The sequence below is a fragment of the Dictyoglomus thermophilum H-6-12 genome, from assembly GCF_000020965.1.
In the GTDB taxonomy this organism is placed as follows: Bacteria; Dictyoglomota; Dictyoglomia; order Dictyoglomales; family Dictyoglomaceae; genus Dictyoglomus; species Dictyoglomus thermophilum.
This window is the reverse complement of the sequence record NC_011297.1, coordinates 576,717-634,387: the sequence shown is the minus strand read 5'-3', so window position 1 is coordinate 634,387 and position 57,671 is coordinate 576,717. Positions and strand designations below refer to the sequence as shown.

52 protein-coding genes, 1 tRNA gene and 3 rRNA genes (2 of these 56 cut by a window edge) are annotated in these 57,671 nt (G+C 35.5%); 30 read left to right on the top strand and 26 right to left on the bottom strand.

The genetic code is table 11. The annotated features are described in order from the left end of the window. The 5 genes from DICTH_RS02985 to DICTH_RS02965 form a co-directional block, all read right to left on the bottom strand. Nucleotides 1-653, bottom strand: partial view of a DegV family protein gene (locus DICTH_RS02985; RefSeq protein ID WP_012548795.1) — the 5' portion only. The gene continues 199 nt to the left of window position 1, outside the view; the window shows 653 of its 852 coding nt (coding positions 1-653); the start codon lies at nt 651-653; its stop codon lies off the left edge, out of view. 25 nt (nt 654-678) lie between these two features. Further along, complete coding sequence (locus tag DICTH_RS02980) at nt 679-1,302, bottom strand: 50S ribosomal protein L25/general stress protein Ctc (protein WP_012547952.1); 624 nt, start codon at nt 1,300-1,302, stop codon at nt 679-681. Between the two features lie 32 nt (nt 1,303-1,334). Further along, nucleotides 1,335-2,276, bottom strand: coding sequence for a ribose-phosphate diphosphokinase (locus tag DICTH_RS02975; RefSeq protein WP_012547177.1), 942 nt, complete (start codon nt 2,274-2,276; stop codon nt 1,335-1,337). Nucleotides 2,277-2,291: 15 nt separating this feature from the next. Then, nucleotides 2,292-3,200, bottom strand: a complete 909-nt coding sequence (locus DICTH_RS02970) for a sugar phosphate nucleotidyltransferase (RefSeq protein ID WP_012548249.1) — start codon at nt 3,198-3,200, stop codon at nt 2,292-2,294. A gap of 40 nt (nt 3,201-3,240) precedes the next feature. Continuing rightward, nucleotides 3,241-3,316: transfer RNA gene (locus DICTH_RS02965), tRNA-Gln, on the bottom strand. Between the two features lie 64 nt (nt 3,317-3,380). On the opposite strand from DICTH_RS02965, the gene DICTH_RS02960 reads away from it, so the two are divergent. Beyond that, complete coding sequence (locus DICTH_RS02960) at nt 3,381-5,384, top strand: HD family phosphohydrolase (RefSeq protein WP_012548024.1); 2,004 nt, start codon at nt 3,381-3,383, stop codon at nt 5,382-5,384. A 23-nt stretch (nt 5,385-5,407) separates the two neighbouring features. Here DICTH_RS02960 and rrf read toward each other — a convergent pair. From rrf to DICTH_RS02935, 4 genes are all read right to left on the bottom strand, one after another. Further along, nucleotides 5,408-5,524, bottom strand: a 5S ribosomal RNA gene (gene rrf, locus DICTH_RS02955). A 61-nt stretch (nt 5,525-5,585) separates the two neighbouring features. Beyond that, nucleotides 5,586-8,601: ribosomal RNA gene (locus DICTH_RS02950) — 23S ribosomal RNA — on the bottom strand. Between the two features lie 126 nt (nt 8,602-8,727). Beyond that, nucleotides 8,728-10,274 (bottom strand): 16S ribosomal RNA (locus DICTH_RS02945). The 16S, 23S and 5S rRNA genes sit together here, the layout of an rRNA operon. A gap of 195 nt (nt 10,275-10,469) precedes the next feature. Further along, nucleotides 10,470-12,218: an ATP-dependent DNA ligase gene (locus DICTH_RS02935; protein WP_012548277.1), complete on the bottom strand. Its 1,749-nt coding sequence runs from the start codon at nt 12,216-12,218 to the stop codon at nt 10,470-10,472. A 134-nt stretch (nt 12,219-12,352) separates the two neighbouring features. On the opposite strand from DICTH_RS02935, the gene dapF reads away from it, so the two are divergent. Further along, entirely contained in the window at nt 12,353-13,213 is an 861-nt protein-coding gene (dapF, locus tag DICTH_RS02930) for a diaminopimelate epimerase (protein ID WP_012548476.1), read from the top strand. Here dapF and DICTH_RS02925 read toward each other — a convergent pair. From DICTH_RS02925 to DICTH_RS02905, 5 genes are all read right to left on the bottom strand, one after another. Further along, entirely contained in the window at nt 13,210-13,689 is a 480-nt protein-coding gene (locus tag DICTH_RS02925; RefSeq protein ID WP_012547172.1) for a ferritin-like domain-containing protein, read from the bottom strand. The genes dapF and DICTH_RS02925 overlap by 4 nt on opposite strands. A gap of 22 nt (nt 13,690-13,711) precedes the next feature. Then, the gene (locus DICTH_RS02920; RefSeq protein WP_012547419.1) at nt 13,712-15,022 is read right to left on the bottom strand and encodes a TldD/PmbA family protein; all 1,311 of its coding nucleotides are present in this window, start codon (nt 15,020-15,022) and stop codon (nt 13,712-13,714) included. 5 nt (nt 15,023-15,027) lie between these two features. Further along, nucleotides 15,028-16,416: a TldD/PmbA family protein gene (locus tag DICTH_RS02915; protein ID WP_012547634.1), complete on the bottom strand. Its 1,389-nt coding sequence runs from the start codon at nt 16,414-16,416 to the stop codon at nt 15,028-15,030. Between the two features lie 75 nt (nt 16,417-16,491). After that, the gene (locus DICTH_RS02910; RefSeq protein WP_012548477.1) at nt 16,492-16,677 is read right to left on the bottom strand and encodes a ferredoxin; all 186 of its coding nucleotides are present in this window, start codon (nt 16,675-16,677) and stop codon (nt 16,492-16,494) included. 70 nt (nt 16,678-16,747) lie between these two features. Then, nucleotides 16,748-17,230, bottom strand: coding sequence for a DUF192 domain-containing protein (locus DICTH_RS02905; protein WP_012547840.1), 483 nt, complete (start codon nt 17,228-17,230; stop codon nt 16,748-16,750). Between the two features lie 56 nt (nt 17,231-17,286). Here DICTH_RS02905 and DICTH_RS02900 point away from each other — a divergent pair, with 56 nt between their 5' ends. Next, nucleotides 17,287-18,363 carry a DUF763 domain-containing protein gene (locus DICTH_RS02900; RefSeq protein WP_012548503.1) on the top strand — a complete coding sequence of 359 codons (1,077 nt, stop codon included), beginning with the start codon at nt 17,287-17,289 and terminating at the stop codon, nt 18,361-18,363. On the opposite strand, the gene nfi is transcribed toward DICTH_RS02900, so the two are convergent. Further along, on the bottom strand, nt 18,331-19,017 hold the full coding sequence (nfi, locus tag DICTH_RS02895; protein ID WP_012548739.1) for a deoxyribonuclease V: 687 nt from the start codon (nt 19,015-19,017) through the stop codon (nt 18,331-18,333). The genes DICTH_RS02900 and nfi overlap by 33 nt on opposite strands. Beyond that, nucleotides 19,007-21,484: a glycoside hydrolase family 57 protein gene (locus DICTH_RS02890; RefSeq protein WP_012547096.1), complete on the bottom strand. Its 2,478-nt coding sequence runs from the start codon at nt 21,482-21,484 to the stop codon at nt 19,007-19,009. Before DICTH_RS02890 ends, nfi begins: the two co-directional genes overlap by 11 nt. Nucleotides 21,485-21,767: 283 nt before the next feature. Between DICTH_RS02890 and DICTH_RS02885 the strand changes: the two genes are divergently transcribed. From DICTH_RS02885 to DICTH_RS02860, 6 genes are read left to right on the top strand one after another with little or no spacing between them, the layout of a single operon-like run. Continuing rightward, the gene (locus DICTH_RS02885) at nt 21,768-23,480 is read left to right on the top strand and encodes an ABC transporter permease (protein ID WP_012547420.1); all 1,713 of its coding nucleotides are present in this window, start codon (nt 21,768-21,770) and stop codon (nt 23,478-23,480) included. A gap of 21 nt (nt 23,481-23,501) precedes the next feature. Next, the gene (locus DICTH_RS02880; RefSeq protein WP_012548597.1) at nt 23,502-24,800 is read left to right on the top strand and encodes an ABC transporter ATP-binding protein; all 1,299 of its coding nucleotides are present in this window, start codon (nt 23,502-23,504) and stop codon (nt 24,798-24,800) included. A gap of 39 nt (nt 24,801-24,839) precedes the next feature. Then, on the top strand, nt 24,840-25,304 hold the full coding sequence (locus tag DICTH_RS02875) for a hypothetical protein (RefSeq protein WP_012548564.1): 465 nt from the start codon (nt 24,840-24,842) through the stop codon (nt 25,302-25,304). Between the two features lies 1 nt (nt 25,305). Next, nucleotides 25,306-26,577 (top strand): NfeD family protein, encoded by a 1,272-nt coding sequence (locus tag DICTH_RS02870; protein WP_012547450.1) that lies wholly within the window; start codon nt 25,306-25,308, stop codon nt 26,575-26,577. Beyond that, on the top strand, nt 26,574-27,563 hold the full coding sequence (gene floA, locus DICTH_RS02865; protein WP_012548221.1) for a flotillin-like protein FloA: 990 nt from the start codon (nt 26,574-26,576) through the stop codon (nt 27,561-27,563). The genes DICTH_RS02870 and floA overlap by 4 nt, the downstream gene beginning before the upstream one ends. Next, complete coding sequence (locus DICTH_RS02860) at nt 27,564-27,920, top strand: hypothetical protein (protein WP_041723188.1); 357 nt, start codon at nt 27,564-27,566, stop codon at nt 27,918-27,920. Here DICTH_RS02860 and lipB read toward each other — a convergent pair. The 3 genes from lipB to DICTH_RS10100 form a co-directional block, all read right to left on the bottom strand. After that, nucleotides 27,862-28,560: a lipoyl(octanoyl) transferase LipB gene (gene lipB, locus DICTH_RS02855; protein WP_012547180.1), complete on the bottom strand. Its 699-nt coding sequence runs from the start codon at nt 28,558-28,560 to the stop codon at nt 27,862-27,864. The genes DICTH_RS02860 and lipB overlap by 59 nt on opposite strands. Next, the gene (locus DICTH_RS10105) at nt 28,538-29,191 is read right to left on the bottom strand and encodes an MATE family efflux transporter (protein ID WP_269087846.1); all 654 of its coding nucleotides are present in this window, start codon (nt 29,189-29,191) and stop codon (nt 28,538-28,540) included. The genes lipB and DICTH_RS10105 overlap by 23 nt, the downstream gene beginning before the upstream one ends. A gap of 76 nt (nt 29,192-29,267) precedes the next feature. After that, nucleotides 29,268-29,915 (bottom strand): MATE family efflux transporter, encoded by a 648-nt coding sequence (locus DICTH_RS10100; RefSeq protein WP_041723185.1) that lies wholly within the window; start codon nt 29,913-29,915, stop codon nt 29,268-29,270. 185 nt (nt 29,916-30,100) lie between these two features. On the opposite strand from DICTH_RS10100, the gene DICTH_RS02840 reads away from it, so the two are divergent. The 3 genes from DICTH_RS02840 (at nt 30,101) to pdo (ending at nt 32,684) form a co-directional block, all read left to right on the top strand. Next, the gene (locus tag DICTH_RS02840; RefSeq protein ID WP_012548527.1) at nt 30,101-30,952 is read left to right on the top strand and encodes an aldo/keto reductase; all 852 of its coding nucleotides are present in this window, start codon (nt 30,101-30,103) and stop codon (nt 30,950-30,952) included. Between the two features lie 74 nt (nt 30,953-31,026). Continuing rightward, nucleotides 31,027-31,998: a thioredoxin-disulfide reductase gene (gene trxB / locus DICTH_RS02835; protein ID WP_012548176.1), complete on the top strand. Its 972-nt coding sequence runs from the start codon at nt 31,027-31,029 to the stop codon at nt 31,996-31,998. Between the two features lie 2 nt (nt 31,999-32,000). Continuing rightward, nucleotides 32,001-32,684: a protein disulfide oxidoreductase gene (pdo, locus tag DICTH_RS02830; protein WP_012548344.1), complete on the top strand. Its 684-nt coding sequence runs from the start codon at nt 32,001-32,003 to the stop codon at nt 32,682-32,684. On the opposite strand, the gene DICTH_RS02825 is transcribed toward pdo, so the two are convergent. Continuing rightward, on the bottom strand, nt 32,681-34,018 hold the full coding sequence (locus DICTH_RS02825) for a bifunctional folylpolyglutamate synthase/dihydrofolate synthase (protein WP_143707865.1): 1,338 nt from the start codon (nt 34,016-34,018) through the stop codon (nt 32,681-32,683). The genes pdo and DICTH_RS02825 overlap by 4 nt on opposite strands. A gap of 167 nt (nt 34,019-34,185) precedes the next feature. On the opposite strand from DICTH_RS02825, the gene DICTH_RS02820 reads away from it, so the two are divergent. From DICTH_RS02820 to DICTH_RS02790, 7 genes are all read left to right on the top strand, one after another. Continuing rightward, nucleotides 34,186-36,066: a DUF4914 family protein gene (locus DICTH_RS02820; RefSeq protein WP_012547699.1), complete on the top strand. Its 1,881-nt coding sequence runs from the start codon at nt 34,186-34,188 to the stop codon at nt 36,064-36,066. Nucleotides 36,067-36,163: 97 nt separating this feature from the next. Further along, on the top strand, nt 36,164-36,769 hold the full coding sequence (locus tag DICTH_RS02815) for a phosphate propanoyltransferase (protein ID WP_012547064.1): 606 nt from the start codon (nt 36,164-36,166) through the stop codon (nt 36,767-36,769). An 84-nt stretch (nt 36,770-36,853) separates the two neighbouring features. Beyond that, nucleotides 36,854-37,156: a LapA family protein gene (locus DICTH_RS02810; RefSeq protein WP_012547945.1), complete on the top strand. Its 303-nt coding sequence runs from the start codon at nt 36,854-36,856 to the stop codon at nt 37,154-37,156. 71 nt (nt 37,157-37,227) lie between these two features. Further along, nucleotides 37,228-38,124 carry a quinolinate synthase NadA gene (nadA, locus tag DICTH_RS02805; RefSeq protein WP_012547324.1) on the top strand — a complete coding sequence of 299 codons (897 nt, stop codon included), beginning with the start codon at nt 37,228-37,230 and terminating at the stop codon, nt 38,122-38,124. Beyond that, complete coding sequence (gene nadB, locus DICTH_RS02800) at nt 38,121-39,755, top strand: L-aspartate oxidase (protein ID WP_012548130.1); 1,635 nt, start codon at nt 38,121-38,123, stop codon at nt 39,753-39,755. The genes nadA and nadB overlap by 4 nt, the downstream gene beginning before the upstream one ends. Next, the gene (nadC, locus tag DICTH_RS02795) at nt 39,715-40,554 is read left to right on the top strand and encodes a carboxylating nicotinate-nucleotide diphosphorylase (protein ID WP_012548765.1); all 840 of its coding nucleotides are present in this window, start codon (nt 39,715-39,717) and stop codon (nt 40,552-40,554) included. The genes nadB and nadC overlap by 41 nt, the downstream gene beginning before the upstream one ends. A 4-nt stretch (nt 40,555-40,558) precedes the next feature. Then, nucleotides 40,559-41,419, top strand: a complete 861-nt coding sequence (locus DICTH_RS02790; protein ID WP_012548080.1) for a DMT family transporter — start codon at nt 40,559-40,561, stop codon at nt 41,417-41,419. Here the strand turns inward: DICTH_RS02790 and DICTH_RS02785 are convergent. Beyond that, a complete protein-coding gene (locus tag DICTH_RS02785; protein ID WP_012548668.1) occupies nt 41,389-42,591 on the bottom strand; it encodes a TIGR04013 family B12-binding domain/radical SAM domain-containing protein in 1,203 nt (400 codons plus the stop codon). The two genes, DICTH_RS02790 and DICTH_RS02785, sit on opposite strands and share 31 nt — an antisense overlap. Before the next feature lie 108 nt (nt 42,592-42,699). Here DICTH_RS02785 and guaB point away from each other — a divergent pair, with 108 nt between their 5' ends. Continuing rightward, on the top strand, nt 42,700-44,181 hold the full coding sequence (gene guaB, locus DICTH_RS02780) for an IMP dehydrogenase (protein ID WP_012548198.1): 1,482 nt from the start codon (nt 42,700-42,702) through the stop codon (nt 44,179-44,181). Here the strand turns inward: guaB and DICTH_RS02775 are convergent. Beyond that, nucleotides 44,178-46,625: an ATP-binding protein gene (locus tag DICTH_RS02775; RefSeq protein ID WP_012547257.1), complete on the bottom strand. Its 2,448-nt coding sequence runs from the start codon at nt 46,623-46,625 to the stop codon at nt 44,178-44,180. The genes guaB and DICTH_RS02775 overlap by 4 nt on opposite strands. 27 nt (nt 46,626-46,652) lie before the next feature. After that, nucleotides 46,653-47,018 (bottom strand): response regulator transcription factor, encoded by a 366-nt coding sequence (locus DICTH_RS02770; protein WP_012547146.1) that lies wholly within the window; start codon nt 47,016-47,018, stop codon nt 46,653-46,655. Nucleotides 47,019-47,111: 93 nt separating this feature from the next. Between DICTH_RS02770 and DICTH_RS02765 the strand changes: the two genes are divergently transcribed. Then, nucleotides 47,112-47,396: a metal-sulfur cluster assembly factor gene (locus tag DICTH_RS02765; protein WP_012548644.1), complete on the top strand. Its 285-nt coding sequence runs from the start codon at nt 47,112-47,114 to the stop codon at nt 47,394-47,396. A 3-nt stretch (nt 47,397-47,399) separates the two neighbouring features. Here the strand turns inward: DICTH_RS02765 and DICTH_RS02760 are convergent, their stop codons facing one another. Next, the gene (locus DICTH_RS02760; RefSeq protein WP_012547590.1) at nt 47,400-49,370 is read right to left on the bottom strand and encodes an ATP-dependent helicase; all 1,971 of its coding nucleotides are present in this window, start codon (nt 49,368-49,370) and stop codon (nt 47,400-47,402) included. A 57-nt stretch (nt 49,371-49,427) separates the two neighbouring features. Between DICTH_RS02760 and DICTH_RS02755 the strand changes: the two genes are divergently transcribed. The 9 genes from DICTH_RS02755 (at nt 49,428) to DICTH_RS02715 (ending at nt 56,588) form a co-directional block, all read left to right on the top strand. Next, the gene (locus DICTH_RS02755) at nt 49,428-50,003 is read left to right on the top strand and encodes a hypothetical protein (protein WP_012546991.1); all 576 of its coding nucleotides are present in this window, start codon (nt 49,428-49,430) and stop codon (nt 50,001-50,003) included. Between the two features lie 12 nt (nt 50,004-50,015). Further along, a complete protein-coding gene (locus tag DICTH_RS02750) occupies nt 50,016-50,573 on the top strand; it encodes a flavin reductase family protein (RefSeq protein WP_012547815.1) in 558 nt (185 codons plus the stop codon). Next, the gene (locus DICTH_RS02745; protein WP_012547161.1) at nt 50,570-51,244 is read left to right on the top strand and encodes a LolA family protein; all 675 of its coding nucleotides are present in this window, start codon (nt 50,570-50,572) and stop codon (nt 51,242-51,244) included. Before DICTH_RS02750 ends, DICTH_RS02745 begins: the two co-directional genes overlap by 4 nt. 3 nt (nt 51,245-51,247) lie before the next feature. Next, a complete protein-coding gene (locus DICTH_RS02740) occupies nt 51,248-52,321 on the top strand; it encodes an ABC transporter ATP-binding protein (RefSeq protein ID WP_012548562.1) in 1,074 nt (357 codons plus the stop codon). Nucleotides 52,322-52,337: 16 nt separating this feature from the next. Continuing rightward, a complete protein-coding gene (locus tag DICTH_RS02735) occupies nt 52,338-53,291 on the top strand; it encodes a phospholipase C/P1 nuclease family protein (protein ID WP_012547649.1) in 954 nt (317 codons plus the stop codon). 4 nt (nt 53,292-53,295) lie between these two features. Continuing rightward, nucleotides 53,296-54,387, top strand: a complete 1,092-nt coding sequence (locus DICTH_RS02730; RefSeq protein ID WP_012547912.1) for an efflux RND transporter periplasmic adaptor subunit — start codon at nt 53,296-53,298, stop codon at nt 54,385-54,387. Next, nucleotides 54,384-55,610 carry an ABC transporter permease gene (locus DICTH_RS02725; protein WP_012548786.1) on the top strand — a complete coding sequence of 409 codons (1,227 nt, stop codon included), beginning with the start codon at nt 54,384-54,386 and terminating at the stop codon, nt 55,608-55,610. Before DICTH_RS02730 ends, DICTH_RS02725 begins: the two co-directional genes overlap by 4 nt. A 92-nt stretch (nt 55,611-55,702) precedes the next feature. After that, nucleotides 55,703-56,077 (top strand): DUF2089 domain-containing protein, encoded by a 375-nt coding sequence (locus tag DICTH_RS02720; RefSeq protein ID WP_012548157.1) that lies wholly within the window; start codon nt 55,703-55,705, stop codon nt 56,075-56,077. Next, nucleotides 56,070-56,588, top strand: coding sequence for a LiaI-LiaF-like domain-containing protein (locus DICTH_RS02715; protein WP_012547014.1), 519 nt, complete (start codon nt 56,070-56,072; stop codon nt 56,586-56,588). The genes DICTH_RS02720 and DICTH_RS02715 overlap by 8 nt, the downstream gene beginning before the upstream one ends. Here the strand turns inward: DICTH_RS02715 and DICTH_RS02710 are convergent, their stop codons facing one another. Together DICTH_RS02710 and DICTH_RS02705 are read right to left on the bottom strand one after the other, a co-directional pair. Next, entirely contained in the window at nt 56,589-57,320 is a 732-nt protein-coding gene (locus tag DICTH_RS02710; RefSeq protein ID WP_012547442.1) for a UPF0280 family protein, read from the bottom strand. It abuts the gene before it with no gap. Between the two features lie 58 nt (nt 57,321-57,378). Then, on the bottom strand, nt 57,379-57,671 hold the 3' portion of the coding sequence (locus DICTH_RS02705; RefSeq protein ID WP_012548112.1) for an NIL domain-containing protein. It continues 121 nt past the right edge of the window; 293 of the gene's 414 nt are visible here — the last part of the coding sequence; the start codon falls outside the window, past its right edge — the gene reads right to left on this strand; the stop codon is at nt 57,379-57,381.

Sequence of the window (57,671 nt, the reverse complement as noted above, 5' to 3'; positions counted from 1 at the left end):
AGTTCAATAATTCTTGATTTAACTTTTTGTTTAGTCCTTACCCTTTCTACTGGCTCTATAGCTCCATCTCTAAGCTCTAAAATAGGTTTGATTTGTAAAATACTTCCCATCCAAGCCTGCGCTGCTCCAATTCTACCACCTCTATATAAATACTCTAAAGTATCCACAGTAAATTTTATACTGCTATGTAGATGCATCTTCTCAGCAAGAGCTATGAGATCATCCACTTTTGCTCCTTTTTCGACTGCCTTTGCAAGTTCAATGACAACTACTCCAAGAGCAAGCTCAGTTAACTTCGAATCAATGACAAATATCTTATCCTTTTGTGGTAAAAGCTCTCTTGCAGCATTTGCAGAACCCACAGTTCCACTTAATTTCGCCGAAATATGAATAGAAATTATAGCCTCCGTGTCCGGATATTTATCAAAGATATTTTTATAAGCTTGATAAAATTCTTCTACCGACGGCTGTGATGTCTTTGGAAAAATTGAACTCTCCTTTACTTTTTTAAAGAAAATCTCAGGAGTAATATCCACACCGTCTCTGTAAACTTCATCCCCAAAAGCAACCTTTAAAGGAACCACTGTTATATCATATCTCTTTACATACTCTTCAGGAAGAGCAGCAGTACTATCAGTCACAATTTTAATCATCAATTTTCACTCCTTTAAAAAATTTTTAAGACTGAGACTCTGTTTGAGACTCCTCAGTAGAAGCCTCCTCAGTATAACCTTTAGGAGGAATTATATTTACAATAACCTCATCTGCAGGAGTCAAAACTTTTATGTTCTCAGGTAAGTTGAGATCTCCCACAGTTATAGAATCTCCTATCTCTAAATCTGTTATATCTACCTCGATATGAGGTGGCACATCTAAAGGTAAAGCTCTTATCAAAATCTCCTCAACACCATGTTGCAATATACCACCCTGTTTTACTCCTTTGGATTCTCCTACAAGTACTACAGGCACATAAACATCTACAACTTCTTCTAAGCTTACAGCATGAAAATCAACATGAAGTAAGTCATCTTTTATAGGATCTATCTGAATATCTTGCAAAATAGCATTTTCAGTTATGGTATTTTCACCATCCTCTATTATCAACCTTAAAATATGTTGTTCTTTTGAATGTCCTTTCTTTATTAAATTCCAAAGATCTTTTTTTTCAACTAATACATGAATATTTTCTTTTAAATGAGCTCCATATACAACTCCGGGTATAAGATTACTCCTCCTATACTTTTTAGCATATTGCTTGCCTATCTTGTCTCTTTTCTTAAGTTTTATTTCGGTTATTTCCATTTTCCTAATTACCTCCTTTTTTTAATATATTATTAATCAAATAGAGAGCTTAAAGAATCCTTATTAGAAATTCTTTTTATTGCTTCTCCAAGTAAGTTCCCTATAGAAATGATAGTTAGCTTAGGCACTCTCTTTTCTACAGGTATTGGCAATGTATTAGTTACCACAAGCTCTTTTATCTCCGATTCCTCTAACTTTTTATGAGCATCATTAGTTAGTATACCATGAGTTACAGCCGCATAAATATCTCTTGCACCTTTCAATTTAAGTAATTTCGCTGCTGAAAATAGAGTATTACCAGTAGTAATAATATCATCACATATTATAACATCTCTACCTTCTACGTCTCCTATAATCTCTTCGACTTCCGCCACTTCAGGAGCAGGTCTTCTTTTATATATTATAGCAAGAGGCGTGTGTAATCTATCGGCAAGAGCTCTCGCTCTCGTAACTCCACCTATATCTGGAGATACCACTACTGGATCTTTAAGGTTCTTATCTTGAAAGTATCTCGTAAAAAGAGGTAAGGCAGATAAATTATCCACCGGAATATCAAAAAATCCTTGGATTTGTCCAGCATGAAGATCCATAGTAACTACTCGAGAAGCACCTGCGACCGTTAAAAGATTGGCTACAAGCTTTGCTGTTATAGGCTCTCTTGACTTGGTTTTTCTATCCTGTCTTGCATAGGCATAATAAGGAATAACCGCAGTAACCTCACCTGCGGAAGCTCTTTTTAAAGCATCAATAATTATGAGAAGCTCCATAAAATATTCATTAACTCTGCTTCCTAAAGACTGAATCACATATACCTCGGCCCCTCTTACACTTCTTGCAATTCTTGCATAAATTTCCCCATCAGAAAATCTTCTAATTTCAATTTCTCCCAATTCCACACCTAAATATTTCGCTACTTCCTCTGCAAGCTCCCTATTAGAAGTACCACTATAAAGAGCTAAACATTTTTGTCCCATCTCCCATTCTCCTTTTTAATCAGACTTAGAATTTATATAAGAAAAAGGACCGATATAAGAATTTTTCCTTATTATATAATCCCCAAATATAAAAACTTCAGGTTGAACTATCACATCATTCTCGACTACAACCTTATGTCCAATTACTACTTTATCAGGATCTACAATTATAACCCCATTCTCCATATTATTTTTATTTACCCTTTTTTTCAGTATACCACGTATAATACTTAATTCTTCTTGGGTATTTGCCCCTAAAACCTCCTCTGAACCAACTCTTATTACACCAATTTTCAATTTCTGTTTATTAAAAATTTCTATAACATCAGTCAAATAAAATTCACCTTGAGCATTATCATTCTTCAAATGCATTAAGGCCTCTTTCAATGGCTTCCACTTAAAAGCATAAATAGAAGTATTTATCTCTTTTACTTCTTTTTCTTTCTCTGTAGCATCCTTTTCTTCTACTATTTTTAAAATATTCCCTTTTTCGTCTCTTATTATCCTTCCATACCCCAAAGGATTATCTAAAATCGTTGTAACCACAGTACAAGCATTAGAATTCTCTCTATGAAAATCACAAACTTTTTTTAAAGTCTCACCTCTTATAAGAGGCATGTCTCCAGGGAGAATTAGCACATCTCCATCATAATCTTTTAACAAAACCTCTGTCCTTTTAACTGCATCTCCCGTACCTAAAGGCTTATCCTGAATCACAATATTTTTATCCGAAACAAAAGATAAATAAGATTTCACTTTTGGGCTCACAACTAATATATACTCTTTTTCAAAAACGGTCTCTACAGTGTCAAGCAAAAACTCCAATATGGTGTTTTCATAGAGGGGATGAAGAACCTTTGGAAGCTCAGTCCTCATCCTTTTACCCTGACCAGCAGCCAAAATGATAACTTTAAAATTATCCATAAAGAGCTTATAAAATAAAATTTGGGAATAATAAAAAATTTGGCTGGGGAGGCTGGATTCGAACCAGCGAATGGCGGATCCAAAGTCCGCTGCCTTACCAGCTTGGCTACTCCCCAAAGCCAAGTTTAATTATATATTATAGTGAAAAAGAGGTCAATAAATGATAAAATATTTATTATCATGAGAAAAGAAATTTTAAATTATAAAGGGGTATACAAATTCTTTAAAAGGCTAAAAACAGAAGTAAGTAAGAATCTAAAACAAAACTTAACATTAATTTTAACCATTTTTCTTTTAGGGGATTTCCTAATACTTTCTCTTGACTTTGTTTTTATTCCACCATTAAAAATCAATGATATCGCCCCTAAAGATATCATAGCTACAAGGACTGTAATATATCGAGATGAGAGCGAGACAGAGCGAATAAAAAACTTAATGCTTTCACAGTTTAAACCCATTTATACTGTAGATCAAAATATTACAATAAAAGTCCTATCTAAACTATCAGAAGTCCTCTCTCCAACCTCGGAACACTCTGAGGTTTACAATTACATATCTAAGTTTCAATTGTCTACAGTAAATACTATAAGAAAAAAGATCGAAACCTGGATCATAGAAAACTATTCAAAAGGAATTAAAGAAGAAGAAGTAAAAGCAAAAAAACAAGAATTTATAAAATTTTTAACTTACGAGCTAAGATTTCCACAAGACATAGCTCAAAAACTGAGTGACATTCTTATTGTTCCTAACATGTTTATAGACGTTAAAGAAACAGAAAACAAAAAGACGGAACTTATAAAATCAATAAAGCCTATAGAAAGAATAATCTCAAAAGGAGACGTAATTCTCAGAAAAGGCGAAAAAGTAACTCCTGAAAAATTCCAAATATTAGAGACTCTAGGTTATACATTCTCACCTAAAAGTATTTTACGATTTTTATGTCTATTCTTATTTGTAGCTTTACTTCATATTTCCCTAATACTTATCTTGTCTTATTTTGGCCAGATGAACATAAAGGATCTAAACATATTTCTCTTTATAAACAGCATCTTTCTTTCTGCACTAGCTATTTCAAAAATCTTCTCTTTCTATTCTACATATCTCGCACCTATTACTACCTTCCTTTTTATAATATTAAGCCTGATGGACTTTCCTGACTATGCTATTTTAAGCTTCTTGACAATTTTACTTTCAGCAATTTTCTTAAGATCATTCATAATACCAATCATTTTAATGTTTGATTTAATTTTTATTTATAGGGGCCTAAGAAACTTAGAAGATAGAGCAACTTATCTTAAAACCTCCTTTATGTTGACCCTTATTAGAATTCCTATTCTTGTTTTAATAAAATATGCCTATCCAGAAGTATATATAAATTTTTCTGATTTGTTTTACAGTATCATAAATCCCATCATCTCAGGCATTCTTGCCATAGGTCTGATCCCTATAATTGAGGATCTATTTAGACTTGCTAGCCCATTAAAGCTGTTTGAACTCACAAATCCTAACCACCCATTGTTAAGAGAATTAATCATGGAAGCCCCAGGCACATATTATCACAGTCTAATCGTAGGGAATCTTGCAGAAAGAGCTGCTGAAGAATCTGGTGCAAACCCCAAAATTGTTAGAACTGCTTCTTTATATCATGATATTGGAAAAGTAAAAAGGCCACAATATTTCATTGAAAACCTTTTACCCAATCAAAAAAATCCCCATGATGATCTTTCTCCGTATCTCAGTGCAATTATAATAAAGTCGCACCCTAAAGATGGCGCAGAAATTTTAAATAAAAATAAATTTCCTAAAAATATAATAGACATTGTGGAACAACATCATGGAACAAGTTTGTTATCCTACTTTTATATGAAACAAAAACAGTTGAATCCAAACCAAATTATACCAGAAGTAGACTTTCGTTATCCTGGACCTAAACCAAAATCAAAAGAAGCAGCAATAGTAATGTTAGCAGACAGCGTCGAAGCAGCTACAAGAAGTCTTAAAAATGTTACTCCCGAAAATATAGAAAAAGTAGTTAGAGATGTAATTAGAAAGAAATTAAATGATGGACAGTTAGAAAATAGCAGACTTACTCTAGAGGAATTGGAAAAAATATCTCAGAGTTTTATCAAAACCCTAATTGAAGTAAGACATCCGAGAGTACCCTACCCTCACGAAATTAGATAAAAAACAAAAAAGGGAGGAAGGCTCTCTGGCAATGACCTACTCTCCCACCCCGTTGCCAGGGCAGTACCATCGGCGCTGGAGGGCTTAGCTTCCGTGTTCGGAATGGGAACGGGCGTTTCCCCTCCGCTCTAATCACCAGTAGCCTTCCTCCCTCTATACTCTCCATAACTCCTCCAAGAAGGATCATACAGTAACCAGCCAGGCGTCAAAGCCTCGGCATATTAGTACCGGTCGGCTCCACGCATTGCTGCGCTTCCACCTCCGGCCTATCTACCTCCTCTTCTCGGAGGTGCCTTACCGGGCTTTCCCCGTGGGAAACCTTATCTTGGGGTGGGCTTCGCGCTTAGATGCTTTCAGCGCTTATCCCGTGCGGACTTGGCTACCCAGCTCCTGCACCTGACGGCACAACTGGTACACCAGAGGTCCGCCTGCTCCGGTCCTCTCGTACTAGGAGCAGTTCCCCTCAAGTTTCCTCCGCCCGTGGCGGATAGGGACCGAACTGTCTCACGACGTTCTGAACCCAGCTCACGTACCGCTTTAATGGGCGAACAGCCCAACCCTTGGGACCTTCTCCAGCCCCAGGATGCGGTGAGCCGACATCGAGGTGCCAAACCTCGCCGTCGATGTGGACTCTCGGGCGAGATCAGCCTGTTATCCCCGGAGTAACTTTTATCCGTTGAGCGATGGCCCTTCCACTCGGGACCACCGGATCACTAGGCCCGACTTTCGTCTCTGCTCGGCCCGTCGGCCTCACAGTCAGGCAGGCTTAACGCCCTTACACTTCAGGCACGATTTCTAACCGTGCCAAGCCTACCTTTGGGCGCCTCCGTTACCTTTTAGGAGGCGACCGCCCCAGTCAAACTGCCCACCAAGCACTGTCCCCCAAAAGGCTCTTCTTTTGGGGTTAGAACCCCAACACCACAAGGGTGGTATTCCACCGGCGGCTCCACGGAGGCTGGCGCCCCCGCTTCTCAGCCTCCCACCTATCCTCTACATGCAGTGCCAGAGTTCAATGCCAGGCTACAGTAAAGCTTCACGGGGTCTTTCCGTCCTGCCACGGGTAGTCCGTATCTTCACGGACACTCTAATTTCACCGGGCCCCTCGTTGAGACAGCGCTCCAGTGGTTATGCCTTTCATGCGGGTCGGAACTTACCCGACAAGGAATTTCGCTACCTTAGGACCGTTATAGTTACGGCCGCCGTTCACTGGGGCTTCGGTTCAGGGCTTCGGGTTATTCACCCTAACCCTTCCCCTTAACCTTCCAGCACCGGGCAGGCCTCAGCCCCTATACATCGGCTTCTACGCCTTAGCAGAGACCTGTGTTTTTGGTAAACAGTCCCCAGAGCCACTTCACTGCGGCCCTTTCAGGCTATTCACCTTACTCGGGCACCCCTTCTTGCGAACGTACGGGGCCATTTTGCCGAGTTCCTTAACGAGGGTTATCCCGCGCACCTTTGGATCTTCACCTCGCCCACCTGTGTCGGTTTGCGGTACGGGCACCCACTGACCTCCCTAGGAGCTTTTCTCGGCAGTGTGAGCTCGATGCCTTCGCCCTCTCACGAGGGCTCCCCATCACCCCTCAGTTCAACGGGAGTGCGGATTTGCCTACACTCCCTCCCTTGGGGCTTGGACCTGGTATGTCACCACCAGGCGCACCTACCCTCCTGCGTCCCTCCATCGGTATTAACGGTCAGTAGGTGGGGCCGGAATATTAACCGGCTGTGCATCACCTACGCCTTTCGGCCTCGGCTTAGCTCCCGCCTAACCCTGGGAAGACGAGCTTTACCCAGGAAACCTCGGGCTTTCGGTGGGAGGGATTCTCACCCTCCTTTTCGCTACTCATGCCGGCATTCTCACTTCCGCCTCGTCCAGCGGTCCTTCCGGTCCGCCTTCTCCCTACAGCGGAACGCTCCCCTACCGCTCTACCTATCCGAAGATAGGTAGAACCCAAAGCTTCGGCGCCGGGCTTAGCCCCGTGTATTTTCGGCGCAGCTTGGCTCGATCAGTGAGCTATTACGCACTCTTTAAATGATGGCTGCTTCTAAGCCAACATCCTGACTGTCTTCGCCAAGCTACCTCCTTTACCACTTAGCCCGGACTTTGGGGCCTTAGCTGTTGATCTGGGCTGTTCCCCTCTCGACCATGGAGCTTATCCCCCACGGTCCGACTCCCAGCCATCCACCCAGGGCATTCGGAGTTTGACTGGACTCGGCAGCGGATCCCCGCCCCTCGCCCAACCAGTGCTCTACCTCCCTGGGCTTCATCGGCTGAGGCTAGCCCTAAAGCTATTTCGGGGAGAACCAGCTATCTCCAGGCTCGATTAGCTTTTCACTCCTACCCACAGCTCATCCCATAGCTTTTCACTGCTAACGGGTTCGGACCTCCACGGGGGGTTAACCCCGCTTCATCCTGGCCATGGGTAGCTCGCCTGGTTTCGGGTCTAATGCGTGTGACTAAGCGCCCTATTCAGGCTCGCTTTCACTTCGGCTCCGGGACTGCACTCCCTTAACCTCGCCACACGCATTAACTCGCCGGCTCATTCTTCAACAGGCACGCAGTCGAGCCTTGCTCAAAAAGGGAAACCCTCTTTGAGCATAGCTCTCCTACCCCTTGTGGACGTACGGTTTCAGGTTCTATTTCACTCCCCTCTCCGGGGTTCTTTTCACCTTTCCCTCACGGTACTATGCGCTATCGGTCACCAAGGGTATTTAGCCTTAGGCGGTGGTCCGCCCAGATTCGCGCAGGATTCCCCGTGTCCCACGCTACTCGGGAGTAAGGTCCATAGGCTTAGTACACATTTCGCCTACGGGGCTCTCACCCTCTCTGGCTGGCCTTCCCAGACCATTCGGCTATGTGTACCTCGCCTACGGGAAAGTCGCGGCTTTCCCCGACCTTATCCCTCTACCCCTGTGTGGCAACGCCCGCGAGCTTCTACACCACACAGGTTTAGGCTCCTCCCCTTTCGCTCACCACTACTCAGGGAATCGAATTTCTCTTTCTTTTCCTCAGGGTACTAAGATGTTTCAGTTCCCCTGGTTCCCCTCCCTAAGAGTTTCCCCTTAGGGATACTCCGGCATTACCCGGAGTGGGTTTCCCCATTCGGACACCCCCGGATCATAGCTTGCTCGCAGCTCCCCGGGGCGTTTCGCCGCCTGCCGCGTCCTTCTTCGGCCCTTGGTGCCTAGGCATCCACCGTACGCCCTTTCTACTTTGACGCCCGGCTGATTACTGTATCATCCCTCTTGGATCTCTCCCTAATCTTCTTTTGTCTAAGGTACAAAAAATTCAGGGAGGAGAGGAAGAAGGTGAGAAAAGGAAAGCTTATCCTAAATTCTCCGTAAGAAAGGAGGTGATCCAGCCGCACCTTCCGGTACGGCTACCTTGTTACGACTTCACCCCAATCATCCGCCCCACCTTCGGCAGGCTCTTCGCCTGACTTCGGGTGTTGCGGACTCTCGTGGTGTGACGGGCGGTGTGTACAAGGCCCGAGAACGTATTCACCGCAGCGTGGCTGATCTGCGGTTACTAGCGATTCCGCCTTCACGCAGGCGAGTTGCAGCCTGCGATCTGAACTGGGGGTGGCTTTAGGGATTCGCTCCGCCTCGCGGCTTCGCTCCCCTCTGTACCACCCATTGTAGCGCGTGTGTAGCCCAGGGCATAAGGGGCATACTGACTTGACGTCATCCCCACCTTCCTCCGGCTCTTCGCCGGCAGTCCCCTTAGAGTGCCCGGCTTTACCCGCTGGCAACTAAGGGCAGGGGTTGCGCTCGTTGCGGGACTTAACCCAACATCTCACGACACGAGCTGACGACAGCCATGCACCACCTGTGCAGGCTCCAAATAGGGGAAACCCCCTATTTGGCACTCACCCTTTCGAGTGAGCTTACAGCCTGCATGTCAAGCCCTGGTAAGGTTCTTCGCTTAGCATCGAATTAAACCACGCGCTCCACCGCTTGTGCGGGCCCCCGTCAATTCCTTTGAGTTTTAGCCTTGCGGCCGTACTCCCCAGGCGGGGCACTTATCGCGTTAGCTGCAGCACGGAGAGTCTAACTCCCCACACCTAGTGCCCATCGTTTACGGCTAGGACTACCGGGGTATCTAATCCCGTTCGCTCCCCTAGCTTTCGCGCCTCAGCGTCAGGGTCAGTCCAGAGAGCCGCCTTCGCCACCGGCGTTCCTTCCGATATCTACGCATTTCACCGCTACACCGGAAGTTCCGCTCTCCTCTCCTGCCCTCTAGCTTAGCAGTATCAGATGACCTCCCTGAGTTGAGCTCAGGGCTTCCACATCTGACTTGCTAAGCCGCCTACACGCCCTTTACGCCCAGTAAATCCGGACAACGCTCGCCCCCTACGTCTTACCGCGGCTGCTGGCACGTAGTTAGCCGGGGCTTTTTCCTCGGGTACCGTCAGTATTCTTCCCCGAGAAAAGAGGTTTACACCCCGAAGGGCTTCTTCCCTCACGCGGCGTCGCTCCGTCAGGGTTTCCCCCATTGCGGAAGATTCCCGGCTGCTGCCTCCCGTAGGAGTCTGGGCCGTGTCTCAGTCCCAGTGTGGCCGACCACCCTCTCAGGCCGGCTACCCGTCTTAGCCTTGGTGGGCCATTACCCCACCAACTAGCTGATAGGCCGCAGGCCCATCCCAGAGCAGCATAGAGGGTTACCCCTCTATACTCTTTCCTTACCTGAGCATATCGCTCGGTAAGTATATGGGGGTTTAGCACCCCTTTCGAGGTGTTATCCCCCTCTCTGGGGTAGGTTACCTACGTGTTACTCACCCGTGCGCCGCTCTCACTCCTATCGGCATAAACCAATAGGAGCTACCGCTCGACTTGCATGCCTTAGGCACGCCGCCAGCGTTCGTCCTGAGCCAGGATCAAACCCTCCATCCGGTTATAATAAATATAACCTTCCTCTCGGAAGGTTTAATCCTCGCTCTTTATCTATTACGACCGCTTCCCTTTCCTCTTTTCCCTTCTTCCTTCTCTCTCCCTTTGTCCAAGGTTCATCCGCCCTTTCCCTCGGGCGCTTTAAATTCTATCACAAACCCCTTACCCTTTGCAAGAGGGTATTTTTATTTTTTTAACCTATAATAAATCTGAGTCCTCTTCTACTTTTTCTTTCTTTTGATTTCTAAACATCTCTAAAATTTCTTTCACAGTAGTAGCATCATATGGACCTTTATCTTCTCTAACAAATCCTTGAACCCTAGGGAATCTCAAGGCATATCCAAGTCCATCTAATTCCCTTCCACAAGTATGTACAGGACTCCTTGTTATTTCATCCGCCTGAACTACCACCACGTATTTAGGCTCTACCCAAACATCAGGTTCAATGAAAGACTCTACATTATTAGGCCTCTTTTCTACCTTTATTTCATCAAGTATTTCTCTAAATTTTACCCATTCCTCTTCTGTAGGCCCTGTACCTATTTTAGCTATAGTTTTAAAAAGATCTCTCTCATCATCATATACTCCTACAAGAAGAGCACCTATTCCAAACTTAGCTCTATGCCCTCTTCCTTTAAAATATCCTAAGATAACACAATCTACCGTGTCTGCCAGATGTCCTTGATAAGATCTCTTTAATTTTATCCAGTTAAAGTTTCTCATTCCTGCCTGATATGGAGCATCTAATCTTTTTGCAACTATTCCTTCCAAGCCTTCAGTAATACACTCCTCAAAAAAAGATTGAATTTCTTTTGGATCATTAGTAATTATATTTTTAGTAATAGAAATCTTCTCGCCTTCTACTAAAGCTTCTTCTAATTTTTGTCTTCTTCTTATGTAAGGTAAAGAAGTTGTATCTTCTCCATCTAAATATAGGATATCAAAGGCAAAAAGCTGTAAAGGATATAATTCCACCATTTCAGATATGTTATATTTTCTTTTTCTCTGCACTGTGACTTGAAATGGATAAAATTCACCCGTCTCTGGATTATATGATATCGCCTCTCCTTCTATAATAACATCCCTATCAGGAAATTGCTTTAAAACAGCTTCAACCAAATCTGGAAACATATATGTGTTATCTTCTAAATTTCTCGAGAAAATTCTTACACTATTTTCCTTTTTATGAATCTGACATCTAAAACCATCAAATTTAGGCTCTACAGCACATTTCCCAAGCCTTTTTATAATCTCTTCTGCCCGTGATACTCTTTCTGCAAGAGCCATTCTTATTGGTCTTCCTACCTGAACTTTTATCCTTTTTAGTGCCTCAACTCCGCCTTCCCAGAAGACCTTAGCCACGTATCCCAAATCAGAAGTAATATTAAAAGCCCTCTCAATGAAAGGCCTCAAACCTTTATCTTTCACTTTTGCAAAAGATAAAGCATCCATAATTGTTGGCTCACCAACTCCAAGTCTTAATTTACCCAAAACGATTCTTACTAAATATTTTCCTCCTTGAGGTGTCAAAGAGTTTATTAAAAAAGCAAGCCTATTTACCTTAGCGTCTACACTTCCTTCACCTGACAAGTTTGCAATATCATATAAAGTGTTAAAAGTCTCTACAACAGTTAAGTCTTTTCCTTCATTTTTGGAATACTTAACTACCAATTCTCCTAAATCTCCTACTTCCTTATAAGATCTTTCAAGCTCTAATAAAGGAATCTTCAATGCTAAGGCCATAGCTCTTAAAACCAACTTATCTGACATTCCAAACTCAATTTTTTCATAATCAGGAGCAACTCTTCCGTTTAACAAGTAGATAATTTTATCAATTTCTTCTTTGTCAACTTTTCTAAAAAGATCTGCAAGAATCTCCATCATCTCATTCCTTTTAGTAGTTTTCTCTATTCTTTCAAAATATTGAGCAAGTTCTCCAAAAAGCATAATAATCTTTCTCCTTTCTGGAAAATTTTCCTCTTTCTAATTTTATCATTTTATCTCCCAAAGAAATCTTTACAAAAAAGAAGAATCTGATAAAAATAAATTATCAAAAATACACTAAGACAAGGAGGTAATTTATGGTAGAGTTTGTAAAGAGCCATGGACTTGGAAATGATTATATTGTCTTTGATAAAACTCAAATAAACTTCCCCTTAACCGAGAAAAACATACGTCTAATATGCGATAGAAATCGTGGAGTTGGCTCTGATGGTATACTTGTTCTTGAAAAAATAAACAATCAAGAATTTAAAGTAAGAATATTCAATCCCGATGGAAGCGAAGCAGAAAAAAGTGGAAATGGTATAAGAATTCTTGCAAAGTATATTTACGATTATAAATATACTACTGAGAAAGAGTTCTTCATATACACTTTAGGAGGAAAAGTAAAAGCCTCCGTAATAGAAGAACAAAATGGAAGAGCAAAAACCATTGAAGTAGAAATGGGGAAAGTTACCTTTAGAAGTTCTGAGATTCCTGTTGCTGGCCCAGAAAGAGAGGTGATAGATGAGGAATTAAAAATTAATGGTGAAATTTTAAAAATTACATGCCTTTCTATTGGAAACCCTCATTGTGTCTTCTTTGTAGACGAAATTGATGAAGAAAAGATTAAATCTTTAGGGCCTAAAATAGAAAATAATCCAATATTTCCCAATAGAATTAATGTACAAATGGTTAAGGTTTTAGATTCAAATAAAATAGAGATAAGAATTTGGGAAAGAGGAGCAGGATATACTCTTGCATCAGGGAGTAGTTCTTGTGCAGCAGCATCAGCAGCATATAGAAAGGGATTAGTCAATAATCAAGTCGAAGTAATCATGCCTGGAGGAACATTACACATAAGAATAAACCCTGACTGGTCCGTAAATCTTATTGGACCAGTAGAAGAAGTATTTAAAGGAGAACTTTCTGAAGAAATGTTATATAAATTGAAAGACTAATTCTTTATACCTTTCTTAAATTCAGTAAGCTGAGAAAGATGCATCTTCTCCTGTTTTATTATTTCATACAGGATGTTTTTATCCTTTTCAGGAATATATTTTTCCATTTCATAATAAAAGAGAATAGAGTCTTTTTCTAAACTTATAGCAAGATCTAATACTTCTGATAAACTCCATACTGTTCTTGTAGAAAGCTTATCCCAATCAATAAAAATTTGAGAATCTACAAAAGCATGCAAATATTTATTAGCTTCCTGATCAGGATAAGCAGAAACAAAGCCTTCATTCTCCAAACGAGAGTAAATTTCCTTAAAAGCTAAGGCATGTCTTTTTTCTTCTAAAGCAAGATAGCTAAATAATTTTTTCAATTCTTCATCTTCTACCTTTGATCCCATTAATTCATAAAATTTTTCTCCTTCTTCTTCAATGTGTATAGCCATTTCAATTAAATCTTGAGAAGAAAACATCTTTACCATAAGAAAATCCTCCCCTTAAAAATTATTTTCCTGCTAATGTGATATCTTCAAGCTTTAACATAGGTGAATTTATATTACCTTTGAGGTCTAATTTATTACCAATGCCAGTTATATTTTTTAAAAAATCCTTCAAATTACCTGAAATAGTCATCTCTGCAACAGGTTCTGCTAATTCTCCATCTTTTATCCATAAACCCTCGATTCCTAAGGAAAAATCTCCAGAGATTGTATCTGCAAGATGGAGCCCCATTAAAGAAATAACATAAACCCCATTTCTCACTGATTTTATAAGCTCATCTTCACTCTTATCTCTAGGCTCAATGTACAGATTAAAATAATCAACCTGGGGCAAAGACTTAAAAGAGCCCCTAACCCCATTACCAGTAGAATTTTTACCCTCCTTATTAGCGCTATAGACATTATAAGCAAAATTCTCCAGTACACCATTTCTTATGAAATATTTTTGATAAGTCTTTATTCCTTCATCGTCAAAAAGTCTAGGAATCAAAGCTTTTTCAGAAAGAGGATCCTCTACAATACTCAAAATTGGAGAAGCCACACTCTCACCTAACAATCCCTTTAATACAGACTTTCCTTTTTGAACATTCTCTGCAGAAAATAGTTCAGAAATAAGCTCTAAAAATTCACTGGCTCTTTCTGCAGGAAGAATTATGTCTACACTTTGCGTCTTCTTGGGCAATGCTCCCAATAAACTTGTGGCCTGCCAAACCACCTTTTCAACTAATTTATCAAATTCAAGCTCATTCCAACTCCTAGCCACATCAAATTCAAATCCACTTCTTTCATTAGTCCCATCAGAAGCACCAATCTCTGTATATATATACTGGTACTGTTGATTATATTCCAAAGATAAACCCGTTGTACTTATTATTCTATTATTGTCCGTTGTTTTCTCCCAAACAATATTTCTCACAGTTTTTACTCTTTTATCTTTTGAATAGATTTCTTTTTCTAACTCTACCAATCTTTTTATTTTTTCTTGAAAGGATGGCTCTTCAGGATAGTACTTAAAATCTTTAAGATCTAAATCTTTAGAAAATTTCCAATTCTCATCTTCTTCCATTACCTGAGAAAGTTCAATTGCTCTCTGTATTGTTTCATCTATCTTATCTAAATTGGTAGTATAAGAAAATCCATGTTTACCATCTTTTATAACCCTTACCCCAATGCCATACTCCCTAGAAATTTGATAATTTTCAACCTCCTGCCTAGAGATTACTAAAGTACTTTTTTCTCTTTCTTGAAAAAATATTTCACACTCTATTTTTTGTTTTCTTAAATCCTCAATTAATTTAAATAAATCAACGGTCATGAAAATTACTCTCCTTTCTCTGTACCCCCAATAGTAATCTCAGATATAAAAAGAGTAGGCATACCATCGGTTACAGGAACTCCTTGCCCGTCTTTTCCACAAGTACCAGGAGCAAAACCAATATCATTTCCAATCATTTCAATCTTTTCTAAAATCTTAGGTCCATTTCCTATTAATGTTGCACCTCTTATTGGATGTTTAATTTCACCATTTATTACAAGATAACCCTCTTCAATTCCAAAAACAAAATCTCCAGAGGTTGTATCTACCTGACCTCCTCCCATCTTTACCACATATATTCCTCTCTCTAATCTTTGTAACATATCTTCTACTTTACTTTCTCCTGGAAGAATGAAGGTATTAGTCATTCGAGGAATAGGAGGATATCGAAAATTTTGTCTTCTCCCATTTCCTGAAGGACGAACATTGAACTTTTTTGCGGTAATTCTTGAATGCATATATCCCTTCAAAATACCCCTATCAATTAGAACATTATAATTAGTTTTTACTCCTTCATCGTCCACTGCTGAAGAGCCGTACATTCCTTCAAGAACACCTGCATCTACCATAGTAACCAGCTCTGAAGCTACCTTTTCTCCAATCTTTCCTTTGTACACTGAGACTCCCTTATCAACCAAATCAGCTTCAAGACCATGTCCAACAGCTTCGTGTATTAGAACACCTCCAGCCTTTGAAGATATAACCACTGGCATAACTCCAGCCGGAGCTTCTTTGGCTTCAAGGAGTAGAATAGCCCTTCTTGAAGCCTCGTATGGGATTTTATTAATAACTTCTTCAGTAAGCAGCTCCCAACCTACCGTACCTGCAACCGTCTCATATCCTGTTTGAATAATTCCATTATAAGACCCAACGGAAAGTCCATAAACCGCAGTTCTTACTCTCCTATCTTCAATAAAATCCCCCTCTGTGTTTGCAATAAGAATCTTCTGATCTACAGTCCTTATCACAGAAGTAAATTGAACTATCCTTGAATCGTAACCCCTTGCCTTTTCATTCATAATCTTCAAAATATCTTTTCCTTCTTTTATCTCAAAACTTCCTATATCCTTTAAAGGCCTTATGCCATACTCATCTTTCTCAGATAGGACAACTTTTATATCTTTATCTCCTTGAAACACAGCTTCCGCTAAATTCTTGGCAAGTTTTCTCAATCCCATCAATGAAATATCAGTAGTATATCCATAAAAAGTTCTGTCTCCTAATATTACCCTTAAACCTACTCCTACATCTTCTCCCGCTACTGCTTCCTCTAACTTATTATCGTCAAAATAAAAATAAAGAGAATTACTAACCTCAAAAAATAATTCCGAAAAATCTCCACCTTTGCTTAAGGAAATTTCAAGAATTTCTTCAGCTATGCTTTTAGATATCACTTTTACTACCCCCTAAATTAAATAAGAGGGAGGAAAACCCCCCCCTCTTAAAACCATTTTTAAGTAATATAAAAATTAAAGAGTTATAGCTCCTACTGGACAAGAATCGGCAGCATCTTGACAGCATCCTGCGGATTCACAATCTGCCCCTTCTCTTACTACAGCTTTTCCTTCTTCATCAATTTCAAATACATCAGGACATAAAGAAGCACAAACCCCACATCCAATGCAAAGATCTCTATCAATTTTTGGTGCGCTCATTTTTAAGACCTCCTTTCCGAAGATTTAAAAATATCTTTTAAAGCATAGAAAATTTTACCCTAAAAGTCAATTATTCTCTCCAATATTTGATCTTTGCTCCTACCGAGAAACCATACCTCTCAAAAAAGCCAGCTCTAACCTCTAAAGCATATCTATAAGGCTTAGGACTAAAGTAAATAGGACAGTTTAATTCATCCTTACATGGCTCCATTCTTTGTATATTTATAATAGTGCCATCCTCCAAAATAAAAGCTATATCAAGAGGAACATAAGTATTTTTCATCCAAAATCCAGCATTTGTATCATAAGGGAATACAAAAAGCATTCCATACTCCCAAGGGATACTTTTTCTATACATAAGTCCTAAAGTCCATAACTCATCTCGATCAGCTATCTCAATAGGTATCTCAAGAGATTTATCCCCTTGTGTTATTAAAAGCCTTCCACGGGGAAATTTAGGTGAGTTTTCCTTTCCAAGAGAAAGAAGAGAAAACATAACTATCATTAATAAAATAGTGAAGATAGTAGTAAAGAAAACTGTTCTTTTTTTCATAATTTACATTTCTCCCTTCTTTTTAACAAAGGCTTTAGGTATAATTATAATTGATTATGCTTAAAAGAGAAATTGCAGAATTACCTCTCCATTCAGGAAAAGCCCCATTTTGGCTTTTTCAAAGAATGAAAAAGCTTTCAAGAGAAATTATTCTTCTCTTTGCCGTCGAAAACAAAATAGATGAACTTTTAAAAAAATTATCTGATCCTTTCTGGTTTCAAGCCTTAGGTTGTGTATTAGGTTTTGACTGGCACTCAAGCGGCCTTACCACTACTACAGGTGCTGCTTTAAAAGAAGGATTAGGAGAACTTTCTCATGAAATAGGCCTATATATTGTAGGCGGAAAAGGTAAGGCTGGTCTGAATACTCCAGAAGAAATAAAAAGATTAGCAGAAAAAGAGGGTTTTGATCCTCAAAAATGGATTCTTGTAAGCAGAACGGTGGCTAGAGTTGATAACAATGCCATACAAGATGGATACCAGCTTTATCACCATCTTTTGATTTTCACCAAAGAAGGAAATTGGTGTGTTATACAGCAAGGTATGAATGAGAATAACAATTTTGCAAGAAGATATCATTGGCTTGGAGAAGAGGTAAAAAGTTTTATTGAGGAACCCCATAAAGGAATAATCACTCAGAAGTTCGAAAACTATGTCATAAATTTGGTAGCAAAAGAAAGTAAACCAGCGCAAGAAGTGATTACACAACTTATGAATGAAAAACCCGATAAGGTCCTAAAACTATGGAATGAAGTTTCATTAAAACTTCCATCTTACCATCCTATAACTCCTAAGGAGATAAGACCCGAAAACCTAAAAACAATCTTGTTAAAGACCTATGAGGCTCCACCCAAAGATTTCCAAGAAGTACTACTAAAAGAAGGTGTAGGATCTAAAACCTTAAGAGCCTTAACCCTTATAAGCGAACTTGTTTATAATACCCCAGCCAGCATAAAGGATCCTGCAAGATTTTCTTTTGCCCATGGAGGGAAGGATGGACACCCATACCCAGTAGATAGAGAAAATTACGATAAAACCATAGAGCTCTTAGAAAAAGCAATAAAAAATGCAAAATTAGGAAGAAGAGAAGAAATTGAAACTTTAAAGAAGCTCTCCTTTTATTTCAAAGTTTAATGCCTTTTTGCTATAGATATGAGCTAACCTTACCGGCTCTGGTAGTCGATACTTAGTAGAAGTTTTTAGTATAATCTCAATAGAGGTACTTAAAGAAATCTTATGCCCTAAAGATACAAAAACAGGCTTTACATTATCTTTAGTCCTCACCACAGCCCCAACAATCTCATTGTCAATATAGATATATTCAAAAGAACCTCTTTTTTTATCTGGTTCTTTATAAACACCTACAAGTATTTTCTTAGCACAACCGATAGATGGAACATCAAGAACATATCCTACATGAGAAGCTATTCCTAATCTTCTTGGATGAGCAATTCCTTGTCCATCAAAGATGAGAAGATCAGGTTTGATTTTTAAATTCTCCCATGCTTTTAAGATTATTGGTCCCTCTCTAAAACTTAAAAAACCTGGAATATAAGGAAAATTAACTTGAGAAATCTCTATAGAAACCTCAAGAACCTCCAAAGTATTGAATTCTAAAACAACAATTACTCCTGCTATTTTATCTTCAATAGAAGAAGTATCTACTCCTCCTACATATCTCAAGTTCTTAAATGCATCTTCTTTAATTATTTTCTCACTTATTTCTTTTTGAAGCCTTACTGTTTCCTCATACCCTAACCATTTAAAATATTTAGATTCATAATCCATATATCTCTATCCTTCCCAGTTTATCCATCTCAATAGGAACTTCCAATTTTTCCTTCTCAATATACTTTTTAAGAAAATCATGTACAAAAACTTTTGGTTCTATCACATATATTCCTTCTGTCTTGCTGACTCTACCCACAGGAGCACATACATATTTGTCTAAAATTCCAAAAACCTTCAAATCTCTGACACACTGGATTAAGAATAAAAGCTCTCTTAGAGAAATATGTTTGGTAACTTCTATGATTTCACCCTTATTTTCTATTTTTACAAAATCTTTTTTAAGAGAATCTTGCAATATACTTACTTTAGAATAAAGATTATAAACTTTTTTCCTAGAAATAAGCATCGTCGAAAGTTCGACCTTTCGAGAAGGATCCCCAAAAAGAAATAGTTTTGTAATAATTTCATCCATTAAATTAGGAATCTCAAACCAAAAATTCTCTGTATCCTCAAGACTTTCTACCATCTCTGTATTTTTACACAAATCAACCTTAAAATGGATCGTTGAATTCCTATCAAACCCTGTGAATTTATCCCAAGGAATACTAACCTCAACTATATCTTTTATCTTCAATGAAATATTATCCCCACAAAGCTCATTTCTTAAATCTAATCTATATTTACAGCTACCTTTGTTTCTTGAGTAAAAGTTGATAACTATAAAATAATCATCATTAAAATATTTTTCTGCCTTATCCATTAAGTCAATTCTCATATATAAGTTGCTTAAGTCATAACCATAATAAATTCCTGTTATAAATTCACTTTTCTTCTCTTCTAACAAATTTAAGGACGACAAAACCCACTCATCTTTAGAGGTAATTATCCCATCGATCTTAGGAGTAAAAATTAAAGATCTCCTACTTCTCCATAACGGATTTCTAAAAACAATAGGGAAGTCAAGGAAAGAAGGATAAGCTTTATTAATAGATCTATAAACATTTTTAAGATGAGACCTAAAAATTTCATCGAAAATCTCGTCATATCCTGATTCTTGATCATCTCCATACCACCAAAACCAGTCACTTCCTTCTGCCGCCATAAGGCTTATCCAATCTACCCGATCTTTCTTCTTCTCTACAAACTTCCTTGTAATGGTTAGATATTCCCATGCAAGATTCTCCTCTATCTCTCCAATCCAAGTAGTAAGATCAGCATTTATCCAGGATCCAGTAAAAATATTATTAAGTTCTCCAAAATTTTTTGTTTTCTCAATAAAATCTTTTACCGTTATTGTCTCAAGCTCTTTAGAATCAGAAAGTAAAGTATATAGGTTTCTTAAGAAATCTCGCCCATCATTATCGTAATACTCCCAACAATTTTCACCATCTAAAGCAATAGTTACAAGAAAATCTGAATTTTGAGGTAGACTATTTTTTATTTTTAAAAGACGATAATATAGATCCTTAGCCCCATCTTCAGGAGGATAATTCATATAGACAAATCCAATTCTGTCTGACAGAACCTGATCTCTAAAAACTGCATAGACTTCTTTTCCATTCAAATTTATTCTATAAGGTTTATAAAGGATTTCTGGCTTATTTATGAACTCCTCATTATCCCGTAAGAAATCTTCTCCCAAACTTTTAAAAAGAATCCTTTCGTCTGAAACAAACCATTTAATATTAAACTCTGAGACCATTTCTACAAATTCAGGACTTACAGCTTGCTCTGAAGGCCATATACCTAAAGGATCTTTATCAAATAACTTTCTATAATATTCTTTTCCAAGGAAAAGCTGCTTTTCTGCATCTTCCTTAAAAGAAAAATAGTCAAAAGGAAGAGGAAGCTCAGGCGTAGATACTTTGGCACTCTTTGTGTCTATCAAAAGAGGCATTATAGGATGAAAAAAGGGAGAAAAAATCACTTCTATTTGTCCAGAATCCTGCATCGATCTATAAAGAGAAAAAAGTCCTCTTAGGATTTCAAACTGCTTTTCTATAACTTTTAATTTTTCCTCTTCAGTAAAATTTTTGCCTTTTTCTACCAAATAAATTAAGAAAGAATCTTTCTTTCTCAAATCAGGATCAAACCAAGCAAGATTATATAAAACTTGTAAATCCAAAAAATCCTGAACTGTGTATTCTTCGTTATTCAACTTTTTGTAGTATAACTCTTTAAATCTTGGAAATATAAACCCCATCTTCTCCTTATTAAGGAGGAAAAAGTTATCTAAAATAAATTTCTTATCCTCCATATTTAACTCAGAGGCTTTTTTAAGAGATTTCTCTAACCACAAATCTGTAGTTCTTCTGTCCAAGTATTCTTGTATTTGTAAAAGTAAGGATGGAACAAAATTAAACGTCTGCTTTATCTTTGGAAAATCTTTCAGTATGGAAACCATATTGTAATAGTTCTTAATACCGTGAAATCTAACCCAAGGGAATATGGATAAACTTTTAGAAGTGTCTTTATAATATGGTTGATGCATATGCCATATAAAACTTACATACAACTTACCCATTTTTGCTCCAATATCCTCCTACTAAAAGGTGTTAATTTTTACGATTATCATATCATTTTAATTTAATTTTTTTCAATTCTAATTGACGCTAAGCTCTTACAGTGCTATAACAAAAAACAAAGAATCTTAAAAAAGAAGGGAGGGAGAGATAAAAGCTTTATGAGTAGCAGTGAGGATACCATCCCGAGACGCCCATTAATTTTCTACAAAAACAAAAAGAAAGGAGAAAAGTTATCATGGAGAAAAGAAAACTCTCTCCCTTATATAAAGGAGGCCAGAGAAAATGTCCAGGGTAATCTGGTCTCCAACAAGATACAGACGATTTTCTTTAGGAGATATAATAATACTCCTATTTATAGGGAGTATTATTTACGCTATATCTTCCCTCAATACCATATATTCAAAGCCCACCGAGGTAATTAGTTTAGATTTATCCCCTCAAAAGCTTCCTCTTTATTCTCTTTTCTCTCTTTTAAGAATGATTCTTGCATATTTTATTTCATTAATATTTACCATCGTTTATGCCTATACTGCTGCTTACAAAAAAAGTCTTGAAAAAATTCTTATACCACTACTAGACATACTTCAATCAATTCCTGTACTTTCCTTCCTTCCCCCAGTATTCATGGCAGTTATTTCTATGTTTCCAGGATCAAAATTAGGCCTTGAAATTACCTCCATAATTCTTATTTTCACAGGACAGGTATGGAACATGGTATTTAGTTTTTACCAATCTTTAATCTCTATCCCAAGAGATTTAAAAGAAGCAGCCCAATTATTCAAATTAAACCCATGGCAAAGATTTTGGTATCTAGAACTTCCCTACTCTGCTATCGGATTAATTTGGAATAGTATGATGTCTTGGGCTGGAGGTTGGTTCTTCCTTATGGCATGTGAGATGTTTACCCTGACAAATCAAAATTTCGTCCTACCAGGACTTGGTTCTTACCTGTCCTTTGCCGCTTTAAAGGGTGATCTTTTGAAAATATTTTATGGCCTTTTTGCTTTGATTACTGTGATAATTCTTCTTGATCAATTAGTTTGGAGACCTCTCCTTTCTTGGAGTCAAAAATTTAAGGTAGAATATGTTCAGGCAGAAGAATACTATGAATCAAAAGTACTTTTATGGTATAGAAGATCACGTATTTTTGACCTCCTCTATAAAAAGATTATCTTACCTTTAAGAGAAAGGTTAGAAATTTTATTTATCTCTTATTACGATAAGAAAGAAAAACAAGAAATAAAAACATCTAAAATTTCAAAACTATTAAACCTCATTGTGTCCACCATCTTAATCTTTCTTGTATTAAGAGGATTTATTGGACTTCTAAAATTAATTATAAACTTACCATTAAACATGTGGAAGGATATAATCTACTCAGCATTCCTTACTCTACTTAGAGTTACAACTGCAGTGCTAATTGCACTATCCTGGACTCTCCCATTGGGAGTAAGAATAGGTATGAATCCTAAACTCTCAAAGGTAATACAACCAATTGTACAAATAGTGGCCTCGGTACCTGCAACCGCTATCTTTCCAGTAATAGTCATGTATCTGATAAATCTTCCTGGAGGATTAAATATAGCAAGTATTGTACTAATGCTTTTGGGTACTCAATGGTATTTACTATTTAACATCATCGCAGGAGGAATGTCTATTCCTAATGATCTTATTGAAGTAAGTGAACTATTAAAATTAAGTAAAATTGACAAGTGGAAAATACTTATTATTCCCTCTATTCTACCATTTCTTGTGACAGGCGGTATTACTGCTATGGGAGGAGCATTTAACGCAAGTATAGTTTCTGAATATATAGAATTTCATAACCAAATCTATAAAATAAAAGGACTTGGAGCTCTTATTACTGAAGCATCAAGCAAGGGGAATAATTCACTTCTTGCAGCAAGTACCCTAGTTATGGCTTTAATAGTGGTTACTATAAATAGGTTATTCTGGAAAAGACTATTCAAAAAGTCCGAAGAGCTGTTATCCTAAGTATGTTAAGGAGGGATTGTAATGGAACTTTTAAGACTTGAAAATATAACAGTTAGCTTTAAGTTTCCAGAGGGAGAAATAACTGTACTTGATAATATAAATTTCACAGTAAATGAGGGAGATTTTATTGCATTACTTGGCCCATCAGGATCTGGAAAATCTACTATTCTAAGAATAATTGCTGGTCTTCTGAAACCTAACAAAGGTAAAGTTTATTACAAAGGCAAAGAGATCAAAGGAGTAAATCCAGGAGTTGCAATGGTATTTCAAAATTTTGCTCTATTTCCATGGCTAACAGTACTTGAGAATGTAGAGTTAGGACTTAAAGCAAAAGGAGTACCACCAGAAGAAAGAAGAGAAAGAGCAATTAAAGCTATAGACCTTATAGGTCTTGATGGATTTGAAAATGCATATCCTAAAGAACTTTCAGGAGGAATGAAACAAAGGGTTGGTTTTGCAAGGGCTTTAGTAATGGATCCTGATATCCTTTTGTTAGATGAACCTTTCTCTGCTCTTGATGTCTTAACCGCTGAAAACCTAAGAAATGACCTTATAGAACTTTGGATAGAGAAGAGAATACCTACAAAAGCCATTATCTTAGTAACCCATAGTATTGAAGAAGCAGTATATATGGCAGACAGAGTATTACTTCTAAGTAAGGATCCAGGAAGAATAATAAAAGAAGTCAAGATAACTCTTCCTCATTGGAGAGACAAAAAATCTCAAGAATTTTTAGATATAGTAGATGAGATTTATGGTGTATTGACAGGAAAGCCCGTAGAGAGAATCTCTGCAAAAGAAAAGAAACCTCTCCATATACCTCAAGCAAGTGTAGGATCTATAACCGGACTCGTCGAATTAGTAAACGATCTTGAAGGCAAAGCTGACATATATAAATTGGGAGAAGAACTACTTATGGACGTAGAGGACCTACTACCCATCATTGAAGCTTGTGAAATATTAGGTTTCGCTGAAATAAGAGAAGGAGACATAATTCTTACAGAAGCAGGTAGAGAGTTTGCAGAAGCAGATGTTTTGGAAAGAAAAGAAATTTTTAAAAAACTTGCCATAGAGAAAGTTCCATTCTTAAAACAAATTGTAAAATTACTACAGTCAAAATCTAATCATAAGATGCCAAGATCCTTCTTCTTAGACTTGCTAAAACAACATCTTTCACCTCAGGAAGCTGAAAAAGAACTTGATATATTGATAGATTGGGGAAGATATGCAGAACTATTTGAATATGACGATGATAGAGATGAACTTTACTTGCCTGAAACCTCAGAACTTTTAGTTAACGTTCAAAAACAAGAAGAATAATGTTATAATTTAAAATCAAAAAGGGAGGAAAAGGCTAAATTGGAAAACCTAGTAATAAGTAGACTAAGAATTTTAACTTTCTTATTTATAGCAGTTTATTTATTACCAAACAGCTTCTTTGATGACCTTAGAATTTGGCTTTTAATACTTTTTGCGCTTCTTTATAGTTCAATAGTATATTATTTTGTGGCTAGAGAAAAACTACAGGAAAATTTAACATTATCCATTATTGATTTGCTTATTGTTTTCTTTTATTTATTTCTCATAAATCAAATGGCAACAAAATTTGTATTTCTCATCTATCTTCCTGCCATAAAAGAAATCCTTTATAGAAGAATTAAAAATGCCTACATAATAAGTTTTATGGGAAATCTAGGAGTAATAGTTTTATCCTTTATTCTTAAAGAGAACTTACCCTTAGAAATTTCCCTTTCACTAATTCCTATCTCCTTTCTCATTCCCTATTTTTCTTCCTCTTATATAAAAGAAATGGAGGGATCTTAATTTGAAAAAAATCTTTATAACTATTTTTCTTTTGTTTTTAATACTATCCTCCATATATGCTCAAAATCAAAATGTTTACATAATACCAATAAAGGGAACTATCGAACTCGGTCTTGCCTCTTTTGTTGAAAGAAGTATAAGAGAACACCCTAATGCAAAAGCCTTTATTTTTGAAATAGACACTTTTGGAGGCAGAGTAGACGCAGCTATCAAAATAAGAGATACTATATTGGCTACCCCCACTTTAACTATCGCTTTTATAAAAGATAGAGCCTGGTCTGCAGGGGCCTTAATAGCATTATCTTGCGAAAAGATAGTTATTTCTCCTTCAGGTAGTATTGGAGCTGCAGAACCTCGTCCAGCCGATGAAAAAACTATCTCAGCTTTAAAAGCTGAATTTGAAAGTACAGCAAAAAAGAGAAATAGAAACCCCAAAATTGCAGCTGCAATGGTAGATGCTGATGAGGTAATTCCAGGTTTAAAACAAAAAGGAAAGATTTTAACTCTATACGCAGAAGAGGCTAAAAAATGGAAAATTGCTGATGAAATATTAGAAAACACAGACTCAGTAATAAAATTCTTTAACTTAGAAAAGGGAAAAATCATAGAATTACAACCTAATTGGGCTGAAAACTTCGTAAGATTTATAACTGACCCTACTGTATCAAGCATTATACTAACAGTAGGAATGCTTTCCTTATATGTAGCCATATTTACTCCTGGTCTTGGTGTCCCTGAACTCTTAGCTTTAGTGTGTTTAGGTTTATTTTTTGGAGGACATTATCTTGCCGGACTTGCAGGCTTAGAACCAGTAATTTTATTCCTTCTTGGGCTTATCTTAATTTTTATAGAAATGCATACGCCAGGATTTGGAATTCCTGGAATAGCAGGAAGTATCTCGGTATTTCTCAGTATATACTGGACAATAGTACAAAAAGGAGGTACCCTTCAAGCATTACTCACTGGAATATTAGTAGTCCTTTCACTTATAATATTCCTAGCAATTTATCTACCAAAAAGTCGTGTATGGATAAAGTTTGGACTTCCTGAGAGTCAAAAGAAAGATTTAGGCTATACTGCTTTCCAAGAGAGAAAAGATTTAATTGGAAAAAAAGGCAAAACTATTACTATGCTACGTCCTACAGGAATTATAGAAATTGAAGGAGAAAAATTCGAGGCTTATTCGGAATCAGAATTTATTGAACCTAGCGAAGAAGTTATAGTCTTCAAAGTTGAGGGAAATAAAATCTTTGTAAGGAGGAGTGAAAAATGAGTTTATTGTGGGGCTTTTTAATTTTAATCTTAGTATTAATATTCCTTGGAATATTCTTTAGTTTTGTGCCATTAGGATTATGGATTTCAGCTCTTGCTGCAGGAGTTTCCATCAAAATTACCGATTTGATCGGAATGAGACTTAGAAGAGTCCCCCCTGGAGTAATAATAAACTCCTTAATTAAAGCCCATAAAGCTGGACTTTCAGAAGTAACTCTTGACAAATTAGAAGCCCATTACTTGGCTGGAGGAAATGTAGATAAAGTTGTTAATGCTTTAATTGCAGCCCAAAGAGCAGGTATCCCCTTAACCTTCGAAAAGGCAGCAGCCATAGACCTTGCTGGAAGAGATGTATTAGAAGCAGTACAAATGAGTGTTAATCCAAAGGTTATTGAAACTCCAGTGGTAGCCGCTGTAGCAAAGGATGGCATTGAATTAAAAGCCAAGGCAAGAGTAACTGTAAGAGCCAATATTGAAAGATTAGTAGGAGGAGCAGGAGAAGCAACAATTATAGCGAGAGTAGGAGAAGGAATAGTAACTACTATTGGATCTGCAGAAAGTTATAAAGAAGTTTTAGAAAACCCAGATAGTATATCAAAAACAGTACTTGCAAAGGGACTTGATGCAGGAACAGCTTTCGAAATCGTATCCATTGATATAGCAGATGTAGATGTAGGAAATAACGTAGGTGCAAGATTAAAAATGGACCAAGCAGAAGCCGACATGAGAATTGCACAAGCCCAAGCAGAAAGTAGAAGAGCCCTTGCCATAGCAAGAGAACAAGAAATGAAAGCTCTAACCCAAGAAATGAGAGCAAGACTAATAGAGGCAGAAAAAGAAGTTCCTCTTGCTGTAGCAGAAGCTCTAAGAAGCGGGAAAATAGGAGTACTAGATTATTATACTTTGAAAAACATAATGGCAGATACAGCCATGAGAGAGGCTATTTCTAAGCTTGGACAAAAAGAAGAAGAGGGAAGGAAAGACTAAATGTTTGAATGGCTGGTAATTTTATACATACTTTTTATATTTATCTCTGCTATATTAGATGCTACAAAAAAGGCAAAGGATCAAAAAGAAATAATAATTAAAAAGATAGAAAGAACAAAAGAAAAGACTACACCTCAAGAATTACCTAAAGAAATGGTCATTCCACAAAAAACAATTGAACAAAAGAAGAAAATAGAAGAAGTCAAGAAAGAGGAAAAAATCAAAGAAACTCATGAAGAAACTTATATTGAAAAAAGTATAAAAAATAACCTACCTGAGATAATAGCACTTATAGAGATTATAGGTCCTCCAAAAGCATACCAAAATTGGACAGCTCCTTACAAGAAGAAAAATTAAATACCATAAAAGAATCAAAGCCAAATTCTTTAACTACCGAGAGGCAAACTTTTCTCTTAACATCTTCCATGGGAGGAGAAAAGTTTGCCTCTTTTAAAATTGAAGTAACTTTTTTATCCTTTAAACCACAGGGAATTATATAAGAGAATGGAGCCAAATCATTATTTACATTTAGGGCAAATCCATGATATGAAACTCTTTTCTTTATAGCAATACCTATAGCAGTTATTTTTCTATCTTCTACCCATACTCCTGGATACTCTATACTTTCTTTGGCTTCTATACCATACTCATGAAGTACATTTATAATAGACTTCTCAACTTTTAAGACAAAATTCTTAACCCCATCAACTTTAAAAATAAAATACCCCACAAGCTGTGAAGGTCCATGATAAGTAATATCTCCTCCTCTATCAACTCTTATAAAATCTATTCCCATACTTTTTAGTTCCTCTTTTGTCTTAAGCAAATTTTTCTCATCCCCAAACTTTCCTAAAGTTATTACTGGAAAGTGCTCTAAAAGTATCAAAGTATCATAAATAGTATCTTTTACTCTTAAATCGTGGAGCTTTTTTTGAAGATCCCATGCGTCTTCATATTTTATTTTTTCTCTAAAGTCAATTACTAATAACTTCTTCATACTTAACCTTAAAACTTTCCTTTTTATAATAGCCTTTAACTATAAACATATAGTAATTAGCAATAGCCTTCAATGAAATATCTGTAGACATAGCAATCCATGCACCCACAAGCCCTAAATTCATCTTTATAGCCAAAAAATATGCCAAAGGTATTCTAACAAACCACATACCTACACCACTTATCACCATAGGAATTTTAGAGAAACCAGCCCCTCTCAAAGATCCAGACATAACATTTGCTGTCGCAAGAAGGGGTTGAATTACAGCAATAATTCTCAACACCGAGGAAGCATATTTAACCACTTCCACATCTCTAGTAAATATCTGAACTAAATATTCTGGAAATAAAAAAAGAAAAACTCCTACACTACCCATGAATATAATAGCCCTTTTCCAAGCCTCAACTGAAGCCAATCTTGCCAAATTGTCTTCTTTCGCTCCCTTATATTGTCCAACAAGAGTTGTTGCTGCAACCCCAAAAGCAAACCCAGGTTGAAAAGACAAAGATTCAACATTTAAAGCTATTCTATGAGCTGCATACACCTTAGTACCCAAGCTTAAAACAACCGTAGCATAAACAAGAGCTCCTATGTTAAAGAAAAGCTGCTCAAAAGATGTTGGTACTCCTATTCTTAATATTTGTAAACTATAACTCCTTTCAAGAATAAAGTTATAAAAGAATTTATATTTTAAGAGATTACTTCTTTTATATAATGATATATAAAAGAAAAATTGTACCTAATAGTCGAGATAAACTTGTAGCCAAAGCAGCACCAGCAACCCCCATCTTAGGAAAACCAAACTTTCCAAAAACCAAAATATAATCCAAAAAGATGTTCGAAGTATTAGAAATTATACTCGCATACAAAGGAGTTTTAGTATCTCCTGCTCCTCTTAAAGCAGAAGAGATTATGGACATATACACAATTAGAAAGCCAGGAATAAGAATATATTTTAAATATAGAGAGGCATTAATAAAAAGATCTTCTTTTGCACCTAAGATTTGCAAGAGCCTATCACTTCCAAATAACCCAAATAGTAGGATCAAAATTGAAAGGTAAAAACCTAAAATCATTGAATTTTCAAGATATTTTACAGCATCCTCATAGTTTCCTGCCCCAATACTATAGGCTATCGTAACCATCGTACCAACAGTAAGAGCTGAAACCACAGCAAGAACCACATTGATAATCTGCATTCCCAAACCCACTGCAGCAAGAGCTGTAGCCCCTAAAAAACCTACAAAGATCATATCTACAAAGCTAAATACAAGTTGAAATAAATTCTCCAGCAAAACTGGAATAGCAAGAAAAAGAACCCTTCTTCCAATTTTGCTCCGTTCATCCTCAAGCATCTTTGCTTTTTCCTCCAACAAATAAATATTTTAACTACATCAAAAAGAGAGGCTGGAGTTTTGTTTATTCCTCCAGCCTCTCGTAAGGAGGGGGGTGTGTAGATATTATTATATTAAACTGAATACTTTTTTGTAAAGAAAAAATGATTTAAAATAAAGATACTCCAAAAAGGGAGGTGTCTTTAATGGTCCAGAAAAGGCCCTATGGAAAAAAGGGAGAATTACTTTCTATTATTGGATTTGGGGGAATCCTAGTAATGAATGAAGAACAAAGGGAGGCTACTAGAAGAGTTGCTGAGGCTATAGATCTTGGAATTAATTATTTTGACGTAGCACCATCCTATGGAGATGCTGAAGATAAACTTGGACCAGCCCTTCGTAGAAAGAGAAAAAATATCTTTCTTGCCTGTAAAACTATGGAGAGAACTAAAGAGAAGGCTTGGGAAGAGCTTCAAAATTCTCTAAAAAAGCTCGAAACAGATTATTTTGATCTATATCAACTCCATGCTATGACTACTGAGGAAGACTTCCAATTGGCTACAGGACCCAATGGAGCCTTAGAAACTTTTGTTAAAGCTAAGAAGGAAGGAATAATAAGATACATAGGGTTTTCAGCCCACTCTGTAGATGTAGCCCTAAAACTCCTTGATGTTTTTGATTTTGATTCTATACTCTTTCCTATTAATTGGGTAAACTTCTTTAATGGGAACTTTGGACCTCAGGTGGTACAGAAGGCGCAAGAAAAAAATGTAACTATACTTGCTTTAAAAGCAATGGCAAAAACTATTATTCCTGAAGGACAAGAAAGAAAATATCCAAAGTGTTGGTATGACCCCATCGACGAAAAAGATCTTGCTCAACTTGCCCTAAGATTTACCCTATCTCAACCAGTAACAGCAGCAATACCCCCTGGGGAATATAAGTTCTTTAAATGGGCAATTGAAGTAGGAGAAAACTTTACACCAATAACTGTAGAAGAATTAGAGATCCTTAAACAAAGAGCCAAAAATTTAGAGCCAATTTTTAAAGTTTCTTAACATAGAATCTATTGCAATATTAATAATATCTGATATACTCCATATGGTATATTAAAAGGAGGTGATAAAGAAAAATGGATTTTATATCTTTAACAAAGCCTATAGAAAAGATTGAAGAAGAACAAGATGTAATTATTTTAGGAGGAGGACCAGCAGGTCTTACTGCAGGAATATATGCTGGAAGAAATCTGTGGAGAACTCTTATAATTGAAAAGGCAATAGTAGGAGGCAATGCTGCTCTCACAGAGAAAATAGACAATTATCCTGGTTTTCCAGAAGGAATAACAGGAGAAGAATTGGTAAAAAGAATGGAGGCTCAAGCAAAAAAATTTGGTTCTAAAATATTAGAAGCTGATGTCTTATCCTTAAAAATAGACGGAAACTGGAAAATAGTTGAAACATCAAATGGAGTTTTTAGGGCTCCTACTCTTATTATTGCTACTGGCACAAGACCCAAGAAATTAGGAGTTCCAGGAGAAAAAGAATTTATAGGGAAAGGTGTCTCCTACTGTGCAGTATGTGATGGTGCCTTCTTTACTGGAAAAAAAGTTGCTGTTATAGGTGGAGGAGATTCTGCTGTTGAAGAAGCAATATATCTAACAAAGTTTGCTGAAGAAGTAACAATTATTCATAGAAGAGATACTCTTAGGGCCGAAAAAATAAATCAACAAAGAGCTTTCTCTAATCCTAAAATAAAATTTCTATGGAGCCATATAGTTAAAGCTATAGAAGGCGAGAAGAAAGTTGAAAAATTAATACTAGAAGATTTAAAGACGGGAGAGACCAAAATCTTTCCTGTAGATGGTGTTTTCATTTATATAGGCTTAATTCCAAATACAGAACTTTTTAAGGGTATTTTGAATTTGGATTCCAATGGTTTTATAATAACAGATGAAAAAATGCATACTTCTATACCTGGAATATATGCAGCAGGAGATGTAAGAGGTAAAATTCTAAGACAAGTTGTAACTGCAGTTTCTGACGGAGCTATAGCTGGTATGGAAGCAAGCAAGTTTTTAGAAGAATTAAATTACAAGGAGGTTTGACAATGGCTTTATTAAGAGAAGAGGATCGTCAATATTTAGAAAATCTATTTAAAGAAAACCTTAAAGACAAAGTAAAAATTATACTCTTCAGTGACAAAGCAGCAGGAAGTAAGCTGGTTGTTCCTGGGAGAGTAGAATGTCCTTACTGCCAGCAAACAAGGGAAATCTTAGAAGAACTTGTATCCCTTTCGGACAAGCTAGAACTTGAAATTCACGATTTTCTAACCGATGAGATAATTGCTAAAAAGTATAATGTGGATAAGATACCTGCAATTCTTTTTGAAAAAAATAACAACGTCCTTGGTGTGAGGTATTTTGGTATCCCTTCTGGATATGAATTCTCAAGTTTAATAGAAGACATCTTGGACATATCCCGTGGAGAAACTCAACTTTCCCCAACCACAAAAGCTTTCCTTGCTACTGTAAACAAACCAGTACATATACAAGTATTCGTTACTCCTACATGTCCATACTGTCCAAGAGCAGTGAGACTCGCCCACCAATTTGCCATGGAAAACCCATTAATTACTGCAGACATGATAGAAGCTATAGAATTTCCACATCTTGCTGAGAAGTACAATGTAACTGGAGTTCCTAAAACAATAATAAATGAGAAAGTAGAAATTGAAGGAGCTGTACCCGAGAACATATTCCTTGAATACTTTAAATCTGCTTTAAAAGACTAATCTAATCTTCCATAAAAATAATCTAAAGCCTCACCTGCAAGGTACAAAGAGCCTGTAATAAGTATCAAATCTGCAGGTGAGGCTTTTTTATTAACAAAGCTTATTGCACTACTAAAATTATCATAAATATTTATCTCAGCATTTGGCCTGAAAACTTTGACTATATTAGCAAGCTCTTCAGGAGTCCTTGTTCTATGTGAAGGCAAAGGTATAAAATTATAGCTATAAACTAATGGATCTAGAATCTTTAGAAATTTCTCCGCATCCTTATCTTTCATAATTCCACATATCAAAAACAATCTATCAAAATTAACATAACTTTCCAATGTATTTTTTAACGCCATAGCAGAATCTACATTGTGAGCACCATCTACTACTATCAAAGGGTTTTTATTAATGATTTGAAATCTTCCTCTCCACTGCACATTTTCAAAACCTTTTTTTACAACCTCATTATCTATGTTTAACCTGTTTTTCAGTACATATATAGCTCCGTAAGCAGTAACAGCATTCACAATCTGATGCTCTCCCAAAAGAGGTATAAAAAATTCTTCCTTTATATCCCTTCCCTCTAATAAGAATTTTTGTCCATCAAGATTAGCCTCTTTTTTCCTCCAACTAAAAAGATCGTCTACTTTATAATAAACAGCATTTCTTTCTCTCGAAACTCTTTCAATAACTTCTTCTGCTTCTTTCTTTTGGGGAGAAGATATAACAATTTTACCCTCTTTAATAATTCCTGCCTTTTCAAAAGCAATCTTCTCTAAAGTATCACCCAGTATATGCATGTGATCAAAACCAATGGGAGTAATAATTGAGATAAGTGGATTAATAACATTTGTAGCATCTAACCTTCCTCCAAGCCCCACTTCTATAACTACATAATCAAGTTTCTTCATAGAAAAATACAAAAAAGCAAGTGCTGTTAAAACCTCAAAAAAAGTAGGAGAACCAAAAATAGGATGCTTTTTAGCCTCTTCGATATAAGGCTTAGCATAGTCGATTAAATCAACAAATTCCTCCTGAGAGATAAATCCCTCATGAGTAGCTATTCTTTCTCTTATAGACTGAAGATGAGGAGACGTATAAAGTCCCACTTTATAGCCTGCTGATTTCAAAATTGAAAAAATCATAGCAGAAGTAGATCCTTTTCCTTTAGTGCCAGCAATATGAAAAGCTTGAAGATTATCTTGAGGATTTCCCATTAGTTGTAGCAAATATCTCATTCTCTCAAGGTAAAACTTTTTCTCTTCATAGGTTAAATTATCAAGTCGCTTTTCATAGTTTATAAAACTATTGACATAATTTAGACTATCCCAATACAATTTTCTCATTCCTCCATTTTATTAATATTTTTTTTATTGATTTTAGCATTTTTTTGTGCTAAATTTATTCCGTAAAATCTGTATCAACGGCGATAGTATTTCCCAACAAAGAAGTTAATTTTTACTTATTATATATTTTTTAGAAATATTTCTCTAAGAAAGGAGAGAACTCCAACATGATAAGAGAAGAAATTTCATACTTAGTCCTACCAAAAGAAGTAGAAAACATTCTTCTTTCTTGTAAAAAAATTATAATCCCCGAAAGTAGGGAACATTTTTTAGAACTTGCCTTAGGTGGAAAAAACAATATGGAATTTGAGGTAAAATATGAGGTCCCAGGAAAGGGAGAAGTGGTTGAAGCCATAATAACAAGAGCAAAAAATGGTATAGTGGTAAACTATACAGATCCTTACATGAGAAGACGTGACCCTGATAGTTTGGTAATAGGAGACGAGGGAGACACTGATAAACCCACTTTTAAGGAAAGATTTGGCGAAGATTTTGATACTTTAAGAGAAAAGACCTTTAACTGGTTAAAAGAGCAAGAACTAATTGTAATGCCTTTTATGGCTGGAGGATATGAATTAGGATATCCATCTCTGTTAATTGCTCCTTCTAACGCAGGATTTTTTGCTTGGGCTCTTGCAGATATTCAAGGATTTATACCTAAAAGTCAATTGAGAGATAACTTTGAACCTATAGCTATTGTTTATGTAGCTCCTCCCTTCAGACATACTCATTTTTCAGGTAAACAGATAGTAGTACACTATAGATCTGATGGAAGGCACGAGGTATTCTCTTACAATCTGTATCCAGGGCCAAGTGCTAAAAAAGGTGTCTATGGTGTGCTTTTAAATATAGGCGAGATGGAAGGCTGGATTACTGCCCATGCCTCTACAGTCAAAATCGTCACTCCTTACGATAACGAGTTAGTAATACTGCACGAAGGAGCAAGTGGCGGTGGAAAAAGTGAAATGATTCAACAAATGCACAGGGAGAAGGATAATAGAATACTAGTAGGAGAAAACATCGTTACGGGAGAAAAGTACTACATTGAGATAAAAGAATCATGTGAAATATTCCCTGTAACCGATGATATGGCTTTATGCCACCCACGTCTTCAAAATGGAAGTGGTAAAATGGTTATAAAAGACGCAGAACAGGGATGGTTTGTAAGAGTTGACCAGATAAAAAGATATGGAGTAGATCCCCAACTTGAATCCATTACAATTCATCCACCAGAGCCTCTTATATTCCTAAATATTGAAGGGCATCCTGGAGCCACAGCCCTAATATGGGAACATACTATGGACGAACCAGGAAAACCTTGTCCTAATCCAAGAGTAATATTACCGAGAAGATTTGTACCTAATATTATAGATGAGCCCGTAGAAGTAGACGTTAGAAGTTTTGGCTTTAGAACTCCACCTTGTACAAAAGACAAACCAACTTACGGAATTGTTGGACTGTTCCATGTACTTCCACCTGCCTTAGCCTGGCTATGGAGATTAGTAAGTCCAAGAGGATACGATAATCCCAGCATAACCAGTGGCGATCTAATGAGTAGTGAGGGTGTAGGTTCATATTGGCCTTTTGCAACAGGAAAGATGGTAAAACATGCTAATCTCTTACTACAACAAATTCTAGATTATCCACGTACTCAGTACATACTTATTCCTAACCAATATATTGGTGCTTATAGAGTTGGTTTTATGCCAGAATGGATAGTAAGAGAGTATCTGGCAAAAAGAGGTAGCGCCAGAATTAAACCTGATAATCTAAAACCAGCAAGATGTTCATTACTTGGATTTGCTCTTGAAACTCTAAAAGTAGAAGGTCATTACATTCCTAAAGCTCTCCTTCAAGTAGATCAACAGCCAGAAGTAGGCCCTGAAGCTTATGATAAAGGAGCAGAAATGCTTAAAGCATTTTTCAAAAAGGAACTACAAAAGTTCATATCTTTAGATCTTGACCCCTTAGGCAAGAGAATTATAGAGTGTTGCCTTGAAGATGGAACCTTAGAAGACTATATAAAACTCATTCCTCCTCGAAGATAAGAAACTTTTAATTTTTTTACTTTAAAAAATATGTCTAAAGTGGTATAACAATATAGTAAAAGAAATTAAAACGATTATATTCGAGGAGGAATATAAAATGAAAGAGGTAAAAGTACCAATAGGCGTGTCTGCACGCCATGTACACCTCTCTCAGGATGATCTGGAGAGGTTATTTGGTAAAGGCTATGAATTACATCCATTAAAGCCATTATCCCAACCAGGACAATTTGCAGCCGAGGAAGAAGTAGAATTAATTGGACCTAAGAGATCTCTAAAAGTAAGAATCCTTGGCCCAGTGAGAAAAAATACTCAGGTAGAATTGGCTTTAACTGATGTTATTTATTTAGGTCTTCCATCTATACCTCCAGTAAGAGACTCGGGAGATGTAGAAGGAACTCCAGGAATAAAAATAAAAGGACCATTGGGAGAAATTGAAATACCTAAGGGTGTAATTATTGCATGGAGACATATTCATACACCAGAAGATATAGCAAAAGATTTAGGACTTGTGGATAAACAATTAGTAAAAGTAAAAGTAGAAGGACCAAGAGCACTTACTTTTGAAAATGTCTTAATAAGAGTAAGTAACAAATTTGCTTGGGAATTCCATATCGATACCGATGAAGCAAATGCGGCAATGGTAAAAACAGGTGATATTGCAACAGTGATTTTCGAACCAGCTAAAATTATGCAAAAAATTTAATATTATTTCAAGTTGTAAAATATAAAAAATCTCAAAAGAGGGAGAATATAAATTTCTCCCTCTTTTTTTAGGAGGTGAGAAATAGTGAGTACTGTAATAATAGTACTACTTGTAGGGATCATTTTGGCTCTTTTATTCTCTTTTCAAAATCAATCCTTAGTAACCATTTACTTCTTAAACTGGTCTTTTGAAGAGAAAATATCTACAGTGCTATTTTTAACCTTTGCTGCTGGCGTTATCCTTGCTTTCATAAGTACCTTACCAACCATTATCAAAGACAAAAGAACTATATCTAAGTTAAATAAAAGGATAAAAGAGTTAGAAAAAAATATAAGCCTAAACAAAGAAACCTTACCTGAACAAGATAATAGAGTAAATAACAAATAACATTTGACAAGATCCTAATATTCCTTTAACTTTATAATTCATAAATAATACTTTCAGAGGTGAGATTTTAAATGACAATACAAGAGAAGATACAAAAGCTAAAAAGAGAAAAGAACGCTATAATTTTAGCTCATAATTACCAACTTCCAGAAGTACAAGATATAGCAGACTTTGTAGGAGATTCTTTAGAACTTGCAAGAATCTCCGCACAAGTTAAAGAAGAAGTCATTATATTCTGTGGAGTACATTTTATGGCTGAAACAGCCTCCATTCTTGCTCCTAATAAAAAAGTAATACTCCCTGATCTTTTCGCAGGATGTCCTCTTGCAAATACTATCACACCAGAAGATGTAAAAAGTTTAAAGGAAAAATACAAAAACTATGCAATAGTAGCCTATGTAAATACATCAGCTAAAGTAAAGGCAGAAAGTGATTATATCTGCACCTCCGCTAATGCCATATCAGTAGTAGAAAAAATCCCAGAAGAAAAAATTATATTCATACCCGATAGAAACCTGGGATACTATGTAAGTAAACATACAAAGAAAGAAATGATAATATGGAATGGATTCTGCCCAACTCATCAAAGAATATTACCTCAAGATATAATCAATCTCAAAGAAAAATACAAGGATGCAAAAGTAGTAGTTCATCCTGAATGTAGAAAAGAAGTTTTAGATCTTGCAGACAAAATTGCAAGTACTAGTGGAATAATTAAATTTGTAAAAGAGGATGATGGGAAACGTTATATTATAGGAACAGAAGCAGGACTTTTACATCGTCTGAGAAAAGAAAATCCTGAAAAAGAATTCTATCTCGCTTCTTCCCTTGCTGTTTGTCCCAATATGAAGAAGATTACTCTCGATAAGATACTAACAAGTCTAGAAAATTTAGAGCCAGAGGTTAAAGTTGAAGAATCTGTTAGAGAAAAAGCATTAAAACCTATAGAAAGAATGCTTAATCTATGACCGAGAGATTTATAACACCTTTTTCTAGTGAAGATTTTGAAAAAGAATATGATTTGATAATAATTGGCAGTGGTATAGCAGGGTTAATATCTGCCTATTATGCTCCAGAAAACCTAAAAATAGCTTTACTTTCTAAAGATAAACTTGAAGAGAGTAATACCTATTACGCCCAAGGCGGTATTGCTGTAGCCTTAAACCCAGAAGATTCTCCAGAACTTCATTACAAAGATACTTTAAACGCGGGTGCAGAATTTAATGAAGAGAAAATCGTAAGAATAGTAGTACATGAAGGAATAGAAAGAGTAAAAGACCTTATCAAGTTAGGAGTGAACTTTGATAAACATAACGGACTCTCTTTTACAAAAGAGGCTGCTCACAGTAAGAGAAGAATTCTTCATGCTCAAGGAGACGCTACCGGTTATGAGATAGCAAGAGTAATGATAAACCTTGTGAGGAATAAAAATAACATAGATATATATGAGCATCATATGTTAGTTGATTTACTAACCCATGAAGATGAGGTATACGGAGGAATTTTCTTTGATACCAAGGAGAAGAAAATCAAAATATTTACTTCAAGATATACTATATTAGCCACAGGTGGCGCAGGCCAATTATACCTGCATACCACAAATCCTCTTACTGCTACTGGAGATGGTCTTGCAGTTGCTTTTAGAGCCGGTGCAAGAATAATGGATCTTGAATTTTTCCAATTTCACCCTACAGCCCTTGATATAGATTCTCCCCAAAGGTTTCTCATCTCAGAAGCAGTGAGAGGAGAAGGAGCTCATCTCCTAAATGCCTTTGGAGAAAGATTTATGTTAAATTATCACCCTCTTGCAGAGCTTGCTCCAAGGGACGTAGTAACAAGAGCAATATTTTTTGAGATGACGGAAACTCAAGACAAAATATATCTAGATCTTAGGCCTATTGGAGAAAAAAGAATAAAGGATAGATTTCCTAATATCTATAAAAAATGTATGGAATACGGCATAGATATTACAAAAGACTTAGTACCAGTCTCTCCAGCTGCCCATTATTTTATGGGAGGAATTGAAACCGATGAAAACGGAAGAACAAGCTTAAAAAACCTCTACGCATGTGGAGAGGTCGCATGTACTGGATTGCATGGAGCTAATAGATTAGCAAGCAATTCTCTTTTAGAAGGACTTGTATTTGGTAAGAGATGCATTGACACCATATTAAATGAAGACCCAGCTAAGCCTCGTTCCATACCCAACAATAAGAGTATACATGTAAATTCGTTCTCCTTAGGAGAAGTAGAAAAGATGATAAAAATTCTCCGAAAAACCTTATGGGAAAAAGTAGGAATTATAAGAGAAGAAAAGGAATTAAAAGAGGCAGAAAATATCATCCATGAGAATCTATATGAGAAATTAGGTAGTTGCACTATTATAGACAGATCCTTTTTTGAACTTAAAAATATGCTCCTAATATCTAAACTCATGATAAATTCAGCTTTGATAAGAAAAGAAAGTCGTGGAGCTCATTTTAGATTAGACTATCCTAAATCTAAAGAAGAGTGGAGAAAACATATAATCTGGGAAAGAGAAAAAGAGGTGATATTCTGTGAAGTCAATTCCTTACCTTCATTTAAAAAAAATCGTTGAGGAAGCCCTAGAAGAAGATATAGGCTTTGGAGATATAACGACTGAAAGTATCGTTCCAGAAGATATGAATTCAAAAGCAGTGATCATTGCAAAAGAAGAAGGAATACTTGCAGGATTACCCGTAGCAAAAGCAGTATTTAAAACTTTAGAAAGTAGTGTAGAATTTAAAGAACTTAAAAAAGATGGAGATAAGATTAAAGAGGGGGACATAATTTTAGAAATTATTGGAAAAACAAAAACAATTCTTATGGGAGAAAGAACTGCCTTAAATTTCATTCAAAGACTCTCAGGAATAGCAACCTATACAAGAAAGTGTGTAGATATGGTAAGACCTTACGGAGTAAAGATCTTAGACACAAGAAAAACCACTCCGACGCTTCGGATTCTTGAAAAATACGCTGTAAAAATAGGAGGAGGAGAAAATCATAGATTTGCTTTATATGATATGGTACTGATAAAAGACAACCATATAAGAGTAGCTGGAAGTATAAAAGAAGCAATAAGAAGAGTAAGAGAAAATGTCTCTCACGTATACAAAATAGAAGTTGAAGTAAGTAATTTGGAAGAGTTAAAAGAGGCCCTCGAAACTCAGGTTGACATAGTACTTCTTGATAACATGGATTATGAAACTCTAAAAGAAGCAATAAATATGGCAAAGGGGAAAGTATTAATTGAAGTATCAGGAAAAATTTCCATGGAAGATCTGGAAAAAATTGCCAAATTAGGAGTAGATTTTATCTCTATGGGAAAACTTACCCATTCTTTTAAAAGCTTAGATCTAAGTTTAGAAATATTATAACAAGATGATAAAGAATAAAACAGAAAAAGAAAAAGCATATATATTTCTCTTAATTGGAATAACAGCTATGGCTTCTGCCTCTTTGATAATAAGGCTCACTCCTGCTCCACCTCTTATCATTGCTTCTTATAGACTACTCATAGCATCTCTCATATTATTTATAATAAACAAAAACCACATAAGAATACCCAAAAACATTCCCATACTGCTTCTTGCAGGAATTTCTTTAGGAATACATTTTTATACATGGATTTCTGCATTGTTCTTAACCTCAGTTGCCAATGCAGTAGTATTAGTAAACACAAGTCCAATATTTATTTCTCTTCTTACCTACATATATGAAAAAAGAAAACCAACTAAAAAATTTTTCTTTTCTCTCTTTTTAATCCTTATAGGTATAGTCTTAATAACCAATAATAAGCTTTCATTAAGATTTGGAGAAGGAGAATTACTCGCAATACTGGGTGCTGTTACTTTTGCCTTCTACCTTTATATAGGAAGATACCTTTCCTCTGATTTAAACGTATCCTCATACATCACACTGGTATACTTTACAGGAGGAATCACTCTCTTAGTTTTTGCCCTCTTGTTAAGAATACCTCTCGTAGGATACCCTATTAATATATATGTTAATTTCCTACTCCTTGCTCTAATTCCCCAACTTATAGGACATACATCAGCCAATTACGCTATAAGAATTCTATCTCCCAATTTGACCTCTATTGTATTAATAGGTGAAACAGTCATTGCAACAATTTTTGCCTTTATCTTCTTAAAAGAAAAAATTTCTCTATTCCAAACCATAGGAATTATATTTATTATTATAGGAATTCTCTACTCCTCTTTGGAAGAAAAATATTTATAAAGATCCCAAGCTATTTTTTCTTGTTCTCTAAAGTTTCCAAAGATTACTCCTTTAGGGAGTAATCTATTTATCACCTTTTTATATAATCCCTCTATCTTTCCTGGGGGAAACTTAGCAAAAGGTGTTCCAGGCAAAGGCATAAAAGTATGAGCATGAACTTTGGCTCCCATTTTTACCAACTCTTCTATGAATCTTACAGTCTCTTCAATATCTTTTTCCTCTTCGTACGGAAGACCAAAAATAAAATCCACATTAGCCTTCAGGTTGTATTTTAGAGTTAATTCAACAGCCTTATATACATCTTCAACCGTATGTGCTCTATGAGACAAATCAAGAATTCTTTGACTTCCCGACTGAGCTCCTATCACTAGATTATCATTATTAGCGTAAGTTTTAACAAGCTCTAAAGTTTCCTCTTTAACATGTTCTGGCCTGACCTCTGAGGGAAAAGACCCAAAAAATATTCTGCCTTTTTTACCAATTACTTTTCTTATACCAGAAAGTAATTCTTCAATTTTAACCAGATTAACATCTTTTCCAGTATTAGAACCATATGCAAAGGCATTAGGAGTTACAAATCTTATATCTTTTAAGTTTAGATTATTCATTACCTTGACTAAATCTAAAATTTTCTCCACACTTCTATGTCTCATCACTCCTCCAAAAATTCTTGGAGTTTGACAGAAATAACAACCGTAAGGGCAACCCCTACTTATCTCTATAGGACCAAATCTTTTAAATTTAAGAGAAAAAGGAGAAAATTCATCAAGATTAACAAAGCCTTTAGCTTTAAAGATTCCCTTAACGTCTTCGCCAGAAATGATTCTATCAATAATATCAAGAAAAAGCTTTTCCCCCTCTCCTACTACTACAATATCTGCCCCAATTTTAATAGCACTTTCAGGATCTCCTGATGCATGAGGTCCCCCTACAATTATCTTTATATTCTCAATCTTAGATTTTATTTTTCTTAAAAGAGCCTCTATTTCAAAAAACTGAGTAGTAAAGAAAGATACACAAAAAATATAAACGGTATTTTTCTCTATATTTTCTAGCCATGAACCAAGTTTTTCACTAGATATAACCTCTACTTCAAGAGGTTTGAAACTGCCCTCCAAAGCCCCAAGAAGAGCATTTACACTATATTTGTTCTGTTTATTATCATAAAACAAGATTTTATAGCTCATTGCTAATAATTTTACAAAAAATAAATTTGACTTTTAAAGCTCTCTTAAATAAAATAATTGAAAATTTTCACAAACCAAAAGGAGGATCTTGTTATGAACTTCGATGAAAGGTTTTTAGGAGAAGCCTTAACCTTTGACGACATACTATTAGTACCAGCATATAGTGAAGTAACCCCTAAGGAAGTGTGTGTAGATACCTATCTCACTGAAAGAATACATTTAAATATACCTATATTGAGTGCTGCCATGGATACGGTAACAGAAGCAAGAATGGCTATAGCCATAGCTAGGGAGGGTGGGCTTGGTATAATCCACCGAAATATGAGTATTGAAAGGCAAGCAGAGGAAGTAGATAAGGTAAAAAGATCTGAACACGGAATGATAACAGATCCTATCTTTTTACATCCTGAACAAACTGTAGGAGAAGCTCTAAGTATAATGGCAAAATATCATATCTCAGGTCTTCCAGTGGTAGAAAAAGATGGAAAACTAGTAGGTATAGTTACAAACAGAGATTTAAGATTTGAGACAAACATGAATAAAAAGGTATCTGAGATAATGACAAAAGATAACCTCATAGTAGCTCAGGTAGGAATAACCATAAAAGATGCCCAAGAAATACTTCAAAAGTATAAAATTGAAAAACTTCCTATAGTAGATAAAGATTTTAAACTAAGAGGGCTCATAACCATTAAAGATATACAAAAGATGAAACAATATCCAAATGCTGCAAAAGATAAGAAAGGTAGGCTTATTGCAGGAGCAGCTATAGGAGTTGGGGAAGAGGCTATAAAAAGAGCAAAAGCCCTTGTAGAAGCAGAAGTTGATGTAATTGTAGTAGATACTGCTCATGGTCACCACAAAAGGGTATTAGAAACAGTAAATGAACTCAAAAAATTGTTTTCAAAAGAAGTTGTAATCGTTGCAGGAAATGTGGCTACAGCAGAAGGCACTAAAGCTTTAATTGATGCAGGCGCAGACGTAGTAAAAGTAGGAATTGGGCCAGGATCTATATGTACCACAAGAGTAGTAGCTGGAATAGGAGTTCCCCAATTTTCTGCCATATGGGAATGTGCAAAAGAAGCAAAAAAGTACAATGTGCCAATTATTGCTGATGGGGGCATAAAATTTTCAGGAGATATAACAAAAGCAATAGCAGCAGGGGCTCATGCAGTAATGCTGGGAAGTCTACTTGCAGGAACAGAAGAGAGTCCTGGCGAAATAGAGATATATCAGGGAAGAAGTTTCAAAGTCTATAGAGGAATGGGATCTTTATCAGCAATGAAAGAGGGAAGTAAAGATAGATATTTTCAGGAACAATCGGAAAAATTAGTACCTGAAGGTATTGAAGGAAGAGTTCCTTATCGAGGACCTGTCTCAGAAGTATTATTCCAACTTGTTGGTGGGCTAAAATCGGGAATGGGTTATTGTGGGGTTAAAAACTTAGAAGAGTTAAGAACCAAAACCAAATTCATAAAAATTACCAATGCAGGATTAAGAGAAAGCCATCCTCATGATGTAATAATAACAAAAGAGGCACCTAACTACAGTATTTCTACATGGGAGAGTCGCTAAAAATCCTCGTTCACAAGCCTGACCACATCTTCTATACTATTATTAACAGAAGTTAAAAATTTCAGATGTACCTTTAAGTCTCCCATATCTCCTAAAGGGATATGGGAGACTTTTTCTTCTATATCCATTACTGTCCTTGTAAAAAGATAAAATCTATTAAAACCATGCCCAATTAGATCATTGGGTCTTAACCTTTCTTTTAATCTATTTGCAAGGTTATAAATAGTATTCTTTCTCACATTATCAGATATGAGCCCCTCAAATTCATAATAGATTCTACCAAAAGCAAAAGGCCCTTGGACTTTATACATCTCCCTCCATAACAGAGGGAAAAAGTAAGGTAAAGAGAGGGTTCCTGTGAGAGGATCTACAAGAGAAAACCTTCTTGGAAGCCTTATAGTAAAGGTAGTACCCTCTCCCACCTTGCTTGCTACTGAGATCTTTCCTCCATGAGCTTCTATGATGCTCTTAACTATTGAAAGACCAAGCCCCGTTCCACTTGTAGACTTCCTCAAAGAGCTATCTACTCTATAGAACCTATCGAAAATATGAGGAAGATGCTCAGGAGGGATTCCTATCCCTTGATCTTGCACCTCTATTACTATATCCTCCATTTTATCTGAAACTCTTACCCATATATTTCCTCCATTAGGCGAGTATTTAATAGCATTATCTAAAAGATTATGAAAAACCTGAGCAAGTCTTGCATTATCTCCAAGAATAAAGGTAGGATACTCAGGGAATTGCAAAACTATTGTATGCTTTGAAGTCTGCGTTTGGAAAAAAGTAGCTCTTTCTTTTATTACCTTTCTTATTTCCACCATTTCCTTTTTAAGTTCAATCTTACCAGATTCTATTCTTGAAACTTCAAGTAAATCATTTATTAATTGAGTTAAGCGTTCCGATTCCTTATATATTATCTGATAATAATTTCTTACTTTTTCTGGTGGTAGATTCATTTTTATTAGAAGCTCACTATAGCCTTTAATAGCTGTTAAAGGTGTCTTTAACTCATGAGATACATTAGCAACAAATTCTGATTTCATCCTGTCAAGCTCCTTTGCCAAACTTATATCCCTAAGAGCAAGGATAAAATTGGTAACCTTTCTACCCTCCCAAGTACTAGAAAGATTGCATCCTAAAATAATTTCTTTTTCTCCATTCCAAACCTTCATCTCATATTGCATCAAAGAAAGCCCCTGAAACACCATTTTATCCAACGGACATTCAGAACACATTAATTCTCCAGATAAATTCCTACACTTTAAAACTTCTGTACATCTTTTCTCTTTCTGTTCAGGAGATAATTTAAATATCTCTTCTGCCACATTATTAAACATGGACAATCTTTTTCTTCCATCTAAAATAACCAAACCATCACCAACATTTTCAAGAATCTTTTTCATTTTCTCTCTTTCTAAATTCACTTCGTTATAGAGAATTGCCTTATTTAGAGCTACAGAGGTCTCGTATGCTAAATTCATAAGCATATCAAGCTCATACTCGGTAAATTTCCTATTTCTATTGCTATTTATAACCTCTATAGCTCCTAGAACTTCATCTCCAACTTTTAAAGGGGCACAAATTATTGAGCCTGTTTTGAATCCAGAGAGTTTATCATAATAGCTTGAAAATCTTGGATCTTTCTGAGGATTATTTATAATTATAGGAGTTCCATTTTCTACTACCCAACCTACAATACCTTCTCCTTTAGACAATTTCTTACCCTCTAATAATTCTCCTTTCTCTCCAATAGCTCTCTCAAAGATCAAATCCCCTGTATCTTTATCTTTTAAAAAAATAGTTCCACCATCAGCCCCTAAAAGTTTCACTGCAGAATCTAAAATTAGAGATAGAATTTCCTTAGTTTCCAAAGATGAGTTAACGGTTTTTATTATCTCAGAGAATATCTTCATTTCATTTATCTTTTGCTCAAGTTTTAAACTTTCTCTACCAATATAATTCAAGAATAAAGCAAGAACAATAGCTATAACTCCAAGCTCAACAACTCTAATATAAGTATTACTTAAGATTATGTTAACACCCTGAATAATTCCAAAAAGTATAAAAACAAGAGTAACTAATATGGCAGAAAGTATAGCAGATCTGAAATCATATCTAAAAGCAGAAGATACTATCGGAAAAATAAGGAACAAATATAGATCACTTGAAATTCCTCCAGTAAGATATACAAGTATGGCTACCAAGATCACATCTATCGCAGTAAAAATCTCATGCTTATAAAAAATAGGATACTTATATACAGGAAATATGGTTGTGATCAATATATAAATAGAAGAAAAAACAAGAAATATATTAAAAATGCTTTGGTTTATTGGAGGGATTATATCAAACTTCACAAGTAGTAAGGCTATAAAAAGAAGTAAGGCTCTAAATAAAGACAAAAGCCTTTCTTTTGTTTCGTTATAATAAGTCTTCACCATAAAAAAAGAGCCCTAACCTTAAAAATCTTACTCTCCCAAAAGATTTTCTACTCTAGTAATTAAATCTGCAAGTCCAAAAGGCTTAGTCATATAATCATCTGCGCCCATACTATAGCCAACTCTTTTATCAAGATCACTAGACCTTGCTGTTAGTATTAGGACAAGAGAATTTAATGAAGGATCCTCTTTAATCTGCTCACATATTGTATATCCATCAATATCAGGGAGCATTATGTCCAAAATTACAAGATCCGGATTTAACTCCTTTATTTTCTCTAATGCCTCCTTACCTGTACCTGCCTCGTGGATTTCATATTTGTTTAGGAATTCAAGGGTCTCCTTAATAAGCCCCCTAACATTTTGTTCATCTTCAACGATTAGTATTTTCTTCATTACTTACCTCCCAAGTAAATTTTAATATTTCTTTAATTTTATCAGAGGACATTTTATTATATTATACTAACAAAAAATTACGAGGTGAATGGTATGAATTTAAAGGAAACAATAGAAAATAAATTAAAAGAAATTATAGACCCTGAGGTAGGATTAGACTTAGTCACTCTAAACACCATAGAAAAATTAGAGATAGACAATGACGGAAATGTAAAAATAGTTTTTAGACCTACAACTCCATTCTGCCCTTTAGGGATACAATTAGCCTTATCCATTAAAAAAGCAGTCAAGGAAATAGATGGAGTAAAAAATGTAGATGTGGAAGTAGTGGATTATATATTTGCAGAACAAGCTAACGAACTATTAAAAAATCAATAATTACTAAATCTCTCTTTGAACTATCCACTCCTCGAAGAGCTCTTTGTAAGGGAGCTCTTCGAGGAAGATAGATGGCTTAGTAAAAACATTCATATCTTTTACTTTTCTCGTAAGATAAGTAATAACATAGAGTTCTCTTTTTGCTCTTGTAACAGCCACATAAAAAAGCCTTCTTTCTTCTTCTATATTATCCATACTTTTATAGGATGGAAAATCTCCCTGAACAAGCCTCAAAATAAACACAGCATGCCACTCGAGTCCCTTAGCCTGGTGAATTGTAGACAAAACTACAAAATCTTTCTCTTCTTCTTCCTCTTCTAATAATTTTTCTCCTGCATAAGTATAAAGAGTAAGCTCACTTAAGAACTTCTCAAGATCATCATACCTTTCAGAAAGAAGAATAAGTTGATCAACATCCTTTTCTCTATCTTTGAAATCAGGATAATTTCTTTCCAAGTAATCTTTGTAATATTCATTAAAAAATACCCTTAAAATCTCCGAAAAGTTTTGAACAGGAATAACCTTTATTTTATCCCAAATGTTTTTTAATATCCTCAAACCCTCAAGAGTCCTTCCACTAAACTGCATCTGAAAAATCTTATCAAAATCCTTAGACTCTTTCAAAACTTGAGAAAGTTTTTTTGCATAAGCTCTACCAATACCTGGAAATAATTTAAAAAATCTCTGAGCGGATATTTCATCTTGAGGATTAAAAAGTATCTTCAGCAGAGAGATCATATCTTTAATGTGAGCCTGTTCAAAAAATCTTAAACCTCCCCTAACCTCATAGGGAATCCCTTGCAGAGTAAGTTCCATTTGAACGGCCATAGAATGATAATTGGATCTAAAAAGTACACCTATGTCCTTATATTTTACACCCTCTTTATGTAACTCTTTTATAACCTCTACTACAAATTGTGCTTCCTCCTCATCATCCCTCACCCATACAAGTTTTGGCTTACTTCCACTTTTCAAAACAGGTTTTATCTCTTTAAAATATTGTCTTGTATTCCTTTTAATTATCTCATTTGCAAGATTTATTATTTCAGGAGTGCTCCTATAATTGAAAACCAAATAAAAAATCCGTGTGCCTGGAAAAATTTCTGGAAAAGATAAGATGTTTTCGATGGTTGCTCCTCTAAAAGAGTATATACTTTGAGCATCGTCTCCTACTACCAATATATTCTTATTTTCCTCTCGCGTAAGCCTTATGATTTCTCCCTGAAGCCAATTAGTATCTTGGTACTCATCCACAAGAATATATAAAAATCTGTCATTTAAAATCTTCCTCGTCTTTTCACTCTCCAAAAGCAATCTATACCAAAAGAAAAGTAGATCATCATAATCAAGAACATTAAGCTCTCTTTTCCTTTTCTCATATCTCTCAAAAACCTTCTGCACAATCTCAATTTTATCTATTATCTGAGGTGCCTTTATCTTTAAAACTTCATCCCAATTCTTTCCTGTATTTACCTTATAGCTAAAAAGCTCACCCAAGATTCCTTTACCAAGATTCTCTTCTGGAAATAACTCCTCAAGACATTCATCAATGAGATCCAATGAATCTTCTCTATCAAGAATGTTATATTGCTCATTAATGCCTATTATCTTGCCATAAACTCTCAATATTCTATTTCCCACATGATGAAAAGTACCACCCCAAATCTCTTCAATACTCTCCCTTATAAGAGCCTGAGTCCTGTTAATCATATGTCTTGCAGCCTGGTTAGTAAAGGTTAAAAGCATAATGTTTTTTGGAGAATAGCCAAGAGCTACAAGATAGCCTACTCTATAAACAATAGTCCTTGTTTTTCCGGAACCTGGTCCAGCAATAACCAAAGAAGGACCATCTGCCTCTAAAACTACTTTTCTTTGTTCTTCGTTGAGATCTTTCTCAATTCTTTCGAGAAATTCTTTTTTCTTTCTGGATGGTATTATGAATATTTTCTTTTCGCTATCAAATTGGTTATTCATGATAAACTATTATATAATACTTAAAAGTTAAATTAATTTATAGGAGGCATAAGACCAATGAGAAAAAATTATATTTTCATATTTACCCTGATACTGTTTTTATCAACTATAATTTTTGCTCAGACCCAAACTACCACAAAGACTCAACCGCCTAAAAAACCAGCTACAATTTTTGTTCTACATGCTTTAACTTTTAGTAATCTATCTAAAGGAAATTTAGAAAAAGATCTCAAATCTCTGGATGATACCTTTAAGATGAGTATACCCATATATCACCCTGCTATTGGACTAAATCTATCTTTTTATACAAAACTACAACAAAAAGGTTTACCTTATCCTTCTATGATAAACAGAATTCTTAAAAATCTGGTAAACATACTAAACTCTTCAGAACTCCCTGATAAAACAACCATCAACATAGTACTTTACACTGAAGATGATAAAGACTTATATAATGGAAAAACCCTATTCCTAACCTTTCCTCTTTCTGCAATAAAAGAATATAATAAAACAAAGGACCTTAATAAATTTGGATCCCAAATTATAGTCTTTTTAGAAACAGAAAAATTAGAGTATAAAAATGGGGTCTTTACAGCTAAAAATTATGACTTCGAGTGGATATTAAAAATATAGGAGTTGATTCTCATGTATCATGAAGTAAAAACAAATTTTGTATATCTTTTACACCCTTTACCAGGGATTTTAATAACAAGTATTGGAAAAAATAATAATCCAAATGTAATGTCTGCATCTTGGATTACGCCTATAAGTATAAATCCTCCTCTTATCAGTATAAGCTTAAGACCTGAAAGATATACCTACGAACTTATAAAAGAAACAGGAGACTTTGCAATAAACATACCCGATTATTCTTTAAGAAAAGCTGTTTTTATTTGCGGAAGATTCTCAGGAAGGAAAGTGAATAAATTTAAAAAAGCAAATCTCACTCCCATTCCAGCCAATAAAATAAAATCGCCTATAATAAAAGAATGTTTAGCTCATATCGAATGTACTCTTGAAAAGATTATTGAACTTCCTGCAGATCACCACCTTATAATTGGCAGAGTACAATACGCCCAAGCCCATGAAGAAATTTTTAAAAACACATACATTCCTGAAAAATTTAAACCCCTTTTGTATTTTGGTAAAGACATCTATGGAACCATAGAGACTTTTGAACAGGTCAAAATAGAGGAAATATGAGAAAAATAAGATTTATAAAATACATAATTTTATTATTATTCGTTCTCACCTTATTGGGGACAAACAAACCCTCCTTTGCTATATCCTACGAAGAAATTCTGCAAAAAACAATTTCATCCTATAAAAATCTAAAAACCTTTTCTTGCATTCTTGAAGTATATAACAAAGCTGGAAATAATGAGGAAAATATAACCTATGAGTACTATTTTCAAAAACCCGACAAAATAAGATTAGAAATCATGGAGGGAAAAGATAAAGGCACTATTATTGTATACCAGAATGGCAGAGTAAGATACAAAAAGGGAGGAGTTCTAAGCTTTATACCTTTATCTCTTAACGTAGATGATCCTATAGTACTTTCCATAAGAAGAGGAAGAGTAAACGAACTGAGTCTTGAGTATATTGTCGATATCCTAACTAAGTATAATCCTCAATCTATAAAAGAGGTAAATATATTGGGATATAGCTGTTATGTAATTGAGATTGGAGATAGTAGAGACAGACTTTATAATTACTCGCTTCAAAGAATATATATTGAAAAGAATAATTTTATTCCAATTCAATTAGAACAATATGAAAATACAAATGGACAAAACGAATTAGTTCACAGAAGAGTGTATAAAAACTTCAAGATAAATCCTCCTATTGATGAAAAAATTTTTAACATCTAATCAATGAGTATAGAGATTAGATTAGAAAATATTACAAAAACCTTTAAAGCAAAAAATGAAACCATATATGCTCTTAAAAATATCAACTTAAATATACCAGCAGGAAAAACTATCTCCATATTAGGCCCTTCTGGTTGTGGCAAAACAACTCTTCTAAAAGTAATTGCGGGCTTAGAAAAGCCTGACGAAGGAAAAATATTTTTTAACAGCGAAGATGTGAGTGAATTGTCTCCCTACGAAAGAAGAATTGGCATGGTTTTTCAAAACTATGCTCTATATCCTCACTATAAAGCGAGAGGAAACTTGGCCTTTCCATTCTGGATTAAAAAGGTCCCTGAAAAGGAAATTGATGAAAAAATAAGAGAGACAGCAAAAATTCTTGGAGTAGGTTTTGAATACTTATTAGATAAGAAACCTAAAGAGCTTTCTGGAGGCGAACAACAAAGAGTAGCCATAGGAAGATGTATAATAAGAAATCCATCGGTCATGCTTTTTGATGAACCCTTATCTAATCTTGATGCAAAACTCAGAGTTATTACAAGAGCTCAATTAAAAAAGCTACTTGTAACCTTTAACGTAACCTCCGTATATGTAACCCATGATCAAACTGAAGCAATAAGCATAGGAGATCTAATAGGGATTATGAATAACGGAGAGATAATACAAGTGGGAACTTATGAGGAAATAGTAAACAATCCTAAAAACTCTTTTGTGGCTTCCTTCTTTGGAAAACCTTCTATGAACCTGCTAGAAGTAAAAGTAATTAATTCTCAGATTATGTGGAGAGATAAGACTATTCCTTTAGATAAAAAAATAGAAGATGGAGAGTATCTTTTAGGATTCCATGGAAAGGACGTAGAGATAAATCCTAATGGTGAAATAAAAGGTGAAATATATTTCATAGATGGAACTCCAGCCGACATTTCGAAGGTTCTCCATGTACAGTTAGAAGATAATAGCTCTATCAAAATAGAAATTAAATCAGGAGAAATATATCGTTGTGGTGAAAAAATAGCCTTTTCATTGCCTAAAAAAATTTACCTTTTTAAAAAGAACTCAGGGGAAAGAATATTATGATTGGGGAGGCAAAAGTATGAAAAAGAGAATTATCTTTTTAGGAATTTTATTTCTTATCCTCATATCTCCTATTTTCTCTTGGTCAGCCCACAGAGAAATGACCGAAATAATATTAAAAGACTATGTGTGGTTGAAAAACTACAACAAGATAAAGGTAACTCCTTATACCTACAATGATCCCTCTCCTTATAACCCAGCTTATGCCATACCTTATAGAGGAGAAAAAATAGGAGACACAATAGATGCCATTACTATTATAACAAGGTATGTTACTGAACCAGACAATGGCATGGATGAAAACCTCAACTTAAACTCCATGCAGAAGCTTACAGGGGGAAGCTCAGGCTGGAGACATCAGTATTACATTGCCCTTGGAGGAGTTTTAAAATTAGGTGAAGCCCCAAAGAGAATAATACACTTCTGGAATTTAGCAAGGGAAGCTTTCCAAAAAAGGGATTATTACTGGGGATTTAGATTCTTTGCCTATAGCCTTCACTATCTACAAGATCTAACCCAACCTTTTCATGCTTATCCTATGCCTCTTGGAAATGTTATAAAAAATATTTTTAATCTTGAAAAAGTAATTGCTCAAGGAGAAAACCACCATTATACCCTTGAAGATTATCAAGAGTATCAAATTTTAAATAAAAATCCTGCATATATTGAAACGTTAAAAAAGGCAAAACCATATAAAATAGAAAACCCTGAAGAAGCAGGAATCAAAGCTGCATGGACATCAAGAAAGGATGCAGGTAAATTGTTTGAAATACAATCAAAATACTTCAAAGAAATAAACGAGACTAAAAATTACAAGGCTCCAAAAGATTTATTTATGGGAAATAATTCTACTCTTAAAGAAGAATATGATAAAATTATTCTTCGTAATTTAGAAAACTTTGCAGGATATTCCAAAGGATATATTGAATTTTTAAAGGAATTCTTAGAAAAACTTGAAGGACAGGAGAAGTGAAAAGATGAAAAGATTATTAATCATAGTTCTAATCCTTACAGCAATTGGAATAACTGTTTTCTATCAAAGTAATAACGCCATTCTTGTAAAAGTAGAAAAGATAAGTAAGAAAGATCTAAATCTAACAATTAACCTAAGCGGTAACCTCTCTTTCTTAAGAAAAATAGAGATTTATCCAAAAATCTCAGGAGTTGTTAAAGAGGTAAGGGTAAAACCAGGAGATAAAGTTAAAAAAGGAGATATATTAGCAATAATAGATGCCGAAGACTTAAAAAAGCAAATAGAGCAAATAAAAAATATAATTGATCTTGCTAAAATCAGTATTGCCTTTGGTACTCTTAATTCTCAATCAGAGTTTAAAATAACATCAGATCAAATAAAAACTTTAGAGTCATATTATGAATCCTTGAAGAAATTATATGAAGAAAGAATAATTAAGTCTCCCATAAATGGATTCATCGCTAAAGTAAATCTCTCTCCCAATGAGACAGTACAAATTTCACAAAATAACTTAAACTTAAACAACTTATTGGGAAACTTCTCAAGCTTACTTAATATGTTCAATTTAGCTTTACCCCAAAATAACCCTGCCTTTATCATAATTGATCCTACCTCGCTAAATGCCATCTTGAAAGTAGATGAAAACAATGTCCTAAAGATAAGAGAAGGCCAAAAAGCAATAATTACTGTAGATGCTCTTGATCAAAATCCATGGGAAGGGAAAGTAACTTATGTAAGCAAAATTCCATCCTTAAATAAAGATGGAACCTACGCATACGAAGTATATATTCCTATTCCCCAACTGGGAGAAAAAGTAGTAGAAGGAATGACCATCTCAGCCATAATAAATATTGGAGTAAAGAAAGATGTTATTACAATTCCCTTGAGCGCCATAACTTTTAAAGAAGGAAAAACCTATGTGTATGTTTATGAAAATGGAAAGGCTCAAGAGAGAGAAGTAATTATTGGAGACATGACTCTTGACGAAATTGAAATAAAAGAAGGATTGAAAGAGGGAGATCTTATAATAACATCCCCTATTGACAAAATCGCCAATAATAAGAAAGTAAAAATAGATAATGAGATAAAAAGATGAAAACCCAAATTAAAGAGAATCTGAGACTGGCTGTTTATTCTCTAATATCTAATAAATTAAGATCTTTTTTGACTATATTGGGAATAATTATAGGGGTATTCTCTGTTGTATTGCTTATTTCTATTGGAGAAGGAGCTAAAAACCAAACCCTTCAGATAATAGAAAACCTTGGCAGTAATACTCTAATAATATTTCCATCCTCCACAGAGACTGGAGGCACTTTTAGATCCATACAAGGTCAAAGACCAAGAAGAGGAATGCCTCAACTTTTTAGTTACAATGACCTATTATATCTTAGAAACATCTTTAGGAACGAACTATTAGTTTCTTCCTTAGTATCCTCACCCTATAATGTCTATTACCAGATTTTTCCCATAGAGGCCAATGTACAAGGCACTGATAATGATGGAATCTTAATAAGTAAAGACTCAATAATTGAGGGTAGGTTTTTTACATCCTACGAGCAAGATGCCAAAGAAAAAGTATGCATAGTAGGACCTAAAATAGCCAAAAGTATAGCTATTAGTTATAAAGAGGCAACAAACAAGATTATAAAGATCGGAGATCATAATTTCAGAATAATAGGTATTCTAAAAGAAAGAGGCTATAGTCAGAACTTAGGAGATTTAGATTCAAGAATAATAATTCCGCTGACCACTGCATTAATGCTAAAGGGCGACCAAACTCTAAATTTCATCATTGCACAGGTTAAAGAAAATAAAAGCATAGAAACCTACAGACAAAAATTAATCTTTGTCTTAAAACAAAGAAGAGGAAAATTAAATTTCGTCATTGCAAAACAGGAAGATCTTCTCTCTGCCATGAATGATATATTAAACATATTAACACTAACCCTTGCTGGTATAGCTGCAATTTCTCTTATTGTTGGTGGCATTGGAATTATGAACATAATGCTTGTTTCTGTAACGGAAAGATATAAAGAGATTGGAATTAGAAAAGCAATTGGAGCTAAGAAAAGAGACATTCTCATACAATTCCTAACCGAATCTGCTTTTTTAGGAATGATTGGGGGAACCCTTGGCATAGCTCTTTCTATTATTGCAGGAGAGATCCTCTCTAAATTTGAGGTACCTTATAGCCTTTCTTACTCAACTTTAATTCTTGGATTCTCTTTCTCACTCTTTATTGGACTCATATTTGGAGTCTTACCAGCTATGCGAGCTGCCAATTTAGATCCCATTCAAGCCTTAAGATCCGAGTAAATTTTTCTATTTTTAAAATCAATTTTTAAAATATTGATTTTTTATTTTAAACTTTATAAAATTATCCATGAAAATTTAAAGGAGGAATAAAAATGTCTCATCCTTTACCGAGATGCCCTATATGTGGCAACGAAATGATAATAAAAAAATTAGAATGCCCTAATTGCAAAATTACTATAGAAGGAGAGTTTTGGGTAAACCGTTTAGCAAGCCTTCCTCAAGAAGAACTTGAATTCTTAGAGCTATTTTTAAAAACTCGAGGAAACGTTAAGGAAATGGAAAGAATTCTAAAACTTTCTTATCCTACGGTAAGGAGTAAGTTAGATAATATTCTTAAAAAGTTAGGACTCCTCGAGGAAGAGGAAGAACCTAAAGATAAAGTTAAATGGATCATAAATAAGTTGGAAAAAGGAGAGATAACTGTACAAGATGCCCTTAAGATTTTAGAGGAGGGAGAAAATGTTTAATAAAGTCTTTTGGAGTATTTTTCTAATAATCATTGGCTTGTCACTTTTAGCTAATAATTTTGATGTCCCTGTATTAAAAGACCTTTGGAAACTATGGCCTTTAGTTTTCATTTATACTGGCATAAAACTAATATTCCCTAAATACAGGAGGAATATAAAGATGAGGGAAGAGAGGTATAAAATTCTAAAACTTGTAGAAGAAGGAAGAATAAGGGCCGATGAGGCAGAAGAACTTATAAAAAAGCTTGAAGAAGTAAGTAAAAAAGAGAAAAGATATTTAAGAGTAAATGTCGTTGAAAAAGAAAGAAATATTGTAAATATAACGGTTCCTCTATCATTTTTAAGCTGGGGCTTAAAATTTGCCAGTACCTATGCTGGAAAATATGGAGAAAAGATAGAGATATCACCTGAAGAAATAAAAAATCTAATTAATGATCCCGATTTTAAAGGAAGAATTGTTGATATAAATGATGTCGATGATAATGTTCAGGTAGTAATTGAAATTATATGATTATAACTTTATAAGCTCAAGATTCCCCCAAACTCCAAGATGTTTATCAAAAACTATCACAACCTGTATTACTTCAGGGAATTTTCGTGCAAATTCAATTCCCAATTCTACATCCTTTTCATTTTTAATCATATTCCCAACAGCTGTCGCCAAAGCATCAGAAAATACCGCAGAATTAGAAACAATCATAACCGCATCTGTCACTCCAAAACTTAATGAAGGACCTACTTTACCTGAAGATGTACATACTCCTAAGGTTGAGTTAGGGGGAATTAAAACTCCTATTTTATTACTCCAAGGCGATTCTCCTGCAAATATTGCTACTTTCCTCTCTTTTTTTGTTGAAATAAATATATCACCCCCATTTTCAACAATTACTTCATCGGAGTAATTTAGAAGTTCCTTTCCTACATATTCTGCTATAGCTCCAGCAACCGATGCCATAGGTCCAACTCCTGCTTTCCCTGACCAAAAGCACATATCTTGCACTATTTCAGGAGCATTATCCTTTGGTCTATGTGGACTTAGAGTTAATTTAAATACTGGATCTTCTAAAATATAATCCTCAATTTGCTTTCTATAGAAAAGTAAAAACTTTTCAGCTTCTTTTTTTAAATCTTTTTTTGCCAAAATATAAAGATCACTTTCTTGTATCTTTACCTGAAAAGATACAAGATCAAGAGCTTTCATATACTTTCTATAAGTTCTCTCTACATACTTATCTGAAGACATCTCATAAAATAAGGGGGAGAAAATGAAAAAATCTCTCCCCCTTTAAATCTGAGTTAGCCTATACAAAAATTTTCATCTCCATAGCACTATATGGACAAATCTCAACACATATTCCACATGCAGTACATTTCTGAGAATCAAAACTAACAGTTAGAGTTTTTTCATCTCTATTGAGCGCTTTTGTAGGACAATAACTCACACAATATCCACAGTGGACGCATTTATCTTCAAGCCATATTACATCCTTTGATAAAGGCTGTATAGAAACACCAAGCTCTTTTAAATATTCGATACCTTCTGAAAACTTATTATCTTCCCCTGTTATTTCCAACACCATAACCCCTTCCGCAT

Coding starts and splice junctions, on each gene's coding strand:
- DICTH_RS02980 (WP_012547952.1), bottom strand. CDS start 1,302: ATGGAAATAACCGAAATAAAACTTAAGAAAAGAGACAAGATAGGCAAG.
- DICTH_RS02975 (WP_012547177.1), bottom strand. CDS start 2,276: ATGGGACAAAAATGTTTAGCTCTTTATAGTGGTACTTCTAATAGGGAG.
- DICTH_RS02970 (WP_012548249.1), bottom strand. CDS start 3,200: ATGGATAATTTTAAAGTTATCATTTTGGCTGCTGGTCAGGGTAAAAGG.
- DICTH_RS02960 (WP_012548024.1), top strand. CDS start 3,381: ATGAGAAAAGAAATTTTAAATTATAAAGGGGTATACAAATTCTTTAAA.
- DICTH_RS02935 (WP_012548277.1), bottom strand. CDS start 12,218: ATGCTTTTTGGAGAACTTGCTCAATATTTTGAAAGAATAGAGAAAACT.
- dapF (WP_012548476.1), top strand. CDS start 12,353: ATGGTAGAGTTTGTAAAGAGCCATGGACTTGGAAATGATTATATTGTC.
- DICTH_RS02925 (WP_012547172.1), bottom strand. CDS start 13,689: ATGGTAAAGATGTTTTCTTCTCAAGATTTAATTGAAATGGCTATACAC.
- DICTH_RS02920 (WP_012547419.1), bottom strand. CDS start 15,022: ATGACCGTTGATTTATTTAAATTAATTGAGGATTTAAGAAAACAAAAA.
- DICTH_RS02910 (WP_012548477.1), bottom strand. CDS start 16,677: ATGAGCGCACCAAAAATTGATAGAGATCTTTGCATTGGATGTGGGGTT.
- DICTH_RS02905 (WP_012547840.1), bottom strand. CDS start 17,230: ATGAAAAAAAGAACAGTTTTCTTTACTACTATCTTCACTATTTTATTA.
- DICTH_RS02900 (WP_012548503.1), top strand. CDS start 17,287: ATGCTTAAAAGAGAAATTGCAGAATTACCTCTCCATTCAGGAAAAGCC.
- nfi (WP_012548739.1), bottom strand. CDS start 19,017: ATGGATTATGAATCTAAATATTTTAAATGGTTAGGGTATGAGGAAACA.
- DICTH_RS02890 (WP_012547096.1), bottom strand. CDS start 21,484: ATGGGTAAGTTGTATGTAAGTTTTATATGGCATATGCATCAACCATAT.
- DICTH_RS02885 (WP_012547420.1), top strand. CDS start 21,768: ATGTCCAGGGTAATCTGGTCTCCAACAAGATACAGACGATTTTCTTTA.
- DICTH_RS02880 (WP_012548597.1), top strand. CDS start 23,502: ATGGAACTTTTAAGACTTGAAAATATAACAGTTAGCTTTAAGTTTCCA.
- floA (WP_012548221.1), top strand. CDS start 26,574: ATGAGTTTATTGTGGGGCTTTTTAATTTTAATCTTAGTATTAATATTC.
- DICTH_RS02860 (WP_041723188.1), top strand. CDS start 27,564: ATGTTTGAATGGCTGGTAATTTTATACATACTTTTTATATTTATCTCT.
- lipB (WP_012547180.1), bottom strand. CDS start 28,560: ATGAAGAAGTTATTAGTAATTGACTTTAGAGAAAAAATAAAATATGAA.
- DICTH_RS10100 (WP_041723185.1), bottom strand. CDS start 29,915: ATGCTTGAGGATGAACGGAGCAAAATTGGAAGAAGGGTTCTTTTTCTT.
- DICTH_RS02840 (WP_012548527.1), top strand. CDS start 30,101: ATGGTCCAGAAAAGGCCCTATGGAAAAAAGGGAGAATTACTTTCTATT.
- trxB (WP_012548176.1), top strand. CDS start 31,027: ATGGATTTTATATCTTTAACAAAGCCTATAGAAAAGATTGAAGAAGAA.
- pdo (WP_012548344.1), top strand. CDS start 32,001: ATGGCTTTATTAAGAGAAGAGGATCGTCAATATTTAGAAAATCTATTT.
- DICTH_RS02825 (WP_143707865.1), bottom strand. CDS start 34,018: ATGAGAAAATTGTATTGGGATAGTCTAAATTATGTCAATAGTTTTATA.
- DICTH_RS02820 (WP_012547699.1), top strand. CDS start 34,186: ATGATAAGAGAAGAAATTTCATACTTAGTCCTACCAAAAGAAGTAGAA.
- DICTH_RS02815 (WP_012547064.1), top strand. CDS start 36,164: ATGAAAGAGGTAAAAGTACCAATAGGCGTGTCTGCACGCCATGTACAC.
- nadA (WP_012547324.1), top strand. CDS start 37,228: ATGACAATACAAGAGAAGATACAAAAGCTAAAAAGAGAAAAGAACGCT.
- nadB (WP_012548130.1), top strand. CDS start 38,121: ATGACCGAGAGATTTATAACACCTTTTTCTAGTGAAGATTTTGAAAAA.
- DICTH_RS02790 (WP_012548080.1), top strand. CDS start 40,559: ATGATAAAGAATAAAACAGAAAAAGAAAAAGCATATATATTTCTCTTA.
- guaB (WP_012548198.1), top strand. CDS start 42,700: ATGAACTTCGATGAAAGGTTTTTAGGAGAAGCCTTAACCTTTGACGAC.
- DICTH_RS02775 (WP_012547257.1), bottom strand. CDS start 46,625: ATGGTGAAGACTTATTATAACGAAACAAAAGAAAGGCTTTTGTCTTTA.
- DICTH_RS02770 (WP_012547146.1), bottom strand. CDS start 47,018: ATGAAGAAAATACTAATCGTTGAAGATGAACAAAATGTTAGGGGGCTT.
- DICTH_RS02765 (WP_012548644.1), top strand. CDS start 47,112: ATGAATTTAAAGGAAACAATAGAAAATAAATTAAAAGAAATTATAGAC.
- DICTH_RS02760 (WP_012547590.1), bottom strand. CDS start 49,370: ATGAATAACCAATTTGATAGCGAAAAGAAAATATTCATAATACCATCC.
- DICTH_RS02755 (WP_012546991.1), top strand. CDS start 49,428: ATGAGAAAAAATTATATTTTCATATTTACCCTGATACTGTTTTTATCA.
- DICTH_RS02750 (WP_012547815.1), top strand. CDS start 50,016: ATGTATCATGAAGTAAAAACAAATTTTGTATATCTTTTACACCCTTTA.
- DICTH_RS02745 (WP_012547161.1), top strand. CDS start 50,570: ATGAGAAAAATAAGATTTATAAAATACATAATTTTATTATTATTCGTT.
- DICTH_RS02740 (WP_012548562.1), top strand. CDS start 51,248: ATGAGTATAGAGATTAGATTAGAAAATATTACAAAAACCTTTAAAGCA.
- DICTH_RS02735 (WP_012547649.1), top strand. CDS start 52,338: ATGAAAAAGAGAATTATCTTTTTAGGAATTTTATTTCTTATCCTCATA.
- DICTH_RS02730 (WP_012547912.1), top strand. CDS start 53,296: ATGAAAAGATTATTAATCATAGTTCTAATCCTTACAGCAATTGGAATA.
- DICTH_RS02725 (WP_012548786.1), top strand. CDS start 54,384: ATGAAAACCCAAATTAAAGAGAATCTGAGACTGGCTGTTTATTCTCTA.
- DICTH_RS02720 (WP_012548157.1), top strand. CDS start 55,703: ATGTCTCATCCTTTACCGAGATGCCCTATATGTGGCAACGAAATGATA.
- DICTH_RS02715 (WP_012547014.1), top strand. CDS start 56,070: ATGTTTAATAAAGTCTTTTGGAGTATTTTTCTAATAATCATTGGCTTG.
- DICTH_RS02710 (WP_012547442.1), bottom strand. CDS start 57,320: ATGTCTTCAGATAAGTATGTAGAGAGAACTTATAGAAAGTATATGAAA.